Source organism: Paenarthrobacter sp. GQ52 (assembly GCF_059759005.1).
The window spans coordinates 1-42593 of record NZ_JCAXEJ010000027.1 but is presented as its reverse complement, the minus strand read 5'-3'; the positions used below and the strand labels follow the sequence as shown (position 1 = coordinate 42593).

General features: G+C 63.0%; 44 protein-coding genes. 18 read left to right on the top strand and 26 right to left on the bottom strand.

The features are described from left to right. Nucleotides 1–147 precede the first annotated feature (147 nt). Both AC6CH8_RS21865 and AC6CH8_RS21860 read right to left on the bottom strand, forming a co-directional pair. Nucleotides 148–933 (bottom strand): hypothetical protein, encoded by a 786-nt coding sequence (locus AC6CH8_RS21865; protein ID WP_498192333.1) that lies wholly within the window; start codon nucleotides 931–933, stop codon nucleotides 148–150. 85 nt (nucleotides 934–1018) lie between these two features. After that, nucleotides 1019–1876: a prephenate dehydratase gene (locus AC6CH8_RS21860; RefSeq protein ID WP_420181204.1), complete on the bottom strand. Its 858-nt coding sequence runs from the start codon at nucleotides 1874–1876 to the stop codon at nucleotides 1019–1021. A gap of 58 nt (nucleotides 1877–1934) precedes the next feature. Between AC6CH8_RS21860 and AC6CH8_RS21855 the strand changes: the two genes are divergently transcribed. Then, nucleotides 1935–2087, top strand: coding sequence for a hypothetical protein (locus AC6CH8_RS21855; RefSeq protein WP_420179150.1), 153 nt, complete (start codon nucleotides 1935–1937; stop codon nucleotides 2085–2087). A gap of 58 nt (nucleotides 2088–2145) precedes the next feature. Here the strand turns inward: AC6CH8_RS21855 and AC6CH8_RS21850 are convergent, their stop codons facing one another. Then, the gene (locus AC6CH8_RS21850) at nucleotides 2146–3558 is read right to left on the bottom strand and encodes an aldehyde dehydrogenase family protein (RefSeq protein WP_498192336.1); all 1413 of its coding nucleotides are present in this window, start codon (nucleotides 3556–3558) and stop codon (nucleotides 2146–2148) included. A 162-nt stretch (nucleotides 3559–3720) separates the two neighbouring features. Here AC6CH8_RS21850 and AC6CH8_RS21845 point away from each other — a divergent pair, with 162 nt between their 5' ends. Further along, complete coding sequence (locus AC6CH8_RS21845) at nucleotides 3721–4374, top strand: LysE family translocator (protein ID WP_091469945.1); 654 nt, start codon at nucleotides 3721–3723, stop codon at nucleotides 4372–4374. A 3-nt stretch (nucleotides 4375–4377) separates the two neighbouring features. On the opposite strand, the gene AC6CH8_RS21840 is transcribed toward AC6CH8_RS21845, so the two are convergent. Continuing rightward, nucleotides 4378–4968: a TetR/AcrR family transcriptional regulator gene (locus AC6CH8_RS21840; RefSeq protein WP_179017736.1), complete on the bottom strand. Its 591-nt coding sequence runs from the start codon at nucleotides 4966–4968 to the stop codon at nucleotides 4378–4380. Nucleotides 4969–5090: 122 nt separating this feature from the next. Here AC6CH8_RS21840 and AC6CH8_RS21835 point away from each other — a divergent pair, with 122 nt between their 5' ends. From AC6CH8_RS21835 to AC6CH8_RS21825, 3 genes are all read left to right on the top strand, one after another. Beyond that, nucleotides 5091–7073 carry a primary-amine oxidase gene (locus AC6CH8_RS21835; protein WP_498192332.1) on the top strand — a complete coding sequence of 661 codons (1983 nt, stop codon included), beginning with the start codon at nucleotides 5091–5093 and terminating at the stop codon, nucleotides 7071–7073. A 21-nt stretch (nucleotides 7074–7094) separates the two neighbouring features. After that, on the top strand, nucleotides 7095–7562 hold the full coding sequence (locus tag AC6CH8_RS21830; RefSeq protein ID WP_498192331.1) for a hypothetical protein: 468 nt from the start codon (nucleotides 7095–7097) through the stop codon (nucleotides 7560–7562). Nucleotides 7563–7665: 103 nt separating this feature from the next. Further along, entirely contained in the window at nucleotides 7666–8478 is an 813-nt protein-coding gene (locus AC6CH8_RS21825) for a hypothetical protein (RefSeq protein ID WP_498192330.1), read from the top strand. Between the two features lie 4 nt (nucleotides 8479–8482). Here AC6CH8_RS21825 and AC6CH8_RS21820 read toward each other — a convergent pair whose 3' ends face one another. The 15 genes from AC6CH8_RS21820 to AC6CH8_RS21750 all read right to left on the bottom strand — a co-directional run bounded on the left by AC6CH8_RS21820 (nucleotide 8483) and on the right by AC6CH8_RS21750 (nucleotide 23193). Further along, on the bottom strand, nucleotides 8483–9796 hold the full coding sequence (locus tag AC6CH8_RS21820) for an Ig-like domain-containing protein (RefSeq protein WP_498192329.1): 1314 nt from the start codon (nucleotides 9794–9796) through the stop codon (nucleotides 8483–8485). Beyond that, on the bottom strand, nucleotides 9793–10533 hold the full coding sequence (locus AC6CH8_RS21815) for an RNA polymerase sigma factor (protein WP_498192328.1): 741 nt from the start codon (nucleotides 10531–10533) through the stop codon (nucleotides 9793–9795). The genes AC6CH8_RS21820 and AC6CH8_RS21815 overlap by 4 nt, the downstream gene beginning before the upstream one ends. Before the next feature lie 84 nt (nucleotides 10534–10617). Continuing rightward, complete coding sequence (locus AC6CH8_RS21810; RefSeq protein ID WP_498192335.1) at nucleotides 10618–11871, bottom strand: pyridoxal phosphate-dependent aminotransferase; 1254 nt, start codon at nucleotides 11869–11871, stop codon at nucleotides 10618–10620. Nucleotides 11872–11923: 52 nt separating this feature from the next. Next, the gene (locus AC6CH8_RS21805) at nucleotides 11924–12853 is read right to left on the bottom strand and encodes a PASTA domain-containing protein (RefSeq protein WP_498192327.1); all 930 of its coding nucleotides are present in this window, start codon (nucleotides 12851–12853) and stop codon (nucleotides 11924–11926) included. Between the two features lie 114 nt (nucleotides 12854–12967). Beyond that, on the bottom strand, nucleotides 12968–13441 hold the full coding sequence (locus AC6CH8_RS21800) for a hypothetical protein (protein WP_498192326.1): 474 nt from the start codon (nucleotides 13439–13441) through the stop codon (nucleotides 12968–12970). After that, the gene (locus tag AC6CH8_RS21795; protein WP_420179141.1) at nucleotides 13434–13970 is read right to left on the bottom strand and encodes a phage tail protein; all 537 of its coding nucleotides are present in this window, start codon (nucleotides 13968–13970) and stop codon (nucleotides 13434–13436) included. The genes AC6CH8_RS21800 and AC6CH8_RS21795 overlap by 8 nt, the downstream gene beginning before the upstream one ends. Further along, complete coding sequence (locus tag AC6CH8_RS21790) at nucleotides 13963–16620, bottom strand: baseplate J/gp47 family protein (RefSeq protein ID WP_498192325.1); 2658 nt, start codon at nucleotides 16618–16620, stop codon at nucleotides 13963–13965. Before AC6CH8_RS21790 ends, AC6CH8_RS21795 begins: the two co-directional genes overlap by 8 nt. Further along, entirely contained in the window at nucleotides 16617–17051 is a 435-nt protein-coding gene (locus AC6CH8_RS21785; protein ID WP_498192324.1) for a GPW/gp25 family protein, read from the bottom strand. The genes AC6CH8_RS21790 and AC6CH8_RS21785 overlap by 4 nt, the downstream gene beginning before the upstream one ends. A 30-nt stretch (nucleotides 17052–17081) precedes the next feature. Next, the gene (locus tag AC6CH8_RS21780) at nucleotides 17082–17420 is read right to left on the bottom strand and encodes a hypothetical protein (protein WP_420179138.1); all 339 of its coding nucleotides are present in this window, start codon (nucleotides 17418–17420) and stop codon (nucleotides 17082–17084) included. A gap of 34 nt (nucleotides 17421–17454) precedes the next feature. Next, complete coding sequence (locus AC6CH8_RS21775; RefSeq protein ID WP_498192323.1) at nucleotides 17455–18975, bottom strand: phage baseplate assembly protein V; 1521 nt, start codon at nucleotides 18973–18975, stop codon at nucleotides 17455–17457. Nucleotides 18976–18985: 10 nt separating this feature from the next. Next, nucleotides 18986–19744 (bottom strand): CIS tube protein, encoded by a 759-nt coding sequence (locus AC6CH8_RS21770; RefSeq protein WP_498192322.1) that lies wholly within the window; start codon nucleotides 19742–19744, stop codon nucleotides 18986–18988. A gap of 1 nt (nucleotide 19745) precedes the next feature. Continuing rightward, the gene (locus AC6CH8_RS21765) at nucleotides 19746–19892 is read right to left on the bottom strand and encodes a hypothetical protein (RefSeq protein ID WP_498192321.1); all 147 of its coding nucleotides are present in this window, start codon (nucleotides 19890–19892) and stop codon (nucleotides 19746–19748) included. Nucleotides 19893–20691: 799 nt separating this feature from the next. After that, complete coding sequence (locus AC6CH8_RS21760; RefSeq protein WP_159708998.1) at nucleotides 20692–21171, bottom strand: phage tail protein; 480 nt, start codon at nucleotides 21169–21171, stop codon at nucleotides 20692–20694. Between the two features lies 1 nt (nucleotide 21172). Beyond that, on the bottom strand, nucleotides 21173–22468 hold the full coding sequence (locus tag AC6CH8_RS21755) for a phage tail sheath family protein (RefSeq protein WP_420179135.1): 1296 nt from the start codon (nucleotides 22466–22468) through the stop codon (nucleotides 21173–21175). Nucleotides 22469–22500: 32 nt separating this feature from the next. Beyond that, a complete protein-coding gene (locus AC6CH8_RS21750) occupies nucleotides 22501–23193 on the bottom strand; it encodes a hypothetical protein (protein ID WP_498192320.1) in 693 nt (230 codons plus the stop codon). Between the two features lie 116 nt (nucleotides 23194–23309). Here AC6CH8_RS21750 and AC6CH8_RS21745 point away from each other — a divergent pair, with 116 nt between their 5' ends. Next, complete coding sequence (locus AC6CH8_RS21745; protein ID WP_498192319.1) at nucleotides 23310–23720, top strand: hypothetical protein; 411 nt, start codon at nucleotides 23310–23312, stop codon at nucleotides 23718–23720. Here AC6CH8_RS21745 and AC6CH8_RS21740 read toward each other — a convergent pair. Then, a complete protein-coding gene (locus AC6CH8_RS21740; protein ID WP_498192318.1) occupies nucleotides 23702–26131 on the bottom strand; it encodes an HAD-IC family P-type ATPase in 2430 nt (809 codons plus the stop codon). The genes AC6CH8_RS21745 and AC6CH8_RS21740 overlap by 19 nt on opposite strands. A 95-nt stretch (nucleotides 26132–26226) precedes the next feature. Further along, nucleotides 26227–27312, bottom strand: coding sequence for a DUF8462 domain-containing protein (locus AC6CH8_RS21735; protein WP_364309022.1), 1086 nt, complete (start codon nucleotides 27310–27312; stop codon nucleotides 26227–26229). 126 nt (nucleotides 27313–27438) lie between these two features. Between AC6CH8_RS21735 and AC6CH8_RS21730 the strand changes: the two genes are divergently transcribed. Then, a complete protein-coding gene (locus AC6CH8_RS21730) occupies nucleotides 27439–28272 on the top strand; it encodes an alpha/beta fold hydrolase (RefSeq protein ID WP_498192317.1) in 834 nt (277 codons plus the stop codon). A 48-nt stretch (nucleotides 28273–28320) separates the two neighbouring features. On the opposite strand, the gene AC6CH8_RS21725 is transcribed toward AC6CH8_RS21730, so the two are convergent. Continuing rightward, nucleotides 28321–29253 (bottom strand): NAD-dependent epimerase/dehydratase family protein, encoded by a 933-nt coding sequence (locus AC6CH8_RS21725; protein ID WP_498192334.1) that lies wholly within the window; start codon nucleotides 29251–29253, stop codon nucleotides 28321–28323. Nucleotides 29254–29398: 145 nt separating this feature from the next. Between AC6CH8_RS21725 and AC6CH8_RS21720 the strand changes: the two genes are divergently transcribed. From AC6CH8_RS21720 to AC6CH8_RS21690, 7 genes are all read left to right on the top strand, one after another. After that, the gene (locus AC6CH8_RS21720; RefSeq protein ID WP_498192316.1) at nucleotides 29399–30142 is read left to right on the top strand and encodes a TetR/AcrR family transcriptional regulator; all 744 of its coding nucleotides are present in this window, start codon (nucleotides 29399–29401) and stop codon (nucleotides 30140–30142) included. A gap of 17 nt (nucleotides 30143–30159) precedes the next feature. Beyond that, nucleotides 30160–30951: an oxygenase MpaB family protein gene (locus tag AC6CH8_RS21715; protein ID WP_498192315.1), complete on the top strand. Its 792-nt coding sequence runs from the start codon at nucleotides 30160–30162 to the stop codon at nucleotides 30949–30951. Then, a complete protein-coding gene (locus AC6CH8_RS21710; protein WP_498192314.1) occupies nucleotides 30944–31882 on the top strand; it encodes a DUF817 domain-containing protein in 939 nt (312 codons plus the stop codon). The genes AC6CH8_RS21715 and AC6CH8_RS21710 overlap by 8 nt, the downstream gene beginning before the upstream one ends. A gap of 271 nt (nucleotides 31883–32153) precedes the next feature. Then, the gene (gene dnaK / locus AC6CH8_RS21705; RefSeq protein WP_420179108.1) at nucleotides 32154–34016 is read left to right on the top strand and encodes a molecular chaperone DnaK; all 1863 of its coding nucleotides are present in this window, start codon (nucleotides 32154–32156) and stop codon (nucleotides 34014–34016) included. Nucleotides 34017–34018: 2 nt separating this feature from the next. Further along, a complete protein-coding gene (locus AC6CH8_RS21700; RefSeq protein WP_420179107.1) occupies nucleotides 34019–34678 on the top strand; it encodes a nucleotide exchange factor GrpE in 660 nt (219 codons plus the stop codon). Nucleotides 34679–34832: 154 nt separating this feature from the next. Further along, nucleotides 34833–35813: a DnaJ C-terminal domain-containing protein gene (locus tag AC6CH8_RS21695; protein ID WP_091470029.1), complete on the top strand. Its 981-nt coding sequence runs from the start codon at nucleotides 34833–34835 to the stop codon at nucleotides 35811–35813. Nucleotides 35814–35823: 10 nt separating this feature from the next. Continuing rightward, a complete protein-coding gene (locus AC6CH8_RS21690; RefSeq protein WP_091470032.1) occupies nucleotides 35824–36252 on the top strand; it encodes a heat shock protein transcriptional repressor HspR in 429 nt (142 codons plus the stop codon). A 9-nt stretch (nucleotides 36253–36261) separates the two neighbouring features. Here the strand turns inward: AC6CH8_RS21690 and AC6CH8_RS21685 are convergent, their stop codons facing one another. Beyond that, nucleotides 36262–36726 (bottom strand): hypothetical protein, encoded by a 465-nt coding sequence (locus AC6CH8_RS21685; protein ID WP_498192313.1) that lies wholly within the window; start codon nucleotides 36724–36726, stop codon nucleotides 36262–36264. A 205-nt stretch (nucleotides 36727–36931) separates the two neighbouring features. On the opposite strand from AC6CH8_RS21685, the gene AC6CH8_RS21680 reads away from it, so the two are divergent. Then, nucleotides 36932–37234, top strand: a complete 303-nt coding sequence (locus AC6CH8_RS21680; RefSeq protein ID WP_178995909.1) for a DUF3040 domain-containing protein — start codon at nucleotides 36932–36934, stop codon at nucleotides 37232–37234. 25 nt (nucleotides 37235–37259) lie between these two features. Here the strand turns inward: AC6CH8_RS21680 and AC6CH8_RS21675 are convergent, their stop codons facing one another. From AC6CH8_RS21675 to AC6CH8_RS21665, 3 genes are all read right to left on the bottom strand, one after another. Next, a complete protein-coding gene (locus tag AC6CH8_RS21675) occupies nucleotides 37260–37682 on the bottom strand; it encodes a hypothetical protein (protein WP_091470037.1) in 423 nt (140 codons plus the stop codon). Nucleotides 37683–37769: 87 nt separating this feature from the next. Beyond that, on the bottom strand, nucleotides 37770–38420 hold the full coding sequence (locus AC6CH8_RS21670; protein ID WP_498192312.1) for a CG0192-related protein: 651 nt from the start codon (nucleotides 38418–38420) through the stop codon (nucleotides 37770–37772). Between the two features lie 70 nt (nucleotides 38421–38490). After that, the gene (locus AC6CH8_RS21665) at nucleotides 38491–39126 is read right to left on the bottom strand and encodes a TetR/AcrR family transcriptional regulator (protein ID WP_498192311.1); all 636 of its coding nucleotides are present in this window, start codon (nucleotides 39124–39126) and stop codon (nucleotides 38491–38493) included. A 92-nt stretch (nucleotides 39127–39218) separates the two neighbouring features. Here AC6CH8_RS21665 and AC6CH8_RS21660 point away from each other — a divergent pair, with 92 nt between their 5' ends. The 3 genes from AC6CH8_RS21660 to AC6CH8_RS21650 all read left to right on the top strand — a co-directional run bounded on the left by AC6CH8_RS21660 (nucleotide 39219) and on the right by AC6CH8_RS21650 (nucleotide 42411). Further along, nucleotides 39219–40262, top strand: coding sequence for an agmatine deiminase family protein (locus AC6CH8_RS21660; protein WP_498192310.1), 1044 nt, complete (start codon nucleotides 39219–39221; stop codon nucleotides 40260–40262). Continuing rightward, nucleotides 40262–41980: an amidase gene (locus AC6CH8_RS21655; protein WP_498192309.1), complete on the top strand. Its 1719-nt coding sequence runs from the start codon at nucleotides 40262–40264 to the stop codon at nucleotides 41978–41980. Before AC6CH8_RS21660 ends, AC6CH8_RS21655 begins: the two co-directional genes overlap by 1 nt. 89 nt (nucleotides 41981–42069) lie before the next feature. Further along, nucleotides 42070–42411: a hypothetical protein gene (locus AC6CH8_RS21650; protein ID WP_014922851.1), complete on the top strand. Its 342-nt coding sequence runs from the start codon at nucleotides 42070–42072 to the stop codon at nucleotides 42409–42411. Nucleotides 42412–42593 lie beyond the last annotated feature (182 nt).

The window sequence follows — 42593 nt, the reverse complement described above, 5'->3', positions numbered from 1 at the left end:
CGAGGTGTGCCAGGCCGCATCCCAAGACGAAGACAATCATATAAAGGCGGCCACGATGCCCAGGATTATCCCGCCGAATAACAACATCCGGCCGGACCATTGGTTCAACTTCTTCACTTCAGTACTACCCCCGGACAAGCATAAGTCCTACAGTGTTTGCTTTTGCTTGGACCGCGGCTTCCGTTTCCGTTTTCGCCGACGCTTGGCTTGTACGTTGAACGGTGGCCTGGGTTCGCCGATCTTGGGCCCACTCCAGTACCGCCCACCTAACAAGATGCCGGCGAGGGTGCCATACGCCCACGCAAACGGTAGGGCCTGCTGGCCGGTATTGCCGCCCACGAAAATCAGCAGAAAGAACTCGACGGGTATGACCAGAAGGAGCATGTTCCTGGCCTGAAGCGATGGCGGGAAGCGGAACAAAGCCCAGCCCGCAACCAGGGCACCAGTTAGCACGGCAGCGACTGGCGCCGTCGGAGATTGAAGGGCGAGGTGGGCGACGCCGATTCCCATCAGGACGATGGCGCAGGCAGCGTTGATCAACGCAATGTGCCAGCCCCCTGTGAAACCCTCGCTGTTGCGTTCACGCTTCTGAGCAACTTCGGAACCGGAGCGCTTTCCTGACCACTTGTATCCACCGGCAACTGCTCCTGCAATGACACCCAAGGACCATGACGCAGCTGCCGGAACGTCCAGACCATCCTCGACGGCGAGTAAGGAGTATAGGACGAGGACCATAGCGAAGTGCATGACCATGGACGCCCGGGCCGAGCGCCACACAACCCGGAAAAGGAAGAACGCGTAGACGGCTGCCAGAACAAAGAATAAAGATGCCGCAAGCAATACGCTGTGGGCGATCCATACAAAGACTGCCGCAATGACCGTGATCAACCCGCCGTAGAAAATTTGCGCCGACCACTGGTTCAACTTCTTCACTTCGCCATTACCCCCGCGTATAACCCTAGTTCAAGGGCTCGTGCATGGCCGCTCCGGTCCGTAGCTGGCTCGGCCAGCAGCGTCTTCAGGCGGTGACGGTGTTCCTCTCGCGGTAACCGTCTGCGGCATAAACGCCGAGCACCCGGACCTCCGTGGTGAAGAACTCCAGTTCCTCCAACGCCCGGCGGAGTCGAGCGTCCTCAGGATGCCCTTCGACGTCGGAAAGGAACATCGTGGCAGCAAACTCGTCGCCCACCATGTAGCTTTCCAGTCGCGTCATGTTGAGGCCATTGGTCGCAAAGCCGCCTAGGGCCTTGTAAAGGGCAGAGGGAACGTTGCGGACGCGGAACACGAAACTGGTGATCGCAGGACCGGGCAATTCTTCCTTGCTGGGAAGCTCGCGTTCACGGGCCAGAACAACAAAGCGCGTGGTGTTGGTGGGGTCATCCTCCACTCCCGAGGCCAGGACTTCAAGGCCGTACAGTTCAGCGGCGAGCGGCGGTGCGAGGGACAGCTTGCGGGGATCGTTCCAGTCCCTGACTTCCCGGGCTGAGCCCGCGGTGTCACCGGCGATGACAGGTTTGAGGCCGGCCTCCCGAATGATCCGGCGGCATTGACCGAGTGCGTGGATGTGGCTGTGGACCTCCGTGGCGCCCTCGATGGTGCTGCCCGGAATGCCCAAAAGGTCGAAACGAATGGGCAGGAAATATTCGCCCACGATCTGCAGCTTCGACTGGGGGAGGAGGACATGGATGTCAGCCACACGTCCGGCGATGGAGTTCTCAATCGGAATCATGGCCAGATCGACTTCGCCAGTGGATACCAGTTCAAAGGCATCCTCAAAGCTGGCGCACGGAACGCTTTCGAGTTCGGGAAACATTTCCTTGCACGCGAGATCCGAATTGGCTCCGGGCTCACCTTGGTACGCAATCTTCTGGGCCATGATGCTCATGGTTACACGCTGAGCGCCCGGCCTCCCAACCGCGTCCACCCTGTGACTGGTGGGAGTCCTTGCCGTTGGCGCAGCCATTTTCGCCCGGTTCGAGCACTCCCTGGACGCCGTCGGCATAGCCGCATCCGGCGTGATCATCCTGGCGACAGCGCTGGCCTTACGCCCGGGAAACTCAACTGAGTCGCAGAAGATGCCGTTCTGAGGGCTCAAAACGGCATCTTCTGCGACTTAGTTGGGCCAGCACACCCGGGGAGGGATGATTAGCCGTTGATGACCTGCGGGACACCGAGAGCCTTCAGGCCCTCGGCGCCGAACTCCAAGCCGTAGCCGGACTGCTTCGCGCCACCGAACGGAATACGCGGATCAACTGCGCCGTGCTTGTTGATCCACACCGTGCCGGCCTGGATGCGGGAGGCGACTTCGCGTGCGGCACCCAAGTCAGAGGACCAGACTGAGGCGCCCAGTCCGACGTCGAGCGCGTTCGCCTTGGCGACTGCCTCGTCAACCGTGCTGTATTTGATGATCGGCAGGGCGGGCCCGAACTGTTCTTCGCTTACCAGTGGGTTGTCGTTGTCGATGTCGGCCACCAACGTGGTGGGGTAAAAGTTGCCGGGCTGCTCGTGATCGGGGTTGCCACCCAGCAGCACACGGGCACCGGAATCCTTGGCGGCTTCCACCAGCCGGGCCACGATGTCGTACTGCTGCCGGTTCTGCAGCGGACCCAGGACGTTGTTCTCATCCAAGCCGTTGCCCATGGGCATCGCAGCAGCGACAGCAACAAGCTCTGAACACACAGCCTCGTACTGGGACTCGTGCACGTACAGACGCTTCAGGGCAGCGCAGGTCTGGCCGGTGTTGATGAAGGCACCCCAGAAAAGACCCTCGGCGATTGCCTTGGGATCCGAATCGGGGAGAACAATGCCGGCGTCGTTACCGCCGAGTTCCAGGGTGAGCCGCTTGACGGTATCGGCCGAGGAACGAATGATCGCCTTGCCCGTGGCGGTGGAGCCGGTGAACATGACCTTGCCGATCGCATCGTGCGCGGCCAGGGCTTCGCCGACGTCGCGGCCGCCGGAGACCACAGACAGCAAGCCATCGGGCAGTTCCTGGTTGATGATTGAGGCGAGTGCCAGCACGGAGAGCGGGGTGTACTCGGAGGGCTTGACCACCACGGCGTTACCCATGCGCAAGGCGGGCGCGATCTGCCAGACGGTGATCATCATCGGCCAGTTCCACGGGCCAATGGCACCCACGACGCCGATGGGCCGGTAGTGCAGTTCGGCGCGGGTTTCGCCATCGTCCACCACGGTTTCAGGATCCAACGGCGTGGCGGCGGTGGCCCGGAGCCAGGCGGCGCAGGCGCCAACTTCGAAGCGTGCGTTGGGGCCGTTCAGCGGCTTGCCTTGCTCGCGGGAGAGCATCTGGGCGAGTTCTTCGGCGGAACGTTCGACGGCGTCGGCGGCCTTCATGAGCGCGGCGGACCGGGCGTCGTGGCCCAAGGCAGCCCACGCGGGCTGGGCGGCAGCGGCACCCGCGACGGCGGCTTCGAGGTCTTCGACGGTGTGAACAGGGGCTTCGCCGACAGCTTCACCCGTTGCCGGATCAAGGATGGTGCGGCTGTTCTGGCCGGGGGCCGGGGTGATCGAGGCCAGGAGGGCGTCGTAAGTCTCCATTGGTACTCCGCTCGGGTAGTGAGTCTGGGCGGCCAGTGAGGCGCGCGGCGATGTTTCCAGTGTGGTCGGCGTCACGCGCATGTGCCTTGTCTATGCACGAACAGCCCTTGACGCGAAGCGAACGCTTTCGCCGCAGGCCGGGAGACCCTCATAATCGAGCTTGTGACTCTTGCTTCCCTCGTAGCTTTTGCTGGCCTTTGCTTGGTCCTGTCCGTAACGCCCGGGCCGGACACTTTCCTGGTCCTGCGTATCGCGTTGAATCGTCCCAGTGCAGGAATTGCTGCGGCCGCAGGGTCTGCGATTGGCGCGATTGCCTGGGCTGCATTGGTGGGCGTCGGTCTCGCAGCCATTCTCGAGCAGTCCGCGGAACTGTTCCGCTGGGTCAAGATCGCAGGCGGCCTGTACTTGCTGTATTTGGGCATCTCATCGTTCATAAAGTCCCGCAAGGCAGCAAAGGCGGCTAAGTCCGCGGAAGCTGGCGGCACGGCGGAGAACGCGCCCCTCCCGTACAGCCGACTCTCTGCCCTGGGCGCCGGGGCGCTGTCCACACTGCTCAACCCCAAGGTCGGCCTGTTCTACCTGGCCGTGGTTCCGCAGTTCATCCCGCACGGCGGCGACACCATGGGCACGTCCCTGATCTTGGGCGTCGTCGTTGCCGGCATCGCTTTCGCGTATCTTTCGATGATCGCCGTCGTCGCGTTCAAGGCGATGCGGTGGCTCAAGCGCCCCAAGGTGAGTACCGTCGTCGAGCGTGTCAGCAGCGGTGTAATCGCCGGGCTGGGCGTGGGCGTTGTGGCGTCCGGCGCCACCAGCTAGGAGCTAACCAGCCAGCAAGGCCAGATAGTTATCCAGTTGCCCCGCGAGGTCCTGCGAGAAATGCTCTGCGGGAGACAACGCCACAACAATCTGCGCGCCCAGCATCATGTTGAGCAGGTGATCGGCGACGGCGGCGTCCCCTATGGGGGCTTTGATCTCACCTGCCGCCCGGGCTGCTGCGCAATGACCGGTGATGGTGGTGTGCCACTGGCTCATGGACTCGCTGTGAAGTGAAGCCATGTCCGCGTCATTGAGTGCCTTCTGCCAGAACGGAATCACGATGCGGGCTTCATTGACGCGCTCCTCATCCAGTGGCAGGACTTCTGCGCAGAACGCCCGGAGGGCCGCTACGCCGGAGAGTCCCTCGGTCATGGCGGCGATGCGCTGGTTAGTGCGGTTGAAGACGTGTCCGAACGCCGACGTCAGGAGCAGGTCCTTGGTGGGGAAGTAGGGCTTCAGGGCGCCGTTGGCGAAACCCGCTTCTTCCGCGATTTCCCGCATGGTGGCGCCTTCCATGCCCAGCCTCGCGATGATGCGCCAGGTTGCGTCTACCAGTTCGAGACGTCGTTGATCGTGGTCCACAATCTTTGGCACTGAAGGGGCTCCCGGAAAACAAATGGCGGACAGGTCTTGTGACCCATCTTACGTTTTGGTTATTCTCTACACCTATAGAAAATAAACCTTGACCCATCATAGGTCCCGGACAAGAGGCAGCCATGACGCCCACAGCAACTGAGACAGCAACTGAAGCCGTCGCCCTGGAAACGCAGTACGCCCTTGCAATGGGCGCCGAGATTTCCCAGGTGCAGGCGATCCTGCGAGCCGCCGGCCACCTTGGCGCCGAAAAGCGAATCGCCTACTTGGGGTTGGTGGACCCCTCCCGTAGCCAGTCAGGGCAGGACCGCCGTTTCCGCGTCTTCATCCATGACATTTCCGGCGGAGCCCCCAGCGACGTCCTCGTCTCCGTGACGCGCGGAGAAATCTTGACGGCCATCGAACTGGATACCAAGGTCTCCGGCGAACTCCCCGTGCTGGAAGAGGAATTCGAGGTTGTGGAGACTCTCCTCGCAACCGATGAGCGTTGGCTCGCTGCGCTTGCCGCCCGCGATCTGGACGTAGAAAAAGTCCGCGTCGCGCCCCTGTCGGCAGGTGTCTTCGAGTACGACGACGAGAAAGGTCGCCGCATCCTGCGCGGCCTCGCCTTTGTGCAGGATTTCCCTGAGGACAGCGCGTGGGCGCATCCCGTGGACGGGTTGGTGGCTTACGTGGATGTGGTCAACAAGGAAGTTACACAGGTCATCGACCTCGGCGTCATGCCAATCCCGGCAGAGCACGGAAACTACACCGATCCTGAACTGACCGGTCCGCTCCGCGAAACACAGAAGCCCATCAGCATCACCCAGCCGGAGGGCCCAAGTTTCACGGTCACCGGCGGCAACCATGTTGAGTGGGAAAAGTGGAGCGTAGACGTTGGCTTCGACGTCCGCGAAGGAGTTGTCCTCCACAACCTTGCCTTCAAGGACGGCGACCAAAAGCGTCCCATCATCAACCGCGCCTCGATCGCAGAAATGGTGGTTCCCTACGGCGATCCTTCACCCATCCGGTCATGGCAGAACTACTTCGACACCGGCGAGTACCTGGTGGGCCAGTACGCCAACTCCCTGGAACTGGGCTGCGACTGCCTGGGCGACATCACCTACCTCAGCCCTGTCATCAGCGACGCTTTCGGCAACCCCCGCGAGATACGCAATGGCATTTGCATGCACGAGGAAGACTGGGGCATCCTTTCCAAGCACTCAGACCTCTGGACCGGGATCAACTACACCCGCCGCAACCGCCGCCTGGTGATCTCTTTCTTCACCACCATCGGCAACTACGACTACGGCTTCTACTGGTACCTCTACCTGGACGGCACCATCGAGTTCGAGGCCAAAGCCACCGGCATTGTCTTCACCAGCGCCTTCCCGGAAGGAGGTTCGGACAATATCTCCCAACTCGCACCGGGCCTCGGCGCACCCTTCCACCAACACCTCTTCAGCGCCCGCCTGGACATGGCCATTGACGGCTTCACCAACCGCGTGGAAGAAGAAGATGTGGTCCGCCAGACCATGGGCGAAGGCAACGAACGGGGCAATGCGTTCTCCCGCAAGCGCACAGTCCTGACAAAAGAGTCCGAGGCCGTCCGCGAAGCCGACGCCCGCGCTGGCAGGACGTGGATCATTTCCAACCCTGAATCCCGGAATCGTCTCGGCGAGCCAGTGGGCTACAAGCTCCACGCCGAGAACCAGCCCACACTGCTTGCCGACCCCGGCTCGTCCATTGCGAAGCGCGCGGCCTTCGCCACCAAGGATCTCTGGGTCACGCGCTACTCCGACGAGGAGCGCTACCCCACGGGCGACTTCGTGAACCAGCACTCCGGCGGCGCCGGCCTGCCCGCCTACGTTGCCCAGGACCGGGAGATTGATGGCCAGGACATCGTCGTGTGGCACACCTTTGGCCTCACGCACTTCCCACGGGTGGAAGACTGGCCGATCATGCCCGTGGACACTGTTGGCTTCAAGCTCCGGCCGGAAGGCTTCTTCGACCGCAGCCCGGTGTTGGACGTGCCGGCCAGCGCTTCGGGTTTGAGCTGCCACGGTCCTGCCGCGGCCTGCGAAGAGCACAGCGAACACGGCGAACCTGCCGGGCACTGCCACTAAAGCGCAGCCCGGGACACAGAGATGACAACCATGACAGAACGGGCCCGGGTAGCCGGGCCTGTCCTGCACCCCCGGATCTGCGCAGCCCTCACAGCTGTCTCCTGCCTGGTGCACGTGTGGCTGGCGGCCTCGGGACACCACGCTGCCTGGGTCGGCGTCCTCATGATCGGCATGGCGGCCGTCTGCATTCCCTGCACGATTCACATCTGGCGCCACAGCAGGGTAGATGCACTCCAGCAGGTGACCACGTCGGCCTTGGCCATGGTGGGCCTCCACGCTTTCCTGCTGCTGGGAGCGGGCGGTTTCGGTCACGCGCACGGTGGGGGACCGGCGTCGAACGCTGTTGATACCTCCGGCGCGGCGGGACTGCTGTTGGTGATTGGACTGGAAATCATGACGGCGTTACTCGCCGCAACGCTGGTGGCCCGCCTCCGGCGCTCGCGAATGACCGGCGCAGCCGTGGCGTCCCGACCCTCGTTGCGGGCGTGATCACTGGAACTCAACTCATCCCGGTTGCAAGGCTTTGGAAGTGGAGCCAAAGAAGGTCAGTAAGCAACTGCCCATTTGAAATCTCCGGTGCCACAATTGACCCATGGCCGCAGCGTGGTCAATTCGTGAGGGGTTCCTCAGCGGGCCAGACCCGGGTGCCCTGCGCCGCCCGCTGTTCTACGCGGCCTTGGCGGTCTTCACTGTAGTAGTCCTGGCCGAAGTGGGGATGTCCCTCCTGCTGGCTCAGACCGCCGTCGAGCCCGTCTCTGCAGCCGAGGCCGACAAGCTGGGCGTTCCGCTTCAAGTTTTCCTTAGTTTGCAGCGGCCGGCCGCCGATCCTCCGGGTGCCGGAATCGGCTTTCTGGCGTTCCTCGACGGGCTGCTGCTGTTCACGGTGCTGATGCTGGGGCTCAGCCTGATCATGGACTTGCGAACGTACGGGCGGGTTCAGGGCATCATCACGTTGATCGTGATGTTGCTCTGGGTCATCACGGCTTTCCTCACGGCGATGCTGGCGTTGGCGAAGCTGTTCCTGATGATCGGATTGTTCGTGTCCGCCCCGTTCGGAACTATCGCGTACTTGGCACTGTGGGGGAGCTTTCCCAAAGGCCAGGCGGCCGCGATCCTTGGATTGTTGCTGGTGCTCAAGATCGTCTTTGCGCTGCTGTTGATCCTGAGCCAGCCGAAGTTCCTTAAGGTCACGGGTCTAGTGGTGCTGCTGGTGGTTTCCGCGCTCCTTCAGGTGATCCTGGGGATCATCCACGGATTCCTGCCCGGGCCGCTGGTGTCCATCGGGGACCAGTTCTGGGCGCTGATCACCGTGGTGGTGGCGCTGGTGTGGGCTCTGATCATGCTGATCGCGTCCATCCCGGCGATCATCAACGCCCTGCGCGTGAGTGGTTCGGCGGGGGACTGAGCGGTCAACCGATCTGGCCCGGGGTGGGCGCCAATGGTCCTACGTTGAAAATGACTGGATTGCTCGTTTCACTATCGAGGGAGGCGGTCACACTGGCTCGTCCGTTGCGAAGGCCCCCAACACGACCGGAATTGCTGACGGAGACGACGAGCGGTGGACTGTGGCGCCAGGACACTGGAGCCGTGGTGCTCTTCGTTCCGTTGCTGAACGTGACTGTGGCGGTCAACTGAAGGGTCTGCTGAAGGCCGATGGAGTGCGGTCCCGACGGGCTGATGGTTATGGCCGTCGCTATCGGCTCAACTGTTACGGGCACCGTAGCAGGCCATTCCTTACCTTTGGCGTCGACGCATTGGGAGCTTACTGTCGTCTGTCCATGACCGGTGCCTGTCACCGATCCGGAAGTTTTTACACTCGCGATCTTGGAATCCTTTGAAGACCACGTGGCTGTGGTGGCAGGTTGTCGCGTGCCGTCCGTATATGTGATGAAGGCCATCACTGTTTGTGTCTGGGTGTGCTTGATAGACAGAGCAGTTGGGTCGATGACGCACCCGTTTGGCTCTCCCGTTGGAATGGTGGTGTCCGGGCCGGTGACCGTGACGGCAGCCGTAGCCTGGATGGTCCCTTCCGTGGCGGTGATGGTGGCGACACCTTGGCGGATCCCAGTCACCAAACCATGACCGTCCACACTTGCAATGTCCTTGTTGAGGGAATCCCAAATTGCAGGCTCGTTGCGGTTACCGATCGAATAATCGCTGAAGGTGCCCTGGGCCGTGAGCTGCGTCGTTCTCGCTGCAGGCACTGTGGTGTTGTCAGGAACTATGCGAAGGCTGACGAGGCTCAGGCTGGGGTCAGGATCTACGACCTGAAATTCCAAGTTGCCGGAGATCCCACTATGAGCCGCCGTTATTTGTGCAGACCCTGTCTTGGCAGCGGTGGCAACCCCGGTTGTGGAGACGGCGAGCACCTCCGGTACGTCTGAATTCCACGAAAGACCTTCTCCCAAATCCTTTGTCTCGCCGTTGCTATAAGTTCCCGAGGCCTTGAGATCGACAGTGGCGTCAGGATGGAGCCGCTGGCTTGGAGCCGTGATGGTGATCGATTGCAGGATCATTATGGGATCGGATGAGGCTGCGACAACCGCCACCACAGAGGCGGCAATCATTGCAACCGCAACAACCCCGGCAGTAACCCACGTGCGAATGATCCGCCGACGAACTGTGGACATCCCCTCCGTCAAGGCAAAGTCCAAATCCGCAGGGTGTGTTTGTGCGTCGAGAGAGGCATCGGCCAGTAATCGCTGCCGCAGCGCGTCTCTCATGGCCGGCCTTCCTCCAAGGCCAGTCGTCCGGTTGTTTCCTCGGCGTGTGCCAGCGATCTGCCGACACTCTCCGCAGGACGCCCCGTCATGCCCGCAATTTCACCGACAGTCAGGTTGGCGAACTCGTGAAGCACGATGGTTATCCGCTCCTCATAGGGGAGCTTTGACAAGGGGCTACCGCCCTGCGGCTTAATCTTCGGCCTCGTCTTCGTCTTCGGCCCCGTCTTCGGCTTCGGCGGGTCCTTTGTCTGCACCCATCGCTCATGCTTCCGGAGCAGCTCCACAAAAACGCACAACGTATAGACGCGCAACTGGGGAGTCACGGGTCCCTTCCACGCGCTGGATGCCAAGGACCATGATGCCTCGAGCAGTCTCCGGGCCGTCTCGGGGTTATCGCATAGCAAGTGGGCGCAATATTCCATATCGCCCTTCTGCCGCTCGAAGACGCTGCGCAGTTCGTTTTCGCGGTCCCTGAGTGCTGGGGCGATCTTGAGCGTAGGAATGGGGCCGAGTTCAACTTCCCTGACCATCGGCATGAAAACGCCGGCAACGAGCAGCACGATTCCAGCGCCTACCGCAAGGGGAAGACCGAAGTCCTGCACGCTGTCGGGTAACTCTTGACGCCACGAAGAGAAAACAACCACGGCTGCAACGATGACCGCGATGCCCAAGGCGGCCAGCACAACCCGTAGAGGAGTGAAAGCGCTGCGGATATGCCGCTTTGGCTGCTCGCACATGCTTTACCAGCTTAGGAATTCGCGCGGAGGAGTATCAAACAGATTTTACGTCTACCGATTGGATTTTTGAACAGATTGCAACTCTCAGCGGGAGAATTCTTCTTCCGATATCCGGTTCTCCGGGCGGTTCCGATAGGCAGCGAGGTAGGTGGAAATGCGGCGCACCGCTTCCTCAATGTCTTCCACAGCCGGCAGGATCACAAACCGGAAATGGTCCGGTGTTGGCCAGTTGAAGGCCGTCCCATGCGAGACCAGAATCTTTTGTTCCTGCAGGAGTTGCAGGACGAATTTCTCGTCGGAGGCGATGGGATAGATCTCGGGGTCCAGCTTGGGGAAGAGATACATGGCGCCGGCAGCCGGGACGCAGCTGACGCCCGGAATCGCTGTCAACAGTTTCCACGCCAGGTCCCGCTGCTCGCGCAGCCGGCCGCCAGGACGTATGAGGGCTTCGATGCTTTGGTAGCCGCCAAGGCACGTCTGGATGGCGTGCTGGGCCGGAACGTTGGCGCATAACCTCAGGGAGGCCAGCAGTTCCAACGACTCCCGGTAGGCGGCGGTTACGGTCCGGGGGCCGGTCACGGCGACCCACCCGGCCCGGTAGCCGGGCATGCGGTACGCCTTGGACAACCCGCTGAAAGTCAACACGCAGACATCCTCGGCCACAGCGGCCGTGTGGATGTGGGGCGCGTCGACGTAGCGGATTTTCTCGTAAATCTCATCCGAGAACAGCACAAGATCGTGCTTACGGGCCAGAGCGGCGAACTGCTCCAAAATGTGCCGGGGGTAGACAGCGCCTGTGGGGTTGTTCGGGTTGATGATCACGATGCCCTTGGTGCGCGGGGTGATCTTCGCTTCGACGTCGGCCATGTCCGGCCACCAGTTCTCGTCCTCATCGCACAGATAGTGCACTGCTTGGCCGCCTGTGAGTGTCACGGCGGCCGTCCACAGCGGGTAGTCCGGCGCAGGAATGAGGATCTCGTCGCCGTTCTCCATGAACGCCTGCAGGGTCATGGAAATGAGCTCGCTGACACCATTGCCAATGAAAACATCCTCGACGCCGATGGTCATCAGACCGCGCGTTTGGTAATACTGCGAGATGGCTGTGCGCGCGGAGAAGATGCCCTTGGAATCGCTATATCCCTGCGCACCGCGAAGGTGGTGGATCATGTCCACCACCACTGACTCCGGTGCTTCCAACCCGAACGGCGCTGTGTCCCCGAGGTTCATCTTGAGGATGCGGTGGCCCTCGGCTTCCATGGCTTTTGCAGCCTGGAGGATGGGACCGCGAAGTTCGTAGCGGACGTTCTGGAGTTTGCTGGAGTGCTGCATCGGACGCATGGTTGATCTTTTCATGTCACCGCCCCCGCCCGGCAAACCCGTCCGAAATTTGTCACTGGCCGAGCCTGTTGGTGCACAGCTGCGGGTTGCTGAGGCAGATGTTCACCGGGTCCAGGATGATTCTGGACCGTAGCTCAGTCCGGACCAGGACCAGGGCATTGATGTTGACTTTGCTTCCGGCATCCGGGACCACCCCCACCACAACGCACCGCTGGATGGAGAACGGAGGCTGCGCCTGGCAGGTGGAACCTTGGGTGAAGTCCAGCTGAATCTGCGCTGTTTGGAAAGCGGTTCGGGCATCTTCAATCCGTTGGCCCAACACGTCAGGCACGGTGGCCCGAACCGGCACGGCAATTTCCAGATTCACTGTGCTGCCGCGGCCCACCTTTTCACCACCGGCAGGGGTTTGGTTCACTACCGTTCCCTCTTGGGCAGCGTTTTCGACGTCCGAGGTGGTGGCCTTGAAACCTGCGTCCGTGAGGATCTGTACTGCCTCGGCCTGCGGCTTGGTTTTCACATCAGGCACGTTTGCATCCTTGAACATGGTGAAAAGGATCAAGCCAATGGCGGCCAAGAGCACCACGCCACCGATGATCACCCACAACCAAGGGAAGCGCCCGGGTGGTTTGGGTTTTTCTGCGGCGTGCACGGTCAAAGTCACAACATGGGCCTGGTCTGCGTAGTCCTCCGGCGCGTCGTCGGCGGAGTAGGCGATCAACTTCACTGGATAGCTGCCCGCAGTGGCGCCTGCGGTGTCGAAGCTGACAACGTACTGTTCGGTGGCCCCGGCAGCGATGGTCCGCAGCGGGTTGGGGATGGTGGTGTACGTTTTCGACGGCGGATTGGTCACCTGCCCGGGAAAGGCGCCGAGAACCACGCGCTCCTGATCGGGGGAGCCGTTGGTGACGGATGCTGTGAGGGATCCCTTGCCGTCCTTGAGAACAACATCGGGGGCGCTCAAGGTCATTGTGATGGCAGTCATGGCGCAACAACTCCTGGGATTGTGGTGGCGTAGCTCGTTGGGGAACCGCCATTGCGTCGTTGCCCAACAACGTAATCGCGGTTTACAGACGTGTTGAGGGTGGTTTGATGCATCTCAGCCAGCCTCCTGTAGTTGCAGCACGCAAGGCTCGAGCGCGAGACAGGCCACGCCTAGTTGTCCGCCGGCGGTTCCGAAGGTGACGTCCACGGTTTTGCCCGGGCCGGAGTCTTGCTGAGCCCTCGTGCCTTCGACGAACAATGACACAGTCACGGGATGTTGGGGCGCCAGCCTTGCCCGCTTAGTGGGGGGACCAAAGGAGAACAGTCCCCCGCCGAACTCCTTCACTTCCAAGACGCAGCCACCTGTCACCACCAGCTGCGTATCGGAAACCGAACAGGAACCGCCAGCCACAGACAAATCCGCCGCAGTTAGCTTCGCGGCCAAGGCCGTACCTGGGAAACCGCCCTGCCAATCCGCGGCGGAATCGTCATTGCCTCCGCCGCAGCTGACCCCGAACACCAAAACCAGGAACGCAATCACACCACATAAAATCACCACGATGATGGGTTTCCGATTCTCCTCAGTCACCGGTCCGCACCTCGAGTTCGTCGGTCACATGCGCCGGTTTCACTCCTTTGACGATCCGCCGGATCAACTCCAGTTGCCCGGCAGCTTCCGCCGGGACGTGCACTTTGATGTGGAAAGCGCCCGGGACGGATTCGACGTCGAAACCACCCACCCCCGTTGCGAGGTGCAGGAAGCGGGTGAGCCCGTCAACGGTCCCGCGCCGGGAGGAGAGCTGCGCCGCGGCAGCGATCAGATCCCGCTGTCGCGTGATGGGAACCGCGCTGGAAGCTTCCGATTGGCCCTCCGGGCCAGGGAGCGTCAACCAGTCCAGATCCACCCAACGTGACAAGAAAGGAATCAACGACGACGGCGCGCGGCCCGGATCCGGAACGGTATGGATTTGGTCCAAGACCCGCCGGACAGGCTGTTGCATATCCTCAGCTACGCCGAGAAGGGCCTGCATGGGTGCGCTTGAATCGGCAGCCACTTGGAACACTTCGGGCAGGACTTTGAGGAGTTTGAATGCCTCGAAGTCTGAAGACCTAGCCATTTCCGTGGACCACCTCAATTTTGTGGTCGCCGGAGCAGAACAGCCAAGTATCGGGCAACGTCACGACGTCGTCGACCACCCGCCGGGTGCAGCTTTCCCAAGTTAGGGCGTCGTCCTTGCTGCGGAAGACACCTTTGGGTCCTGCAGCCAGCACCAGGACTTGGCCTTCGGCCACAATGGCGCCGGAAACTGAGCGGACGGGCTCGAACCGGGTCCGGTCACGCAAGGGCAGGTTGCAGTTCACGTCCGGCACGCTCCATTGCGCCCCTGACAGGCCGAGTTGCAGGCGCAGGACACCGCCACTTTGTGTCGCGGCATAGGCTGCTTTGCCCATGACGTGCAGACCCCAACAACTGCCGCCGGTCCATCCTGTGCTCAGCTCCTCCCAGGAGTTCATGAACGATTCGTCAAAATCGGTGCGGCCCAGTTCATCGATCTTGAGCCGCAGGCAGCCCGTCCCGGTGCCTTCAGGAACTGCACGGCCGAGCCACACATAGCTCGCGCCGCCGTCGTACTGGACTGTCATGCAGCGGATGTCTTCGCCCGCCGCCTTGACCTGTTTGAAGCTGCCGGCCGTCCCGGCGTCGGGAGAGAGCCACACGCCGGCCGACGCCTCCGCGGCCACCACCACGCCTGTCCTGCCACGGATATCGACGAGGGCGTCCACGGCATAGAAACCCCGATCGGGCTGGGAGGTGTCCACTACGTTCTGCACCGGGATGGCGCCCTGGCTCACTGGAAGTTCATAGAGACCCCGCTCACCGGCCAGCAGCAGCAACGGCTCACCTTGCCGGTCCACCCAGCACAAGTCCGCTATGACGAAACCCAACTCGGATGCCTTGCGCCAGGACTCCCCGAGGTCATCGCTGATGTAAACGCGCGAACCAGTGGCCGTAACGGTGCTGACAGCCACCATGCCCGGGTGCGTTCCGGGGCCCACCCGGCCGGGTGCGGGCGAACGGAACGGCGCGATGGCACGGACGGTTTCCTCCCCATTGGCAGGGTCACCAAACTCTGCGCAGGCTTCCCATCCGTCCGCTGCGTTGGTGGTGCGGAACAACGTGCTCTCCTGGGCAACGAACCAAGTATTATCCTGCCCCTCCGCCTGTACCAAGGCCATGGTGTCCGTGTCCGGAACCTTGTCCACTTCCAGCGTGACGCGGTCCACGTATTGCACCCCGGGCTCGGCTTCCTCCATGGCCCGGTACAAATTGGAGACTCGCAGCGGTTTACCGAAACCCGATCCGTAGCTGGAAGTATCCGGGCTCAAGGGGCTGATTCCATCGGAGAGCCTCCCCGCGATCCGGGACTTCACGGCCTCGGCATCCTCATCGGGACGAACAACGATCCTCGCGTTTACCTGCACCTGCTTGTAAAGCCCCCAACGCACCACAGGCTCGGCACCAACCGTGGAACGCCTGCGAAGATACTGCTCCACTTCGCGGCGCACTTCCTCACGTGCGTACGCTACGAGCTCGGCGGCCTTGAGGGGACGAGCCGCGGCTGCGCCATGCATCGACGATCCGCTGCCAGAGCCCGTGCCGGTTCCGGGGACAAAAGGCACCAGCACAATTTCCACCTCCCCAGGCCGGGCGAACGCCCACAGTTCCTTGCGCGTGAAGGCTCTCGAACGGCCAACACCCCCGTGCCGCCGGGCCAGGACTTCATAGTCACGAACCGTGACGGCCCGGTCGCGGGCATGGAAATCCTGTGGAGCACGCCTGAGCGCGTTCTCGAGCGATTCACCATCACGACCCCCACTGGCCGGCTCGGGATTGGTGACCTTGGTCCCTGGCACCGGGGAGCGCAAGACCGTAAGCTGGCCGGCCCCGACGTTCCCGCCGGCCCCGCCGCCGCTGCGATACCAAGCGCGGACTTCGGCGCCGGCGCCCGGCACAGGCGCCCTTGCGCCGGACAACGTACGCGATGTTGGCTCTTCGTCCCACCAAGCGAACATCGCGACGCCGGCACTGCGGTCAATCCGCACCGGCACCTCGCCAGGCCTGACGTCGGCAAACGCCTCTACTTCCTGGCAATACCGGAACGTTTTCCCGTCCACAAGCACTGCCTCACCACTGCTCAGCCGCGTCCCTGTTGGAACCTCGACGGCGATTGCCAGGCCCGCGCCGGAGACGATCGGCGCGTTGGGGATGACCAGGCTCTGGCCGGGCCTGCCGGTTCCCGAACCGATGGGAACGGCGTCGTACAGGGTGACATCGGCCGCCGGGACCAGGAGGGTGGTCTTGCCGGGTGCCAAGACGGCAGCCGCCGTCGTCGTAAAGACAGGCTGGGATGAACCGGGAACGCCGGGTGGGCAACTGACCTGGGTCCCGCGCGGGATGCGGATTTCCTGGCCCGTGGCTCCTGCGGCGGATACGCGGCTGAATTCCAGCGCCGTTTCGGCCGTGCTCGGCGGATACAGGGTTGTGCCCAGCAGGTTCAGATAGACCGCGTAGAGCTTGTCCGGGACGCGGTTGAGCCGGTACATGAGTGTGTCCGTGAGGTAGGCAAAGGCCTCGATGATGGTGATGCCGGGGTCGTGGACGGAGAGGTCTGTCCATTCCGGGGCGATTTGCTGGATGCGTTCGCGGGCACCGGCAACAAGATCCGCGAAGCTGCGGTCATCCAGGTTCGGTACTGGGATACTCATGCTGCACCTCCAGATTCAACGGGCAGGGCGATGGTGATCTCGTCCTCCAACTGGGTGGTCCGCACCCGGTATTTCAACCTGACCTCCAGCACTTCGGGCTCATCCTGCGACCTCGACGCGTCCAAGGACAAGACCGTGATGCGGCGCTCCCATTGCTCCACTGCCCTTGCCACGTAATGGATGGCGAGGCCGGCCGTGGTGTCGTCGGCAGGTGCGAAAACCAGACGAAACAAGTGGCAGCCGTACGTTGGCCGGTTCACCCGCTCGCCAGGCCTGGTGCTGAGCAGGAGGAGGAGTGCTTGCCTCACGGACGCAGTGTCTGTGACCGCAGCCAAGCTGCCGGACGGCGTGAGCCTGAGCCCGGGCATGCCGGCGGCGGCGTCGAAATCCGGATGGATGAAGGCCACCGACTTGTACCGGGGGACGCTCATGGCTGGTTCCTGTTCATGGCTGTTGGCATTTCATGAGCCGGCTCCCACCAGCGTTTGCCCCGGACTGCGGACCGTGTACTTGACCGCGCCCGGGGGTGTGCCATTGGTGAAGCCCTCCAAAGTGTCGAGGCAAACCGCTTTGCCGCCTATGGTGACAAACGTTGAGTAGCCCCTGATCACGGGCAAGGTCTTTCTGCAGGGCTTGATATTTATGCTGATATGCGGGCACATGGTGATGTCCCTGCCTTGGGGGTCGTTGTCCACCAGGATGGGGGATTCCTTGATGCGCACCCATGCCTGCGAGGGCACGTTCTCCACCTTGCCGTCGTGGCCGCATCGCAGGACGGCTTCCTTGACGAGGATTCTCATGGCTTCCTGGTCCTCACGGCTTAGTCCTCACAGCTCAGGCCTCCTCGAAGTCGACGGTCTTTGCACGGATTTTCATGGCCTTGCCGGGGGCTTCGAGGACCAGGTCCGTGGCGGCAGTGATCTTGAGTCGGTCCGGTCCGAGCTCCACGGAGGAGCCGTGGCCGTCGGTGAAGCTGACGGTGTGCGCACCGCCGTCGAGCATGATCTGTTGACCGTCCGCGCTGCGGAAGGTGTAGCGGCTATCCCTTTCAGTACGGCTCAAGCTGTCCGGCGTCTGCTCGCTCCCGTAGAGGCCGCCGAGGACGATGGCCTGGGCCGGATCAGTGGCCGGTAGGAGGACCAACACGTTATCCCCGGGGGACGGCGGGACCACAAGTCCTTTGCCCGGGCCTGCACCCGCAGTCAGTACAGGGGCCCAGCTTGTTTGGAGATCGGGGTAGGCGGGAAGGCTGACCCGGACCCGGCCCCGGTCCTCGGGGTCATCCACGTCGGTGACGGTTCCCAAGGTAAAGACGTCCGGCCGCCGTTCCGGAACGGAGCTCGGCGGTCGGGTGGTCAGGGTAGTTTCGTAGCCGGTTCCGTCCAAGCGGTGCGAGGCGCTCGCGATCAGGTAGATCCCCTCGATGCTGGTTGCCACTCCCTTGATCCTCACCCTGCCGCCAGCCCTGAGCCGGGGGTTTCCTTCAGCGACCAACACGGCTGTGACTTGGCCTGCGACCTTTGTGTCCAGCTCGGCCTTGGACAAGCCGTCCGCGAGCGCCTGTGATTCCAGGACTTCGTTGTCACGCCTCAGATCACCACCTGCGCCCACGCTGGCTAGTGCTGGATCTGCTGCGACCTGCGCTTTCGCGTCGCTGCGTGTGGCCCCGGCTTGATGGACAGAGGCATCGTTGCTGCGCCAGCCGTTGGTTTGCGCGCCAGCGTAGGCCGGTTCCTGGCTGAGCTCGATTTCCGCGGAATGAAGGGTGGCCCCAAGGGTGAGCTCCAAAGGTTCGCCCTCGCCGTCGAGTCCTGTGAGCCTGAGCGCCCCGTCGTGCACTACGGGGTAGGCGCCCACCCGGGCACTTTGTTCCACGAGGAGGCTGAGGTCGGTGCGGGCGCACTGGTATACCTGCCCGAGCCGATCAGCGCCGCCCACTACGTCCAAACCGGTACCCTCGCACAGTATCCGTGCGAGCCCGGCAAGGTCGACTTCCTGGTGGAGCCGGGTGAATTGGCGTTTCCTAAGGCGGTGCAGGGCGTCGTAGGCCCTGATCCGGATCTCTTGGCCGAGATCCGCGCTGTAGCTGTACTCCACCACGGTTACCTCGCCGACGAACAGCGGTGTGCGCTGCCCGCCGAGCTCAACTCTTAGGGGGTCTCCCGGTGCTGGATCCACGCCGCCCCTTGCTGCTGCTGTGCGTCCGGGTCCGGGACGCCAACTGATGAGGCACTGGGCCGGGCGGGCAAGTGAGCTGAGCACGTTAACCGAGATGATCGCCGCCGTTTCGGCCGTGGTGAGCCTGCGTCGGCCGAGGGTGACGATCAGTTCGGGGAGGCCCTGGACTTGCCTCACGTTGTTGGCCTCATGGTGTCTCACCCATGGGAGGGACGGCGAGGGGGCCGTTGAAGCGCGTGGGGTCGTCGACGTTGTTGTATTCCAGCAGCAGTTTCCATAGCAGGGGTGTGCCGAACGCTGCCACGGACAGCCGCCCCAGCTCAGCCGGCGGTACCTCGGGAAGCAGCTCACCGCCGTCGGACACGAGCGCGTCCCACTCCGTGCTGCCGTCACCGGTGACGGATAGCGTGTCCACGGGCGGGGCCGTCAAATCAACCGCAGGGAGGCGTTGTTCGAGTTCGTAGTTCTCGCCGCCCTCTTCATCCGCCGCCTGACCGACCCTCACGAAGACCATCCGCATCCAGGACCTAAGGGGTGAACCGTTCGGGGCGAAACGATCGAAACGCTCGGCGACTTCCGTCACGATCCCCGGCACGTTCCACGCCCGGCCCCACACAAACCGGACCGACGGCGGCCTGCGCTGCCTTTCGACTTCGGCGCTGTTCTCCGCGAGCGCCCATATTGGGCGGGTCATTTGCCGTACGTCCTGAACATGGAGCGACGCCGGCGCGAGGTCGACGTCGAACAACAGATCCAGTCGTAGCTCAGTGTGGCCACCGCCCGTGAAGAGCAGGGGATCGTCAGCCAAACCGCTGCCGCTCAGTTTGCCGCCCGCACTCTTCCGTGTCTCCACGCCAGCTGACCGCTGCATCACCACCGTTTCCGGATTGAGCAGGCAGCCGAGGTGTTCACCGGTGTCCTCGATGAGGAAAGCGACTCGTTCCATGTCAGATCGCCAATTGTTCGTCGTGGAGGCGGGCCTTGCGGGCGATCACGTGTTCCACGGTTTGTGTCGGGGCTGCCTGTGTTGGCTGTGGACGCGGAGCGAGTTCGGGCCAGGTCCCAATGACGGGCGACGAGGGTGCGTGATTCACAACGACGCTCGGGTGCCCTTGGGATGCGGGATGGGTTTGCGGTTCGGGTTGGGGTTGCCTGTGTTGTGGGGCCTGCTCTGCAGGCTTAGTCGGCTCCGAGACGCGCAAAGCAGGCCTCGCAACGGGGGTGGGCGTGTGTTGTGGGGCCTGCTCTGCGCTTTCACTTCGTGTCGAAGAGCGCAGATCGGGCCTCGCAACGGGAGCGAGAGTGATGGGCAGGGCCCCGGGGTGAGCCGGGCGAAGTCGCAACGCGGGTGTGGGCGTGTGTTGTGGGGCCTGCTCTGCAGGCTTAGTCGGCTCCGAGGCGTGCAAAGCAGGCCTCGCAACGGGGGTGGGCGTGTGTTGTGGGGCCTGCACCACGCTTCTGGAACGAGCCGACAAACGCAAAACGGGCCTGGCAACTGAGGGTGTTGTAGGGGCGGCGGGGGTATCCGTCACGGGGAGGGTTTCGGGAGAAGCGGGAGGTGCAGGCGCAGGTACGGGTACAGACCGAGGAATAGCACCGCGCGGGCTACTTTCTGGGGCCTGGTTTGCGCCCAAAAGACGCCTAAAGCGACGCAGAGCGGGCCTCGCAACAGGAGGGGCCAACCCTGCGTCGCGGAGCATCTGAACCCAATGCTCGGGGGCGCCGTCGGTATCAAAGGCGCGAATCGGCGTCGGACTCTCCGGCGAGGTAGCCCCGAAAGTCCCCGAAGAGCCGGAAGCCCCAGGAGCCCGCGAAGCCCCAGACCCGCGCTCCAGCCATGCCGCTGCACCACGTAACTGCCGAGCGGCAGCCCGACGCCAGGAAAACCTCGGCTCAGGCGACGGGAGCGCGGGCATCATCGAGCTCCAAGCGGTCGTACGCGATGCTGAGGGATTCGATGGCGAGGTCCTTGCCCAAGGCGTCAAGGGGTGCGCCAAACCAGTCGCATGGCCATGCGCCCAGGAGGTTCCAGCGCCGGACTTCCACGGACCCGGCGTCGTTCAGCATCGCGATGGAGACGTTGCGGCGTTCCACTTTTCCGTCCACGGCCTTGAACAGCCACTGGAGCATTTCGGTGGAATCGGTGAGCCCGTATTTCAAGGTCACCGGCGTGTACTCCACCTGCCCCGGGATGACGCGCACTGTGCTGTTCTCACCACCGGAGCGGTAGAGAATGCGGTCGATCTTCAGTCCCAGGCCCTCAACCTTGGTGAAGTGGCCTTGGACGACGCCTTGGATGACGAGCTTGAAGTTGTAGGCCCGGTACGGGTCCACCACGTTGCCCGGTTGTGCGGCAGGTGTCGGGGTTGTCATGTCAGGCTCCTGCGCTTTCCGTCTCGCTGGTGTTGTCCGCCGACTGCATGAGCTTGAAGATCACGAATTCGGCCGGTTTCACAGGTGCGATGCCTATCAGCGTGACCACTTGGCCGGCGTCGCGAACCTCCGGAGGGTTTGTTTCCTCATCGCATTTGACGAAGAACGCTTGCTGAGGCGTAGTCCCGAGCAATGCTCCATCCCGCCAGACGTTGGTCAGGAATGCTCCGATGTCGCGGCGGATCGACTTCCATAAGGTGTGGTCGTTGGGCTCGAACACCACCCAGCGTGTGCCATCCGCCACGGATTCTTTGATCATGTTGGTCAGCCGTCGGACGTTCACGTAGCGGTATTCGCTCGCCTCGGGCGCCTTGGTCCGGGCACCCCAAATCCGTATTCCCTCGCCCGGGAAATAGCGGATGCAATTAACGCCGGCCGGGTTGAGGACCTCTTGCTCTCCGCGGCTCACGCGCCGCGCAAGGTCGATTGCTCCCTGAATGGGCTCGTTGGCGGGCGCCTTATGGACGCCACGGGTGGCGTCAACGCGCGCCCACACGCCCGCAATATGGCCCGACGGCGGTTGTGTCACCTTTTTGCCGGAAACGGGGTCGATCATCACGATCCACGGGTAATACAGCGCGGTGTAGCCGCCAGGGGATTGCGGGGCACCGAGGTCCTCCTGATCTGTGGCGTCCTCAGCTGAGTCCCTTGCGTCTTCAGCGTCGCCGTCAGAGTCAGCGTCCGGCGTCGTGTCCTCATCAGAAGACGTGTCTTCGTCCGAAGACGAAGCACCTTCAGGAACTCCCGACGTCGCAGCCCGGGTAAGTGCCCCGACGTCGTCCACTTTCTCAACCGTGTCCAGAATCGCCATGCGGTCCTGGCGAAGCGGGTGTTCAACGTGCGCTTGCAACGCCGCGTACGATTCCGCGTCCGCGTAACCGGGCGCGGCCACCATGGAGATGTCGTCCACGGCCTCAAACAGGGTGAGCCCGGTGGGCTTCGCGGCGGTCCCCGTGAGGCTGCCGTCCTTGCCGATGTTCACCACATAACAACGGCTTCCTCCGTTGGAGAAGAAGCCGTATACAGCGTTCGAAAGCGGTGTACCCGCTGTCGCGTTGCCAACGTATTGATCCACGAACTGTGTCCAGTTGTCCAAGACCCGGAGCTCGTCAACCAGCGCGTCCCCGTTAGGGGCGAGGCCGACGAACCCGGCGATGCTCGTGTTGACCTGCCCTATGGCGCGTGCGCCGCTGGGTACTTCCTGTACATAAACGCCTGGCGCCTGATAGTTCGCCATGATTCGCCCCTCTTCTGCCCGCTAAACGGGTGCTAGGTCCACCGGATGATGACCGGCAGGCTGCTGGTGCTGGCCGAGACTTCCCTTTCGGTTCCGTGGACAGCCACTGCAAAGTGCTGGAGTTCATCCGTCGAGGCCAGGACCTCAAAATGGCCGGTGGCATCGCTAACCACGGCCGTGGCGGAGGAATGGGCGTGAATGTAGGCGTCAGGGATGCCTTTGTTGTGGACGTCCACCAGGCGTCCGTGGATTCGGCGGGCAACACCCGTCTTGACGATGAGTGGCTCCAGGACTGGGGGTCCTGAGGGTTCTTCGAAGCGCAGGGCAACAGGGATGCGGACCAGGAAGCCCAACCCTTGCCGGATGGCGCCGGAGTATTCTTCCGGGCGGAATTCACCCGTAGACACCACTGAGTACTGGCTGTGACGTTCCACGGCCAGCAGCAGCTTTTCCATGGTGTCGAGCTGCCCGGGGCCGTGGCATTCCACCGCCACCCGGAGTTCAAGGTCCAGGACGGGTCCGTCGCGCCGTGACCTGCCCACGCGGTTCAAGGTGACGGCATGAACGGTAACGGGAGCGTCCGGTGGGGGTACACCTGCAACTGGGGAGCCGTCGTCGAAGCGCACATGCTCGGGAGAGATGGCGTCGGAAAGTACCCCCAGAAGGTCGGTCAACGACGAACGCACATAGCCCACGGCAAAACCCAGAACTCGAAAGGTGACCACTAATGCAACTGGGACTAGGTTACTCCCGCTAAAGTGCGTAGTCACTGGGCAAAGACGGGTAATTCCATTCGGTTGAGGCCGCGGTGACCGGTTGGTCCCTCGTCTATGCTCAGTTCATGACGACGGGGGAGAGCATTAGACGGCCCGGACTGGTGACGTTCTCGGTGGTGCTGATGTACATCGGCGGCATCGCCCAGATCATTCTTGGGATCCTGACGATTTTCCTGCGATACACCCCGGAGGCCCAGTCCGGCGGCATTGCCCTGCCCATCACTTTGCTCGGTGCAGGCATGATCCTGTTCGGCTTGTTGGTGATCGGGCTGGCCTCCGGGGTAGCCCGGGGGAGTGAAGCTGCCCGTCGGGGTGCAACAGCGGTGATGCTGCTCGGTCTGGCCTTTGCCTTGGTGGATCTCATTGTTGCCGCGGACGGAGACTGGTCTGCCGTCATTGTTCAGTCCATCGCGACCGTTGCGGTGGTTGTTCCTCAGTGGGTGGGGCGTGGTCGCCGCTACTTCGAGGCGCGCTGAACCAATGCTTGCTGGGCGTCACGGTACGCCACGCGGCGGTGAACAAAGCGCACGATCTCGATCAGGGCGATGCAGGCCACGGACGTTCCCAAGACCAGCAGCGCCGTGGGGAGCGTCGGATCGGTGAACTGTAGGAAGTCGCGGGCGATCGGCACGGAGTACACCAGTATCAGCCCAATCATCATCGCCCCGATGACCAAGCCCTTGAAACGGGTGACCGGGCGAGAGAGCACCACGAGGATCCAGATGCCAATGATCGTCAGGATCAGGGTGGACCCGGTCCGGATTTCGGCTTCCGGAATCTGCAGGTTCGCGGCAAGGCGGGCGTAGGAGGCAAGCCCCAGCGTCACGGAGACGCCTGCCGGCACGGCGAACGTGAGCGACCGCCGCAGGAAACCCGGGATGTAGCGCTGGGCGTTGGGTAGCAATGCCAGGAAAAACGCAGGAATACCGATGGTCAAGCCATCAGTCACGGAGAGTTGCCTGGGAAGGAACGGGAAAGGCAACAGGAGGATGCCGAACGCGATGGCAAGGAAGGTGGCGTAGGCGGTCTTCGTGAGGAACAGCATGGAGACGCGCTCAATGTTGGCAATCACTTGGCGGCCCTCAGCAACCACGCTCGGCAGGTGGGAGAACTTCCCGTCCAGGAGCACCAAACGCGCCACGGCCTTCGTAGCGGCGGCCCCCGAATTCATGGCCACACCGATGTCCGCTTCCTTGATGGCCAGGGCGTCGTTCACGCCGTCGCCTGTCATGGCCACTGTGCGGCCGGCAGACTTCAGCGCCACGACGATCCGCTTCTTCTGGTCAGGGGTCACACGGCCGAAGACCACGTTGTTGTTGATGACTTCCATGAGCTCTTTGTCATCAACCGGCAATTCGCGTGCATCGAAGCCGTGGGGTGCATCGAGCCCGACTTCCCGGGCAATTGCGGCGACCGTTTGCGGGTTGTCACCGGAAATGATCCGGACATCCACATCCTGTGCTGCGAAATAGGTGAGTGTCTCGGCAGCGTCGGGACGGATGTTCTCCTTGAACGTCAGAAGCACCACGGGGACAGCGTCCGCCGGAACAGTCTCATCATCAGTGGGCGTGCCGTGTGCAAGGACCAGCGTGCGGCGGCCGGTGGCTGCGAGCTCGACGGCTTGGGTGGCGAGTTGCCGGAGCAACGGATCGCCGGAGTTTATTGCCGGGAACACCATTTCAGGGCCGCCGAGAATCCACATCCCGTCGTCGAAAATCACCGCGCTCCACTTGCGCGCGGAGGAGAAGGGCACCCGGTCAAGCGGGAGGCCGGGCGTCTCATTGAAGTGTCCGTCGAGGCTGCGGGCCGTTGCGTTGGCATCCTTCTGCACCCCGTACCAGGAGAGCACGGACTCCCAGCCAGGACGGTTTGCAAGGGGATGCGCGGCGTCGAAAACGATGTCGCCTTGGGTGAGCGTTCCGGTTTTGTCGAGGCAGATGATGTCCACGCGGGCCAGCCCCTCCACGGCGGGCAATTCCTGCACCAGGACCTGCTGACGGGCGAGCTTCACCGCCCCTACGGCGAAGGTAATACTGGTCATCAGCACCAGCCCCAAGGGGACCATGGCGACGACGGCGGCAATAGTCGCCGTCGCTGCGTCCCGCCACGCTCCACTCGCCGAGGCTTCGGCCCACCCACCCTGGGCAATCATCTGGGCATTGAGAACCAACAACGCCACGGGACCTACGAACCAGGTCACCCACTTCAGGACCCGGTCAATGGAGGAACGGAGCTCTGAGGCCACGAGCGAGAATCGTTTGGCTTCGGCGGCGAGTGAGTTCGCGAAGGAATCGGCTCCCACCCGATCCACCACCGCTGAGCCTTCGCCCGCAACCACAACGGAACCGGACAACACGCGGTCCCCGTCTTCCTTTTCAACGGCGTCGGATTCGCCGGTCAGCATGGACTCGTCCACTTGGAGTCCGCGTGCGCCGGTCACCACCCCGTCCGCGGGCACCTGATCTCCGGCCCTCAGGACAAGGGTGTCGTCCAGTACAACGTCGTCCAAAGCGATTTCTGCTTCTGAGCCTTCGCGCATCACCCGGGCATGCGGCGCGTTCAGGAGCGCCAGACGGTCCAAAGCCCTCTTTGCCCGGTACTCCTGGACGCTCCCGATCACCGCATTGGCAACTGCACTGAATCCGAAGAGCGCGTCCTGCCAGCGGCCGATAGCGAACAGGACAATGAAGCAGGCCAGGATAATGCCGTTGAACAGGGTGAGCACGTTGGCGCGGACGATGCTCCACACGCTGCGGCTGGTGTCTTGGACAAAGGCGTTGGTTTGCCCTGCGGCCACCCTCTCGGCGACCTCGGCAGTGCTTAGTCCCTGCACCGAGGACCCCACTAAACGGACGGCCGCCGCCGTCAGGTCTTTATCGATTGGCACTCATGCCCCCGTTGTTGAGTCGGTGGAGCGATGGGACTGAGTATGCCAGCAGCGGGGCGTTATGTCGCCGTCGTGGTTGTTAGGCTTGCTTCAATCTACTCGCGGAGGTACTGGCGGAGCCCGGGGATTGCGAAGTCCACCTTGCCGTAGCCGGCCGACTCGATCAGGCCCGCAGCGATGAGCCTGTTCCGATACTTGGAAATGACGTTGGGCTTGGCCTTGAGGATGGCGCCGATTTGACCAGCAGCAGATGGGCCTTCCTGGAGGGCCATCGCGTCGAGGAACTCGCGGTCTCTTTCTGAGATGTCCGACAGGGCCGACTCGACGACCACTAAGGTGTTCCGTCGTTGGGCCGCTGCGATTCCATGCTGAACGCGGCTCTGGTCCAGTTTCCATCCTGATTTGCCGGCTTCGAGCCAAAGGTAGTAGCCGACCAGTTGGATCAGAAAGGGATAACCCTCGGTGGCTTCGGCTGCTTTGCTGATGAGGTCGGGGGAGATACTAACGCCGCCCTGACCGAAGAGCTCGCTGTAGGAAGCGGTGACTTCCGCGATGGCGGCTTCGTGGAGGTTGATCCTGTCAGCCCGCCGCAGGAACGTGGCAACGCCCTCATTAAGGAGGTCGGATACGGCTGCTGGCAGGCCAGCAAAGATCAGGCCGATCGGTAGTCCGTCGCGGATGAAGTGTTGTACGTCGGCGGCCAGTTGAGCGATTTCTGTCCTATCGACCGCATGGATCTCGTCGATGGTAATGACCAATCCTGTGCCTTTCTCGTCCAGCAGCCGCAACAGTTCGTTCCCGGTCCGCCGCCAGTCGAGGGACCGTTCCGGTGGGAGCTGGGTTGTCAGTCCGAAGCCTGCTGCTGAAAAGGCGGTGATCTTCCGGGATGGAGGTCGGTCTCCGAACTCATCGAGGAGGCGGAGCATGTCATCGCCAACCCCCGCGAGGAAGCCTGGCGTGGCTGTTCGAGATATCACGGCCCAGCCATGATTCCGGGCGATACCCTCGGCTTCGCTCAACATGACTGTCTTGCCGATGCCTCTTGAACCGGTGATGATGGTCAGAAGCCCCGGCGCTCCGGAACCCTGCTGCAAGCCGTACTCGAACTCGTCCAGCAGCCCGGCACGCCCCACCAGCTCGGGAGGCGTGGCTCCGGCAGTCGGCTTGAAGGGATTCTGCATACACCCTCCTTGGGTGAAACCGGGTGAAACTGGTGAAAGTGGTGAAACTCCTGCCACCATAGGCCGACCCTCAGCTGGAAGCAAGCCTGGCGCGGGAAAGCGGATATCAAGAGCGGAGGACAAGCGATGGGCCAGCCAACACCATCCCCGGAGACCGGTTACGCAGAGATCAACGGATTGCGGATGTACTACGAACTCCACGGTTCCGGTGGCACGCCTTTGCTGCTCCTGCATGGCGGGCTGTTCGACATCGAGCAGCAATTCGGTGCGCTTATCCCGGCCTTGTCAGCGGATCGCAGGGTTATCGCCACGGACTTCCAAGGTCATGGCAGAACCAACGACATCGACCGCGCGTTGAACACGGCTGACTTGGCCTCGGACGTCGTCGGTCTTCTGAAACATCTGGGCGTTGGGGAGATTGATGTCTTCGGCTTCAGTGTTGGCGGGGCTGTTGCACTGCATCTGGCGATCAAGCACCCCCAGCTCATCCGGAAGCTCATCGTGTCGTCGGTGTCGTTCAACCCCGACGGCGATCGCGGTGGAAACGCTGAGGCTGTCACCGAGATGACCGTGGACATGATCGCGGGAACTCCCATGGAGCAGCGGTACCTGGCCGTCTCGCCGCACCCGGATCACGAGCACCTGCAAGGACTCCTGACCAAGCTCGGCCGCTACGACACCGGGTCAAAGGGATGGTCGGATGAGGAGATCCGCGGAATCCAGGCCCCTACCTTGATCACGGTGGGGGACTCAGACATGGTCAAACTTGAGCACGCGGTGCGGTTCCTCCAGCTGCGCGGGGGTGACGTGAACGGTGATTTTGAGGGTGTGCCCGCGTCCCAGCTAGCGGTCTTTCCAGGCATCACCCACTTCTTCGGGCTCGCCAGGACAAACCTCGTGCAGGATGTCGTAACGACCTTCCTCGACGCGCCACCGCCATCCGGCTGGCAGGACCAGTAGCCTCTCAAGCTCCCCGGCCCAATTCGGGCCCCAGAATCGCCGCCTTCTTCAGCTGGCCTGCCGCGCAGCGCCGCGCCACCATGCAACGGTGGCCGCTGCAGCGTCCGCCAGGGGAGTGGGTTCAAGCCCTAACAGCTTTTGGCTTGCGGCCGAGTCCATCACAAAGGGACGCTCGAACTGGTACAGCAATTCGGCCAGCTCGCGCATGTCCGTGGAGAAAATACCCGCCACCCGCAGCACCCAACCGGGGACGGCGCTCACTTTCGGGGTGGCCACCCCAGCAGCACCCGCGTAGGCCGCCGCAACTTCGCGCTGAGTCATTGGCGAGCCGGTGGGCGCGTGCAGCACGGTGTTCCAAAGTTCGGGCTTCAGTGCTGCGGCGATCATGGCCGCTGCAAGATCCGGGACATAAGTAAAGGAGTGCGGCCGTTCGGCGCTTCCGATTGCCTGGATCGGCTTGCCTGTCAGGACCAGCGGAACCATCCGTTCGCCTGCATGGGCCATTTTCACACGAGGCCCAAAGAAGTCTCCTGCCACGACGCTCACAGTATTGGCAGCGTGCGCTTCGCGCGCTTTAAGCAGTTGGGTGCGGATGCCGCGCTTGCCGCTGGTAGCTTCCCGCGGGCTCGATTCCGTCATGAGCCGGTCCGGCTCACTGTACGAGTACAGGCTTTCGGGGAAGACGACGACGGCGCCCGCGGCTGCCGCTGCATTCATCACCACTTGCTCGGCTTGGGGGAGTTCGGCGGCCCACGCCGATGCCCGGTAGGCGGATCCGTGAATGCAATGGAAAACTGCGGTAGCGCCCTTCAGCGCCTCATCCAGCTGTGAAGGATCGGAGACGTCAGCCCGTAATCGTTCAACCAGGGGATGCTCCGGGCCACCGCCGGATCGCGTTAGGACGCGTACCTGATGCCCTTCGTGAGCCAGTTGTTCCGCGACAATGTAGCCAACCGGTCCTGCTCCTGTGACGACGTACATGGTGTGCCTTCTTTCAGGGCTGTTTGCGTTGAAATCGAAAAGCGAGAGCAGTGCTCTCTCAATCAGCATGTAGGGGTCGAGCTGAATTGTCAAGAGCGGTGCTCTTGTTTGTTGACAGCGCTCTCTGTTGTGGCAAGCTGTGAACATGACTCCAGCCGAACCTGCCGCCACCAAGAGCAAGGGAAAGCCCCAGACTCCCCGCGAACGTGCCCGCATTCAGACCATCGCCGACATCGTTCGGATCGGCCGGGAACATTTGGCCCTCCACGGCGCCGCCGCTCTTTCCCTGCGTGCCGTCGCAAGGGATCTTGGCGTCGTTTCCTCAGCGGTTTATCGCTATGTAGAGAACCGCGACGAACTCCTCACGCTCCTGCTGGTCGACGCCTACAACCAGCTTGGCGACGACGTCGATGCAGCTGTGAATGCCGTGGCGGAGGATGACTTCGCAGCGCAGTTCACGGCGCTGGCTAACGCGGTGCGTACATGGGCCATCCGCGAACCGGCCAGCTATTCCCTCCTATTCGGCAGTCCAGTCCCGGGGTATCAGGCGCCAGGTGAGCGCACTACCGTCCCTGGTACGCGGGTCATCGTTCGCCTCGTCGGTATCTTCGATGCCGCCTACCGGGCTGGCGCGCTCAACGACGCGGCGAGTCCCGCCGTCGTGATTCCCGAAGGGTTGGCCGCGGACCTGGCAGCCATTCGCGGCGAGATGAATCTCGCCGCACCTGACTCAACCTTGGCGCGGGGTGTCCTGGTGTGGACGTCCGTGTTCGGCGCTATCAGTTTCGAGGTTTTTGGGCAGTACGGACGCGATACTTTCGCCGCGCGCGATGACCTGTTCGAGCATCAGCTGAGCGTCCTTCAGGGTGTCATGGGGCTCCAAGGCTAGGGCGCTACAGTATTCAGATGGCTCGAGGACTTGCAGACATTGGTGCGGAGGGCGTCCTTCTCGCCGGTGCGGGCCGCGCGATCCTCCTTCAGATTGCCGACCCCCGGGTTGGCCACGGAGTCGCGGACCACAGCGACTTTGCCCACCGGCCGCAGGACAGGCTCCGGGCCACGCTGACCTATGTTTACGCCGTGGTTTACGGCACCGAAGAACAGGTCGCTGCGGTGCGCCGCGCCGTCAATCGTGCCCACGCGCCGGTTCGCCGGAACGCCGACGAGGCTTCGGCCGGTTACAACGCCTTCGACGCCGATTCCCAGCTTTGGGTTGTCGCCACCCTTTACGACACGGCAGTCACCGTCTACCAGCAGGTTCACGGACCGCTCGACGAGGATACCGCCGACCGCATGTACGCCGATTATGCGCGGATCGGTACAGCCCTGCAGCTTCCGCCGGACAAGTGGCCCGCTGATCGTGCCGCCTTTGCCACGTATTGGGACGCGCATGTGGCAACGTTGCAGCCCGACGACAAGGCCCGCAAAATCGCCCAGGACCTGCTCTACCCGGCCACGGGACCGGCCATGATGCGCTTGGCCATGCCGCTGGCGCGCTTCCTCACGGCGGGCTTGTTGCCTGAGCAAGTTCGTGAAGGATTCGGATTCACCTGGGGTCCCGTCCAGGCGCGACGCTACGAACAGACAATGCGCATGGTGGGGCGCGTCTACCCGCGGCTGCCGCAGCGTGTTCGTCACTGGCCGAAGGACTACTACTTGGGCCAACTCAAACCAGGCAGAATGCCCCACCATGCGTAACTTCACCTCGGTTGAGCAGTCCATTGATGACGCCGCCCACCGATATTTGGACCGGCCCCGAGTCGGCCCGTTGCGGGGGCGGCTCACGGAATTCGTGGTCTTTGGGCTGAAGCAGGCCTGGGCTTGTGTGTTCGGAGCGGCGTTACTCGCAGTGATCATCGCAGCCCGTCTTTGGTACCCGGATAACGCCGGCCTCGCCCGGAACGACTTCCTGACCATCGCCGCCGTCGTTATTCAAGTGCTGATGATCAGCTTCAAACTCGAGACACTGCGGGAGTTGCGGGTGATCCTGCTGTTCCACGTGGTGGGGACGGTGATGGAGCTGTTCAAGACGGACGTCGGGTCGTGGGCCTACGAGGCGGAGGGCGTCCTGCGGATCGGGGCCGTGCCGTTGTTCAGCGGGTTCATGTATGCCGCTGTGGGTTCTTATATGGTGCGCGTGTTCCGGCTGTTCGACCTCCGCTTCGACCGCTACCCCCGCCGTTGGATCACCGCCCTTGTGGCTGGCGCGATCTACGTCAACTTCTTCTCGCACCACTACATCTTCGACGCGCGCTGGGTGCTGCTGGCCGCCGTCGTGCTTGTCTACGGACGGTGCGTGATGCACTTCCGGGTGTTCCGGCGTCGTTTCCGCATGCCCATCCTGGTCTCGTTCCTGCTGGTGGCGCTGTTCATCTGGTTCGCCGAGAACATAGGCACATGGTCGCGTGCCTGGCTGTACCCGAACCAGCTGGAGGGCTGGCAGGCGGTCTCAATCGACAAGCTCCTCGCGTGGTTCCTGCTGATGATCATCTCGGTGGTGTTGGTGGCCTGGGTGTATAAGCCGGAGCCGCTGGAGGCCACCCAAACCGCTGACGCCACGCATCCCGCTGACGCCACGCAAATTCGCGCAGGCCACCCGGATATGGGTGTCACCAGTCGTTCGGAGTGACGCCAATCCGTCTGCGCGTCGGCAGACTTGGCCAGTTCACCATCGGCGAAACCAGCCCTCAATCCGCGTGATTCGGGCATTTTTCAGTCGGCAAATGAGAAAGTTGAGCGTGCTTCACTCAACTTTGGATTGACTTAAATCTGAGGCTGAGTACAGTTGAGTGCAGAACGCTCAACTAGCCGATTGTTGAGCAGGCTTCCGGCACGTAGACCGCCCAGCGGACCGTTGTCAGGTGCAATCTCCAACATCGGCCATTGAAAGGAAACAAGATATGTCACGTGCAGTAGGTATCGACCTCGGAACCACCAACTCCGTGGTCTCTGTTCTCGAAGGTGGCGAGCCCACCGTTATCGCCAACGCAGAAGGCGGCCGCACCACTCCGTCCGTCGTTGCGTTCTCCAAGTCCGGCGAAGTCCTGGTCGGCGAAATTGCCAAGCGCCAGGCCGTCAACAACATCGACCGCACCATCGCCTCCGTCAAGCGCCACATGGGCACCGACTGGAGTGTCGCCGTCGACGACAAGAAGTACACGCCGCAGGAAATCTCCGCGCGTATCCTCATGAAGCTCAAGAACGACGCCGAGAGCTACTTGGGCGAAAAGGTCACCGACGCTGTGATCACCGTTCCGGCATACTTCAACGACGCCGAGCGCCAGTCCACCAAGGAAGCCGGCGAAATCGCGGGCCTCAACGTCCTCCGCATTGTCAACGAGCCCACCGCGGCTGCACTGGCATACGGCCTGGACAAGGGTAAGGAAGACGAACTCATCCTGGTCTTCGACCTCGGTGGCGGTACCTTCGACGTCTCCCTCCTCGAGGTTGGCAAGGACGAAGACAACTTCTCCACCATCCAGGTCCGCGCAACCGCCGGTGACAACCGCCTCGGTGGCGATGACTGGGACAACCGCGTTGTCGAGTGGCTCCTGAGCCAGCTCAAGATCAAGGGCATTGACCTCTCCAAGGACAAGATCGCCCTCCAGCGTCTCCGTGAAGCTGCAGAGCAGGCCAAGAAGGAACTGTCCTCCTCCACCAGCACCAACATCTCCCTCCAGTACCTGTCCGTCACCCCCGACGGCCCGGTTCACCTGGACGAGCAGCTGACCCGTGCCAAGTTCCAGGACCTCACCAAGGACCTGCTGGACCGCACCAAGAAGCCGTTCCAGGACGTCATCGCAGAAGCCGGCATCAAGGTTTCCGACATCGACCACATCGTTCTCGTCGGTGGCTCCACCCGTATGCCTGCCGTCTCCGAGCTCGTCAAGGAACTCGCCGGCGGCAAGGAGCCCAACAAGGGCGTCAACCCGGATGAAGTTGTGGCCGTTGGTGCCGCACTGCAGGCCGGCGTCCTGAAGGGTGAGCGCAAGGACGTCCTCCTCATCGACGTCACCCCGCTGTCCCTCGGCATCGAAACCAAGGGTGGCGTCATGACGCACCTGATCGAGCGCAACACCGCTATCCCCACCAAGCGTTCCGAGACCTTCACCACCGCTGACGACAACCAGCCGTCCGTGGCCATCCAGGTCTTCCAGGGCGAGCGTGAATTCACCCGCGACAACAAGCCGCTGGGCACGTTCGAACTGACCGGCATCGCACCGGCACCGCGCGGCGTTCCGCAGGTCGAGGTCACCTTTGACATCGACGCCAACGGCATCGTCCACGTGTCCGCCAAGGACAAGGGCACCGGCAAGGAACAGTCCATGACCATCACCGGTGGCACGGCACTCTCCAAGGACGACATCGACCGCATGGTCCGTGAAGCCGAAGAGCACGCTGCTGAGGACAAGGCCCGCCGCGAAGCTACGGACACCCGTAACTCCGCAGAGCAGCTCGCCTACTCCGTGGACAAGCTCATCGCCGACAACGACGACAAGCTGCCCGAAGAGGTCAAGACCGAGGTCAAGGCCGACGTCGATGCCCTCAAGTCCGCCCTGGAAGGCACCGACGACGCCGCCGTCAAGACTGCGTTCGAGAAGCTCCAGGCTTCCCAGACGAAGCTCGGCGAAGCCATCTACTCGCAGGCTGCCGCAGCTGACGCTCCGGGTGCCGGTGCAGAAGGCGCTCCCGCCGGTGACAAGGCCGCTGACGAGGACATCGTCGACGCCGAGATCATCGACGAAGACGAAGCGAAGAAGTAGCCATGCCTCACCACGGCAACGAAGCAGAGCACTCAGAAGGCAACGAGCCGCGCAAGCCCGTCATCCGGGACAACCGCAAGGTTGACCCGGAGACCGGCGAAGCGCGTCATCCTGACAGCGAAGCTACAGCTCCCACCGAAGGCAACGCCGCTCCTACGGACGGCGACGCCCTCTCCCAGGCTGAGGAAATCCTCAACGGGGTAGAGGTGCCGGCCGAGGAATCGGTAGCCTCCGGTGCCGCGGCTGAAGCCCAGGCAGCGGAGCTCCGCAACGACCTCCTCCGCCTTCAGGCTGAGTACGTCAACTACCGCAAGCGCGTCGAACGCGACCGCGCCGTTGCAGGAGAGATGGCCGTCATCGGCGTCCTGAACTCCCTGCTCCCGGTGCTGGACGACGTCGACGCCGCCCGCCAGCACGGTGACCTCGAAGACGGCCCCTTCGCCGCCATCGCCACCAAGCTGGAGAACGCGCTGAAGACGTACGGACTGGAACGCATCGCGGATACGGGCGTCGAATTCGACCCCACCATCCACGAAGCACTTATCCAGCAGCCCGGCGAAGACATCGAGGTTGACACGGTCAGCCAGGTGCTGCGCTCCGGATACCGCTCAGGTGAGCGTGTCCTGCGTGCAGCCCAAGTCATCGTGGCTGTCCCGGCTTAGTCTCACCCTGTCGCTACACCGGATATGGGGCGGTGCCCGCTCCGCGGTGCCCTCCACACCGCCGCCCCATATCCGGTTGCGCGCCCGCTGTAAGCTCGCCTGAGGTGAGCTGACTGCGGCCGTACGCTTTGTTTGTTTTAGAAAGGAAACGCTCTTGGCCAGCCAGGACTGGGTTGAAAAGGATTTTTACGCGATCCTTGGTATCGCCAAGGACGCCTCCGACGCGGATATTAAGAAGGCTTACCGCAAGCTCGCCCGGCAGTACCACCCGGATACGAATGCCGGGGATGCTGCTGCGGAGAAGAAGTTCAAGGACATTTCCGAGGCTTACTCGGTGTTGTCGAGTCCTGAGGACCGGCAGCAGTATGACGCCATCCGTGCCATGGGCGGTGCCCGGTTCGCTCCGGGTGCTGGCGCCGGGCGCGGTGGTGCCGGAGCTAATGGCGGTTTCGAGGACCTGTTCGGCGGCTTGTTCGGCGGCGGGCCCGGTGCCCGTCAGCCTGCTGGCGGCGGCATTCCTCCGGAGTTCGCCGACCTGTTTGGCGGTGGTTTCGGTGGAGCCGGCCAGACCGGGTTCCAGCGTGCACCGCAGAAGGGCGCGGATCGGACGGCCACCACGTCCATCTCGTTCGCCGGCTCCATCAAGGGGACTACGGTCAGCTTGCGTGAGAGCAACGGCAACGTGATCGACGTCAAGATTCCTGCCGGCATCAAGGACGGGCAGAAAGTCCGTCAGCGCGGCAAGGGCAACGTCGGCCCTGCCGGCAATGGCGACCTCATCATCACGGTGAGCGTGAAGCCCCACGACTTCTTCCAGCGCGACGGCGACAACATCCGCATCCACGTGCCCGTCACGTTCGCGGAAGCGGCGCTTGGCGCCACCATTGAAGTGCCAACGCTCGACGGCGACACCGTCAAGGTTCGCGTCCCGGCCGGCACACCGTCAGGCCGGACACTGCGGGTCAAAGGCCGGGGTGTGAAAACATCCAAGGCGACTGGCGACCTGCTGGTGACCATCGACGTCGCTGTTCCCCAAAACCTGAACAAGGAAGCGGAAGAAGCCGTGAAGGCGTTCGCTGCCGCAACCACCGACGCGAACCCGCGTCACGATCTGGCCGCGAAGGCCCGGTTGTAAGGAGGCGGTCATGGCTATCGACGTCAACCAGCCGATCTTTGTCATCTCCGTCGCTGCGGAGCTTGCCGACATGCATCCGCAGACGTTGCGCCAGTACGACCGCCTGGGCATCGTCTCGCCCAGTCGCGCGCCAGGCAAGTCCCGCCGCTATTCGCAGAACGACGTCAACAAACTGCGGGAGGTCCAGCGCCTCTCGCAGTCCGGCGTCTCTCTTGAGGGCATCAAACGCATCCTTGACCTCGAAAACCAGGTGGCTGCGCTGCAATACCGCGTGGCTGAACTGACCGAGGAACTGTCCCGTCGTCGCTCGCCACTGGATGCGCGCATCTTCGCTGCAGGCGCAGCAGGCGACGTCGTCAGCCTGGCCCGCGGTCAACGTCCCCGGGCTAGGTCGCAAGCAGTTGTGGTGTGGCGGCCGCGGCAGGGCGAGAACCTGTAGCTTCGGGTCCTACGGCAGGGTCCTGTCCCAGCTCACCACCACGCGGGCAGCACCCTCTTCGGTTCGTTCAACGTTGGTGACGATCTGCGTTTCCTTCGCTCCCATGTCCCGGATCTGCTGTTTGTAATCATCGATGTGCTCCAGCAGTGACTCTTCAGTCCATTCGCCCGGCCGCATCCTTGTGGAGATTTCGACAGGCTCTTCAGGGACCAGGATTTCCGCCGGCTGTGCCACATGGGGTCGCGAAGCGTCAGCGGGCGACGTGTCCAGTCGCGAGGCTCCCCTTGGCTCGTGCCTACGGTTCCGGACCGGCTCGGGCTCTCCCGGCGGAACCAGCATGCGGAAGCCGAAAATTCCACCCGCTATGCCCGCGACGAGGCCCGCGGCAATGAGCCAAATGGCCCTTCCGGGTCCGCGGCGCCTGGGAAAGGCTTCAGTAGTGCTCGGTGCTTTCTTAGGCCTTCGTCGTGCCATGGCGATTTCAACTTTCCAGTCGGCGGTGAGTTCCGTGCTCGTGGTTCTTCAGAATCCTGCCCTTCCATCGTAAGCATGCTTAGGACCGTTGGTAAGAACGGGGCATCGGGCAGATAATGAAGGCATAGCACGGCAAGCAGCGCTCGTGCGGATGTTCTGAGCATCGCCGCAGGTTGCGGCCCTGCTTGTGTGGTGAGGAATTCCGATGTCGTTGTCGGATGAAGAACGCAGGAGCTTGGAAGAGCTGGAGCGGGATCTCGCTGCAACGGATCCCGACCTCGCCTTTGAGCTGAAGTCGGGCCGCCCGCGTGGGGCGATAGCCCGTGCGGTTTCCGGCGCACTGGCAGTTCTGATCGGCTTTGTCCTGGTCATTGCAGGGATCGTCACCCAGCTTGTGATCCTCGGTGTTGCGGGCTTCTTGCTGGCCAGCGGCGGTGCCTATTGGCTTTTGGCCGGAACCTCGCTGCGGAGACGGATTGAAAGGCGCGACGACGACCCGGCCCCTTGACGGGGCCGGCGTCGCGACTGACACCTTAGGGCACCGGAGGAACCGGAGGCTGGACTGAGGTTTCCGGCTGCTTGGCAGGCTCGGGTTCGCCCGGAGGCAGCATGGTCCGCCAGGCAAACACTGCGCCGGCCCCCACTATGGCGGCAGCAAGGGCAGTAAACCATATGGCTCGGCCGGAGCTGCGCTGCGTGGTCTTCCGGCTGAGGGCCTGGGTGGCCTTCTTAACTGCCCTGGTAGCGGTCCGTTTAGCTTCCTTGGCGGCCTTCTTGTTGCCGGTCAGAGTGAGCATCACGCCTTGGACCACTGAAGGGACATCGGCATGGTTGATCCGTGCCAAAGCCCACCTCACCACTGCATCTGTCTGGGCGGACTTGCCCTCCGTTGCATGGGTTACCCACTCACGGGCAAGGTCCTGGGCCGCGGGAATGATGCTTTGCGCTTTGTACATGATGAAACCCCTCACGTAGTTAGACGGCGTCGTTGTCAGCCTACGCCGGTGCTGCGGTGACCAACAGATGCTCCCCGGCGTCGACGGTTAGTTCCGAACCACCGACGCCAGCTCCACCGATTCCTCCAGCCCTGCCCACTGGCCGTTCAGCGTGAGTTCGCTGTGAAGCTCGGGGGCTGCAGCGGTGTTGGCGGAGACGTCTGCTGCTACATCCAGGACACGCGCCACCTTCAGCCGCAGGCCGCCCGCTTCAATGATGGTCACGCCGCTACCCGATACCGGCGCCGAGGCACTCAAGGCTGGGATGCCGCCGTCGAGCTTTCCGCTGCCCTTCACGGTGACCGTGCTGGGACGGGGTCCCAGCTCTCCGTCGACAATGAGTTCGGCCTCTTTCTGGCCAGTCAGGATGGCGGTGGCCAAGGCCTTGACATAGATGGGGTCCCCGCAAGCGTCGTAGACCCAGCGCTTGCCCAGGACGGAGTGGTCCATGGTGCCGATGAGCCACTCCTCAGCGCCGGCCAGTTCGTAGCCGCGGTAGCTGAGGGGAACTTGGTAGACGCGCTCTCCGGCGGTGACGATGTGCGTCTCGAGACCCACCTCGCCGGCGGGATCATCAAAACGATAGGCGCCAATGAGCTCCGGGGAACCATCCTGGATGAACCAGGGCTGCTTCGGGAGGTAGTCAGCGATGAGTTCGAGCTTGGACGGGGTCAGGGTTGCCTTGTGAATGATCGCCATGCTCCCCAGCCTAGGGCAGGGTGCAGGGGTCCCGAAGCCCGAAGCCCGACGCCGGGCAACGGGCTACGGCCTACGCGCCCGGCTCGGTTACCAGGGAACCTCGCGCCGCGCCCACCATTCCCTCGACGGCGTGGGCCAGGTGGGTGCCGCGGTCGTTGACCCCATCCCAGCGGACCAAGGCCTGGGCGTTCAGGCCGTCGACCATGCCCAGGATCTGCCATGCGACGGCGGCGGGATCGGAAACATTGAAGGCTCCCGTCGCGTTTCCGTCCTCCACCACTCCCTGGAAGACCTCCTGCCAGGCATCCATTTGCTCACGGACAGAGGCGGCCAGGGTTTCGTTGCGGCGTCCCAGTGTCCAGGCCTCGACCCAGATTGCGGTGACGTCGAGCCTGCTGTTGTCCAGGAGCGTCTCAACCAGGAGGCCAAGGCGTTCGGTGGGGTTGGGGCGCTGGCTCAGCAAGCCTGCGATTTCTTGTGTTTCGGCGGCCACAATGGTGGCGAACGTGCTTGAGACGAGCGCGTCCATATTGGGCTGGTAGTGCGCCACCAGGCCGGAAGCGACACCCACGCGGGCGGCAACATTGCGCAAGGTGAGTGCTGTGAGACCTGCTTCGAGTGCGATCTCGCGGGCGGCCTCGGTGATTTCTGCGGCGCGTTCCGCCGGCGACTTCCGGACTGCGCGCTTCTGTGGGGTGCTTGACATCAAGGACCAGTCTAGATTACCTTTTCAACATTATTGATCATATGATCAACAAGAGAATCGCCGCAACGCGTAAGAAGACGAAGGAGTCACCCATGGCTTGGAGAATGCCGGCCGAAACCGCACCGCATGAGCGCACCTGGATGGCGTTCCCCCGCACCGGCCTGACACTTGGTGACGACGCCGCTTCTGCCGAAGAGGCCTACTCGGCGTGGACCGCCGTCGCCCACGCAGTGGCGGAGTTCGAGCCGGTCACCATGGTGGTGGACCCCAGCGAGCGCGATCGCGCCGCCCGCATGCTGGGCAGTGGCATCGAGCAGGTTGAGGCGCCGCTGGATGAGTTCTGGATGCGCGACTTCGGACCCACCTTTGTGCTGGATGACGAGCGTCCCGGCGTGCTTGGCGCAGTGGACTGGATCTTCAACGGCTGGGGCGCGCCGGCGTGGTCCGAATGGCAGAAGAGTGCAGTCATGGCCCGTTTCGTCGCGGAAAAGTCCGGTGCCGAGCTGGTCAGCTCGCTGCTGGTGAACGAAGGCGGTGCCATCCATGTGGACGGCCAAGGAACCGTGCTGGTAACAGAAACCGTGCAGCTGGATCCTGGCCGGAATCCCTACGCGGACAAGGCAGCAGTCGAGGCTGAACTGGCCCGCACCATCGGCGCCACCAAGATCATCTGGGTTCCCCGCGGCCTGACCCGCGACTACGAGGACCTGGGCACACGCGGCCACATAGACATGGTGGCCACCCTTCCCGCTCCGGGCCGGATCCTGCTGCACTCCCAGACCAACCCGGAGCACCCGGACCACGTGGTCAGCCGCACACTGCACTCGTTCCTGGAAACCCAGACCGACGCCGCAGGCAAACCTTTCGAGATTGTGCCACTGCCCGCGCCGGAAACGCTGCGCGACGAAGACGGTTTTGTGGACTGGAGCTACGTCAACCACCTCGTGGTCAATGGCGGCGTCGTCGCCTGCGGTTACGGCGAAGAGCGCGCGGACTCGCTCGCGGCAGAAATCCTGGCTGAGGCCTACCCTGGCCGGCGCGTCGTCACCGTCGACGCACGCCCCATCCTTGCCCGCGGCGGCGGTATCCACTGCATCACCCAGCAGCAGCCCAAACTCAACGGCGGTGCAAGGTAATGGCTCCCTTCGACGTCGTTGAAGCCTCCATCGCGCAGCTGCGCGAGGCACTGGAAGCAGGGGAGGTGACCAGCGAACAGCTCACCCAGGCATACCTTGACCGCATTGAGGCTTATGACCGCAACGGCATCAAGCTCAACGCACTGGTGGTCATGAACCCCGATGCTTTGGCGGACGCCCGGGCCTCTGATGAACGCAGGGCCCAAGGCTCGGTGCGGGGACCGTTGGATGGCATCCCCTACACAGCCAAGGACAGCTACTTGGCCAAGGGGCTTACCGCTGCCGCAGGTTCGCCGGCGTTTGAGCACCTGGTGGCGCAGCGTGATGCTTTCACCATCGAACGCCTCCGCGACGCCGGCGCGGTGCTCATCGGCCTGACCAACATGCCGCCCATGGCCAACGGAGGCATGCAGCGCGGCGTCTATGGCCGGGCTGAAAGCCCGTACAACGCAGACTTCCTGACAGCCGCCTTCGGTTCCGGTTCCTCGAACGGTTCCGGCACCGCGACGGCCGCCAGCTTCGCCGCTTTCGGCTTGGGCGAGGAGACCTGGTCGAGTGGCCGCGCACCGGCGTCGAACAATGCTCTGTGCGCGTACACGCCCTCCCGCGGCGTCATTTCGGTGCGCGGCAACTGGCCGCTCGTCCCCACCATGGACGTGGTGGTCCCGCACACGCGGAGCATGGCTGACATGTTGGAGTTGCTCGACGTGATCGTTGCTGACGACGCAGAAACCCGAGGCGACTTCTGGCGCGCGCAACCCTGGGTTCAGATCCCGAAGTCCTCCGAGGTTCGGCCGGAGTCGTATGTGGCACTGTCACCGGAAAAGCTCGACGGCGGACGGTTGGCGTTGCGGGGAAAGCGCTTTGGAGTTCCGCGAATGTACATCAACGCAGATCCCGACGCAGGGACCAGCATCAAGCCGGGGATCGGCGGGCCCACCGGGCAACGCATAGAGACCCGGGCTTCCGTGATGGAACTGTGGGAGGCTGCCAAACGCGACCTCGAATCAGCCGGGGCCGAGGTTGTGTTGGTGGATTTCCCGGTGGTTTCAAATTACGAAGGCGACCGCCCGGGCGCACCCACCATCGCCACCCGCGGCCTTGTCAGCCCTGAATACTTGAAGCGCGAAATCGTGGACCTTTCCTCCTGGGCTTGGGATGACTTCCTACGCGCCAACGGCGACCCCGCGCTCAGCAGACTCGCCGATGTGGACGGTGCAACGATCTTCCCGCACCCTGAAGGCGCCTTGCCGGACCGGTACGCCGGGTTCGACGACGACATCGCCGAGTATCCAGGACATGTCCGTGAGCACGGAGTTTCCCGATTCACCGAGATCCCCGAATTGGAGGGCGGTGTGCGGGGGCTTGAGGAGACAAGGCGTGTTGACCTTGAGGAGTGGATGGACGCACTCGGATTGGACGCTGTCCTGTTCCCGGCAGCCGCGGATGTCGGTCCTGCCGACATGGACGTCAACCCTGCGTCTGCGGACCTCGGCTGGCGCAACGGCGTCTGGGTGGCCAACGGCAACCTCGTCCCAAGGCACCTGGGCATCCCCACGGTTACTGTACCGATGGGAACCATGGCGGATATCGGCATGCCCGTGGGCCTCACTTTTGCCGGCCGCGCGTACGATGACATGGCACTGCTGCTGCTGGCTGCAGCCTTCGAAGCCACCGGTTCGCGCCGGACGGTGCCACCCCGTACGCCGGCGCTGTAACGGATTCGACGGCGGCCCTACGGGACCCAATGCGTGATGGGGCGTCGGCTCTGATTACAATCAAAGGGACGTCGACCACTGAGGGAATCATGAAGAAACTCACCACTGTCCTGATCGCTGCCGGGCTTATTGCCTCGGCATCCGCCTGTTCCGCTCAGCAGCAGCTGACCACCGCGGAAACCTGTGACCGCGTTGGCGTCGCCGCAGCCAGTATTCCGCAGAACCCGAGCCAGACGGCTTCGAACCGCGCAGCCAACGCCATCAGGCCCATCGAACCGGTGGCGTCCACCGAGATGAAGCCTGTAGTCACAGCCATCCTTGAGTATTTGGATGAGCAGGCAAAGGAAGAGCCGAACGAAGCAAAGATGGGCGAGCTCACGTCGGCCTTCCAGGAAGCCGGCGCCAAGTTCGGCGAGCTCTGCCGCGGCTAATGACGCCCGCGCGCTGAACACACAGACGTGCTGAACACACAGAAGGGGACCGGTTGGATAACCGGTCCCCTTCTGCGTGCCCAACCCTCTATCACTTTCCCGCCCTAAAAACGGAACCCTCACTCACCTCCCGTCCCTTTGGTGCCAACCGTCTCTCACCTCCCGACCCTTTGGTGCCGCAC

Bases quoted from the DNA above. Each gene is read 5' to 3' on its own strand.
- AC6CH8_RS21725 (WP_498192334.1), bottom strand. From the start codon at position 29,253: ATGTACGTCGTCACAGGAGCAGGACCGGTTGGCTACATTGTCGCGGAA.
- AC6CH8_RS21655 (WP_498192309.1), top strand. From the start codon at position 40,262: ATGGCTCCCTTCGACGTCGTTGAAGCCTCCATCGCGCAGCTGCGCGAG.
- AC6CH8_RS21795 (WP_420179141.1), bottom strand. From the start codon at position 13,970: ATGGCTAGGTCTTCAGACTTCGAGGCATTCAAACTCCTCAAAGTCCTG.
- AC6CH8_RS21650 (WP_014922851.1), top strand. From the start codon at position 42,070: ATGAAGAAACTCACCACTGTCCTGATCGCTGCCGGGCTTATTGCCTCG.
- AC6CH8_RS21660 (WP_498192310.1), top strand. From the start codon at position 39,219: ATGGCTTGGAGAATGCCGGCCGAAACCGCACCGCATGAGCGCACCTGG.
- AC6CH8_RS21680 (WP_178995909.1), top strand. From the start codon at position 36,932: ATGTCGTTGTCGGATGAAGAACGCAGGAGCTTGGAAGAGCTGGAGCGG.
- AC6CH8_RS21790 (WP_498192325.1), bottom strand. From the start codon at position 16,620: ATGAGTATCCCAGTACCGAACCTGGATGACCGCAGCTTCGCGGATCTT.
- AC6CH8_RS21755 (WP_420179135.1), bottom strand. From the start codon at position 22,468: ATGGCGAACTATCAGGCGCCAGGCGTTTATGTACAGGAAGTACCCAGC.
- AC6CH8_RS21825 (WP_498192330.1), top strand. From the start codon at position 7,666: ATGGCCGCAGCGTGGTCAATTCGTGAGGGGTTCCTCAGCGGGCCAGAC.
- AC6CH8_RS21685 (WP_498192313.1), bottom strand. From the start codon at position 36,726: ATGGCACGACGAAGGCCTAAGAAAGCACCGAGCACTACTGAAGCCTTT.
- AC6CH8_RS21720 (WP_498192316.1), top strand. From the start codon at position 29,399: ATGACTCCAGCCGAACCTGCCGCCACCAAGAGCAAGGGAAAGCCCCAG.
- AC6CH8_RS21670 (WP_498192312.1), bottom strand. From the start codon at position 38,420: ATGGCGATCATTCACAAGGCAACCCTGACCCCGTCCAAGCTCGAACTC.
- AC6CH8_RS21805 (WP_498192327.1), bottom strand. From the start codon at position 12,853: ATGACTGCCATCACAATGACCTTGAGCGCCCCCGATGTTGTTCTCAAG.
- AC6CH8_RS21785 (WP_498192324.1), bottom strand. From the start codon at position 17,051: ATGAGCGTCCCCCGGTACAAGTCGGTGGCCTTCATCCATCCGGATTTC.
- AC6CH8_RS21710 (WP_498192314.1), top strand. From the start codon at position 30,944: ATGCGTAACTTCACCTCGGTTGAGCAGTCCATTGATGACGCCGCCCAC.
- AC6CH8_RS21815 (WP_498192328.1), bottom strand. From the start codon at position 10,533: ATGTGCGAGCAGCCAAAGCGGCATATCCGCAGCGCTTTCACTCCTCTA.
- AC6CH8_RS21850 (WP_498192336.1), bottom strand. From the start codon at position 3,558: ATGGAGACTTACGACGCCCTCCTGGCCTCGATCACCCCGGCCCCCGGC.
- AC6CH8_RS21770 (WP_498192322.1), bottom strand. From the start codon at position 19,744: ATGGAACGAGTCGCTTTCCTCATCGAGGACACCGGTGAACACCTCGGC.
- AC6CH8_RS21835 (WP_498192332.1), top strand. From the start codon at position 5,091: ATGACGCCCACAGCAACTGAGACAGCAACTGAAGCCGTCGCCCTGGAA.
- AC6CH8_RS21810 (WP_498192335.1), bottom strand. From the start codon at position 11,871: ATGCGTCCGATGCAGCACTCCAGCAAACTCCAGAACGTCCGCTACGAA.
- AC6CH8_RS21735 (WP_364309022.1), bottom strand. From the start codon at position 27,312: ATGCAGAATCCCTTCAAGCCGACTGCCGGAGCCACGCCTCCCGAGCTG.
- AC6CH8_RS21700 (WP_420179107.1), top strand. From the start codon at position 34,019: ATGCCTCACCACGGCAACGAAGCAGAGCACTCAGAAGGCAACGAGCCG.
- AC6CH8_RS21675 (WP_091470037.1), bottom strand. From the start codon at position 37,682: ATGTACAAAGCGCAAAGCATCATTCCCGCGGCCCAGGACCTTGCCCGT.
- AC6CH8_RS21830 (WP_498192331.1), top strand. From the start codon at position 7,095: ATGACAACCATGACAGAACGGGCCCGGGTAGCCGGGCCTGTCCTGCAC.
- AC6CH8_RS21715 (WP_498192315.1), top strand. From the start codon at position 30,160: ATGGCTCGAGGACTTGCAGACATTGGTGCGGAGGGCGTCCTTCTCGCC.
- dnaK (WP_420179108.1), top strand. From the start codon at position 32,154: ATGTCACGTGCAGTAGGTATCGACCTCGGAACCACCAACTCCGTGGTC.
- AC6CH8_RS21730 (WP_498192317.1), top strand. From the start codon at position 27,439: ATGGGCCAGCCAACACCATCCCCGGAGACCGGTTACGCAGAGATCAAC.
- AC6CH8_RS21690 (WP_091470032.1), top strand. From the start codon at position 35,824: ATGGCTATCGACGTCAACCAGCCGATCTTTGTCATCTCCGTCGCTGCG.
- AC6CH8_RS21860 (WP_420181204.1), bottom strand. From the start codon at position 1,876: ATGGCCCAGAAGATTGCGTACCAAGGTGAGCCCGGAGCCAATTCGGAT.
- AC6CH8_RS21665 (WP_498192311.1), bottom strand. From the start codon at position 39,126: ATGTCAAGCACCCCACAGAAGCGCGCAGTCCGGAAGTCGCCGGCGGAA.
- AC6CH8_RS21760 (WP_159708998.1), bottom strand. From the start codon at position 21,171: ATGACAACCCCGACACCTGCCGCACAACCGGGCAACGTGGTGGACCCG.
- AC6CH8_RS21745 (WP_498192319.1), top strand. From the start codon at position 23,310: ATGACGACGGGGGAGAGCATTAGACGGCCCGGACTGGTGACGTTCTCG.
- AC6CH8_RS21820 (WP_498192329.1), bottom strand. From the start codon at position 9,796: ATGAGAGACGCGCTGCGGCAGCGATTACTGGCCGATGCCTCTCTCGAC.
- AC6CH8_RS21780 (WP_420179138.1), bottom strand. From the start codon at position 17,420: ATGAGAATCCTCGTCAAGGAAGCCGTCCTGCGATGCGGCCACGACGGC.